52 protein-coding genes, 2 tRNA genes and 1 riboswitch (1 of these 55 cut by a window edge) are annotated in these 56,188 nt (G+C 72.1%); of the genes, 32 read left to right on the top strand and 22 right to left on the bottom strand.

The genetic code is table 11. From position 1 onward, the window contains the following. From ACFWIS_RS24100 to ACFWIS_RS24085, 4 genes are all read left to right on the top strand, one after another. Positions 1–162, top strand: the end of a protein-coding gene (locus tag ACFWIS_RS24100) for a UPF0182 family protein (RefSeq protein ID WP_380462712.1). Its footprint begins 2,835 nt before the window's first position; only the last 162 of its 2,997 coding nucleotides appear in the window; its start codon lies off the left edge, out of view; the stop codon is at positions 160–162. Between the two features lie 68 nt (positions 163–230). Further along, a tRNA-Met gene (locus ACFWIS_RS24095) sits at positions 231–304 on the top strand. A gap of 83 nt (positions 305–387) precedes the next feature. Beyond that, a tRNA-Met gene (locus ACFWIS_RS24090) sits at positions 388–461 on the top strand. A gap of 366 nt (positions 462–827) precedes the next feature. Beyond that, positions 828–2,801 carry a sel1 repeat family protein gene (locus ACFWIS_RS24085; RefSeq protein WP_380462714.1) on the top strand — a complete coding sequence of 658 codons (1,974 nt, stop codon included), beginning with the start codon at positions 828–830 and terminating at the stop codon, positions 2,799–2,801. 19 nt (positions 2,802–2,820) lie between these two features. Here ACFWIS_RS24085 and ACFWIS_RS24080 read toward each other — a convergent pair whose 3' ends face one another. Beyond that, positions 2,821–3,234, bottom strand: a complete 414-nt coding sequence (locus ACFWIS_RS24080) for a Fur family transcriptional regulator (RefSeq protein WP_380462716.1) — start codon at positions 3,232–3,234, stop codon at positions 2,821–2,823. Positions 3,235–3,339: 105 nt separating this feature from the next. Here ACFWIS_RS24080 and ACFWIS_RS24075 point away from each other — a divergent pair, with 105 nt between their 5' ends. Continuing rightward, positions 3,340–4,815 carry a catalase gene (locus ACFWIS_RS24075; protein WP_380462718.1) on the top strand — a complete coding sequence of 492 codons (1,476 nt, stop codon included), beginning with the start codon at positions 3,340–3,342 and terminating at the stop codon, positions 4,813–4,815. Between the two features lie 87 nt (positions 4,816–4,902). Here ACFWIS_RS24075 and hisN read toward each other — a convergent pair whose 3' ends face one another. The 5 genes from hisN to ACFWIS_RS24050 all read right to left on the bottom strand — a co-directional run bounded on the left by hisN (position 4,903) and on the right by ACFWIS_RS24050 (position 9,467). Next, a complete protein-coding gene (gene hisN / locus ACFWIS_RS24070; RefSeq protein ID WP_380459039.1) occupies positions 4,903–5,700 on the bottom strand; it encodes a histidinol-phosphatase in 798 nt (265 codons plus the stop codon). 74 nt (positions 5,701–5,774) lie between these two features. Then, on the bottom strand, positions 5,775–6,098 hold the full coding sequence (locus ACFWIS_RS24065) for a multidrug efflux SMR transporter (protein WP_188303055.1): 324 nt from the start codon (positions 6,096–6,098) through the stop codon (positions 5,775–5,777). Between the two features lie 119 nt (positions 6,099–6,217). Continuing rightward, the gene (gene rsgA, locus ACFWIS_RS24060) at positions 6,218–7,273 is read right to left on the bottom strand and encodes a ribosome small subunit-dependent GTPase A (RefSeq protein WP_380459042.1); all 1,056 of its coding nucleotides are present in this window, start codon (positions 7,271–7,273) and stop codon (positions 6,218–6,220) included. A 15-nt stretch (positions 7,274–7,288) separates the two neighbouring features. Then, positions 7,289–8,626 carry a 3-phosphoshikimate 1-carboxyvinyltransferase gene (gene aroA, locus ACFWIS_RS24055; RefSeq protein ID WP_380459045.1) on the bottom strand — a complete coding sequence of 446 codons (1,338 nt, stop codon included), beginning with the start codon at positions 8,624–8,626 and terminating at the stop codon, positions 7,289–7,291. Between the two features lie 118 nt (positions 8,627–8,744). After that, positions 8,745–9,467, bottom strand: coding sequence for a M50 family metallopeptidase (locus tag ACFWIS_RS24050; RefSeq protein WP_380459047.1), 723 nt, complete (start codon positions 9,465–9,467; stop codon positions 8,745–8,747). Positions 9,468–9,604: 137 nt separating this feature from the next. Between ACFWIS_RS24050 and ACFWIS_RS24045 the strand changes: the two genes are divergently transcribed. The 8 genes from ACFWIS_RS24045 to def all read left to right on the top strand — a co-directional run bounded on the left by ACFWIS_RS24045 (position 9,605) and on the right by def (position 17,680). Next, a complete protein-coding gene (locus tag ACFWIS_RS24045; RefSeq protein WP_380459050.1) occupies positions 9,605–10,357 on the top strand; it encodes an SOS response-associated peptidase in 753 nt (250 codons plus the stop codon). A 22-nt stretch (positions 10,358–10,379) separates the two neighbouring features. After that, complete coding sequence (locus ACFWIS_RS24040; RefSeq protein WP_380459052.1) at positions 10,380–11,021, top strand: alpha/beta family hydrolase; 642 nt, start codon at positions 10,380–10,382, stop codon at positions 11,019–11,021. Between the two features lie 327 nt (positions 11,022–11,348). Further along, positions 11,349–12,092, top strand: a complete 744-nt coding sequence (locus ACFWIS_RS24035; protein WP_380459155.1) for a sigma-70 family RNA polymerase sigma factor — start codon at positions 11,349–11,351, stop codon at positions 12,090–12,092. Then, positions 12,089–12,514 (top strand): mycothiol system anti-sigma-R factor, encoded by a 426-nt coding sequence (rsrA, locus tag ACFWIS_RS24030; RefSeq protein ID WP_380459054.1) that lies wholly within the window; start codon positions 12,089–12,091, stop codon positions 12,512–12,514. Before ACFWIS_RS24035 ends, rsrA begins: the two co-directional genes overlap by 4 nt. A 351-nt stretch (positions 12,515–12,865) precedes the next feature. Continuing rightward, positions 12,866–14,287 carry an HD-GYP domain-containing protein gene (locus ACFWIS_RS24025; RefSeq protein WP_380459057.1) on the top strand — a complete coding sequence of 474 codons (1,422 nt, stop codon included), beginning with the start codon at positions 12,866–12,868 and terminating at the stop codon, positions 14,285–14,287. After that, complete coding sequence (locus ACFWIS_RS24020; RefSeq protein WP_380459059.1) at positions 14,284–15,708, top strand: HD-GYP domain-containing protein; 1,425 nt, start codon at positions 14,284–14,286, stop codon at positions 15,706–15,708. The genes ACFWIS_RS24025 and ACFWIS_RS24020 overlap by 4 nt, the downstream gene beginning before the upstream one ends. Before the next feature lie 304 nt (positions 15,709–16,012). Continuing rightward, positions 16,013–16,999 carry a tetratricopeptide repeat protein gene (locus tag ACFWIS_RS24015; protein ID WP_380459061.1) on the top strand — a complete coding sequence of 329 codons (987 nt, stop codon included), beginning with the start codon at positions 16,013–16,015 and terminating at the stop codon, positions 16,997–16,999. Between the two features lie 27 nt (positions 17,000–17,026). Beyond that, entirely contained in the window at positions 17,027–17,680 is a 654-nt protein-coding gene (def, locus tag ACFWIS_RS24010; RefSeq protein WP_380459063.1) for a peptide deformylase, read from the top strand. A 106-nt stretch (positions 17,681–17,786) separates the two neighbouring features. Here the strand turns inward: def and ACFWIS_RS24005 are convergent, their stop codons facing one another. After that, complete coding sequence (locus tag ACFWIS_RS24005) at positions 17,787–18,047, bottom strand: hypothetical protein (protein ID WP_380459066.1); 261 nt, start codon at positions 18,045–18,047, stop codon at positions 17,787–17,789. Between the two features lie 61 nt (positions 18,048–18,108). After that, positions 18,109–18,723, bottom strand: a complete 615-nt coding sequence (locus tag ACFWIS_RS24000; protein ID WP_380459069.1) for a TetR family transcriptional regulator — start codon at positions 18,721–18,723, stop codon at positions 18,109–18,111. A gap of 84 nt (positions 18,724–18,807) precedes the next feature. Between ACFWIS_RS24000 and ACFWIS_RS23995 the strand changes: the two genes are divergently transcribed. Next, on the top strand, positions 18,808–19,764 hold the full coding sequence (locus ACFWIS_RS23995) for an oxidoreductase (RefSeq protein ID WP_380459071.1): 957 nt from the start codon (positions 18,808–18,810) through the stop codon (positions 19,762–19,764). 91 nt (positions 19,765–19,855) lie between these two features. Here ACFWIS_RS23995 and ACFWIS_RS23990 read toward each other — a convergent pair whose 3' ends face one another. Next, the gene (locus ACFWIS_RS23990) at positions 19,856–20,296 is read right to left on the bottom strand and encodes a MarR family winged helix-turn-helix transcriptional regulator (RefSeq protein WP_380459074.1); all 441 of its coding nucleotides are present in this window, start codon (positions 20,294–20,296) and stop codon (positions 19,856–19,858) included. A gap of 65 nt (positions 20,297–20,361) precedes the next feature. Between ACFWIS_RS23990 and ACFWIS_RS23985 the strand changes: the two genes are divergently transcribed. Continuing rightward, a complete protein-coding gene (locus tag ACFWIS_RS23985) occupies positions 20,362–21,282 on the top strand; it encodes an LLM class flavin-dependent oxidoreductase (RefSeq protein WP_380459077.1) in 921 nt (306 codons plus the stop codon). A gap of 101 nt (positions 21,283–21,383) precedes the next feature. Then, the gene (locus ACFWIS_RS23980) at positions 21,384–21,878 is read left to right on the top strand and encodes an SRPBCC family protein (protein WP_380459080.1); all 495 of its coding nucleotides are present in this window, start codon (positions 21,384–21,386) and stop codon (positions 21,876–21,878) included. Positions 21,879–21,901: 23 nt separating this feature from the next. On the opposite strand, the gene ACFWIS_RS23975 is transcribed toward ACFWIS_RS23980, so the two are convergent. Continuing rightward, positions 21,902–22,174 (bottom strand): hypothetical protein, encoded by a 273-nt coding sequence (locus tag ACFWIS_RS23975; protein WP_380459082.1) that lies wholly within the window; start codon positions 22,172–22,174, stop codon positions 21,902–21,904. Beyond that, on the bottom strand, positions 22,171–22,584 hold the full coding sequence (locus ACFWIS_RS23970) for an ATP-binding protein (protein ID WP_380459085.1): 414 nt from the start codon (positions 22,582–22,584) through the stop codon (positions 22,171–22,173). Before ACFWIS_RS23970 ends, ACFWIS_RS23975 begins: the two co-directional genes overlap by 4 nt. A gap of 226 nt (positions 22,585–22,810) precedes the next feature. Between ACFWIS_RS23970 and ACFWIS_RS23965 the strand changes: the two genes are divergently transcribed. Both ACFWIS_RS23965 and ACFWIS_RS23960 read left to right on the top strand, forming a co-directional pair. Then, entirely contained in the window at positions 22,811–23,680 is an 870-nt protein-coding gene (locus tag ACFWIS_RS23965) for a helix-turn-helix domain-containing protein (RefSeq protein ID WP_380459088.1), read from the top strand. Continuing rightward, entirely contained in the window at positions 23,673–23,891 is a 219-nt protein-coding gene (locus ACFWIS_RS23960) for a DUF397 domain-containing protein (protein WP_380459091.1), read from the top strand. Before ACFWIS_RS23965 ends, ACFWIS_RS23960 begins: the two co-directional genes overlap by 8 nt. Before the next feature lie 53 nt (positions 23,892–23,944). On the opposite strand, the gene ACFWIS_RS23955 is transcribed toward ACFWIS_RS23960, so the two are convergent. The 3 genes from ACFWIS_RS23955 to ACFWIS_RS23945 form a co-directional block, all read right to left on the bottom strand. Continuing rightward, positions 23,945–24,316 (bottom strand): hypothetical protein, encoded by a 372-nt coding sequence (locus tag ACFWIS_RS23955; RefSeq protein ID WP_380459094.1) that lies wholly within the window; start codon positions 24,314–24,316, stop codon positions 23,945–23,947. A gap of 191 nt (positions 24,317–24,507) precedes the next feature. After that, positions 24,508–25,524: a ribonucleotide-diphosphate reductase subunit beta gene (locus ACFWIS_RS23950; protein WP_380459097.1), complete on the bottom strand. Its 1,017-nt coding sequence runs from the start codon at positions 25,522–25,524 to the stop codon at positions 24,508–24,510. Continuing rightward, the gene (locus ACFWIS_RS23945) at positions 25,524–27,929 is read right to left on the bottom strand and encodes a ribonucleoside-diphosphate reductase subunit alpha (RefSeq protein ID WP_380459158.1); all 2,406 of its coding nucleotides are present in this window, start codon (positions 27,927–27,929) and stop codon (positions 25,524–25,526) included. Before ACFWIS_RS23945 ends, ACFWIS_RS23950 begins: the two co-directional genes overlap by 1 nt. Positions 27,930–28,120: 191 nt before the next feature. Then, positions 28,121–28,253, bottom strand: a riboswitch (cobalamin riboswitch). A gap of 343 nt (positions 28,254–28,596) precedes the next feature. Between ACFWIS_RS23945 and ACFWIS_RS23940 the strand changes: the two genes are divergently transcribed. The 5 genes from ACFWIS_RS23940 (at position 28,597) to ACFWIS_RS23920 (ending at position 34,944) form a co-directional block, all read left to right on the top strand. Further along, on the top strand, positions 28,597–29,631 hold the full coding sequence (locus ACFWIS_RS23940; RefSeq protein WP_380459099.1) for a hypothetical protein: 1,035 nt from the start codon (positions 28,597–28,599) through the stop codon (positions 29,629–29,631). Positions 29,632–29,766: 135 nt separating this feature from the next. Further along, positions 29,767–31,221, top strand: a complete 1,455-nt coding sequence (locus ACFWIS_RS23935; RefSeq protein ID WP_380459102.1) for a glycoside hydrolase family 26 protein — start codon at positions 29,767–29,769, stop codon at positions 31,219–31,221. A 133-nt stretch (positions 31,222–31,354) separates the two neighbouring features. Further along, a complete protein-coding gene (locus ACFWIS_RS23930) occupies positions 31,355–32,215 on the top strand; it encodes a hypothetical protein (RefSeq protein ID WP_380459104.1) in 861 nt (286 codons plus the stop codon). Positions 32,216–32,282: 67 nt separating this feature from the next. Then, positions 32,283–33,734, top strand: coding sequence for a glycosyltransferase family 2 protein (locus ACFWIS_RS23925; protein WP_380459106.1), 1,452 nt, complete (start codon positions 32,283–32,285; stop codon positions 33,732–33,734). Positions 33,735–33,750: 16 nt separating this feature from the next. Further along, complete coding sequence (locus tag ACFWIS_RS23920; RefSeq protein ID WP_380459109.1) at positions 33,751–34,944, top strand: glycoside hydrolase family 113; 1,194 nt, start codon at positions 33,751–33,753, stop codon at positions 34,942–34,944. Positions 34,945–35,006: 62 nt separating this feature from the next. Here ACFWIS_RS23920 and ACFWIS_RS23915 read toward each other — a convergent pair whose 3' ends face one another. Next, the gene (locus ACFWIS_RS23915; RefSeq protein WP_380459112.1) at positions 35,007–37,133 is read right to left on the bottom strand and encodes an acyltransferase family protein; all 2,127 of its coding nucleotides are present in this window, start codon (positions 37,131–37,133) and stop codon (positions 35,007–35,009) included. Between the two features lie 193 nt (positions 37,134–37,326). Continuing rightward, a complete protein-coding gene (locus ACFWIS_RS23910) occupies positions 37,327–37,821 on the bottom strand; it encodes a GNAT family N-acetyltransferase (RefSeq protein WP_380459114.1) in 495 nt (164 codons plus the stop codon). A 400-nt stretch (positions 37,822–38,221) separates the two neighbouring features. Here ACFWIS_RS23910 and ACFWIS_RS23905 point away from each other — a divergent pair, with 400 nt between their 5' ends. Next, a complete protein-coding gene (locus tag ACFWIS_RS23905) occupies positions 38,222–39,184 on the top strand; it encodes a helix-turn-helix domain-containing protein (RefSeq protein WP_380459117.1) in 963 nt (320 codons plus the stop codon). Between the two features lie 92 nt (positions 39,185–39,276). Here ACFWIS_RS23905 and ACFWIS_RS23900 read toward each other — a convergent pair whose 3' ends face one another. From ACFWIS_RS23900 to ACFWIS_RS23885, 4 genes are all read right to left on the bottom strand, one after another. Then, positions 39,277–40,113, bottom strand: coding sequence for a histidine phosphatase family protein (locus ACFWIS_RS23900; protein ID WP_380459120.1), 837 nt, complete (start codon positions 40,111–40,113; stop codon positions 39,277–39,279). A 200-nt stretch (positions 40,114–40,313) separates the two neighbouring features. After that, positions 40,314–41,924 (bottom strand): monocarboxylate uptake permease MctP, encoded by a 1,611-nt coding sequence (gene mctP / locus ACFWIS_RS23895; RefSeq protein ID WP_380459123.1) that lies wholly within the window; start codon positions 41,922–41,924, stop codon positions 40,314–40,316. Next, entirely contained in the window at positions 41,921–42,217 is a 297-nt protein-coding gene (locus ACFWIS_RS23890; protein WP_380459125.1) for a DUF3311 domain-containing protein, read from the bottom strand. Before ACFWIS_RS23890 ends, mctP begins: the two co-directional genes overlap by 4 nt. Positions 42,218–42,534: 317 nt before the next feature. Further along, complete coding sequence (locus ACFWIS_RS23885; protein ID WP_380459128.1) at positions 42,535–43,326, bottom strand: GntR family transcriptional regulator; 792 nt, start codon at positions 43,324–43,326, stop codon at positions 42,535–42,537. A 338-nt stretch (positions 43,327–43,664) separates the two neighbouring features. Here ACFWIS_RS23885 and ACFWIS_RS23880 point away from each other — a divergent pair, with 338 nt between their 5' ends. The 7 genes from ACFWIS_RS23880 to ACFWIS_RS23850 all read left to right on the top strand — a co-directional run bounded on the left by ACFWIS_RS23880 (position 43,665) and on the right by ACFWIS_RS23850 (position 53,433). Further along, positions 43,665–44,951 carry an extracellular solute-binding protein gene (locus ACFWIS_RS23880; RefSeq protein WP_380459131.1) on the top strand — a complete coding sequence of 429 codons (1,287 nt, stop codon included), beginning with the start codon at positions 43,665–43,667 and terminating at the stop codon, positions 44,949–44,951. Between the two features lie 90 nt (positions 44,952–45,041). Continuing rightward, positions 45,042–46,070 (top strand): carbohydrate ABC transporter permease, encoded by a 1,029-nt coding sequence (locus tag ACFWIS_RS23875; protein WP_380459133.1) that lies wholly within the window; start codon positions 45,042–45,044, stop codon positions 46,068–46,070. Beyond that, the gene (locus ACFWIS_RS23870; protein WP_380459136.1) at positions 46,067–46,894 is read left to right on the top strand and encodes a carbohydrate ABC transporter permease; all 828 of its coding nucleotides are present in this window, start codon (positions 46,067–46,069) and stop codon (positions 46,892–46,894) included. Before ACFWIS_RS23875 ends, ACFWIS_RS23870 begins: the two co-directional genes overlap by 4 nt. Positions 46,895–46,900: 6 nt before the next feature. Continuing rightward, positions 46,901–48,454, top strand: a complete 1,554-nt coding sequence (locus tag ACFWIS_RS23865; protein WP_380459139.1) for a glycoside hydrolase family 3 protein — start codon at positions 46,901–46,903, stop codon at positions 48,452–48,454. Positions 48,455–48,874: 420 nt separating this feature from the next. Continuing rightward, positions 48,875–50,188 (top strand): extracellular solute-binding protein, encoded by a 1,314-nt coding sequence (locus ACFWIS_RS23860; RefSeq protein WP_380459141.1) that lies wholly within the window; start codon positions 48,875–48,877, stop codon positions 50,186–50,188. Positions 50,189–50,414: 226 nt separating this feature from the next. Next, on the top strand, positions 50,415–51,473 hold the full coding sequence (locus ACFWIS_RS23855; protein WP_380459144.1) for an SIS domain-containing protein: 1,059 nt from the start codon (positions 50,415–50,417) through the stop codon (positions 51,471–51,473). 439 nt (positions 51,474–51,912) lie between these two features. Continuing rightward, positions 51,913–53,433 carry a sensor histidine kinase gene (locus ACFWIS_RS23850; RefSeq protein WP_380459147.1) on the top strand — a complete coding sequence of 507 codons (1,521 nt, stop codon included), beginning with the start codon at positions 51,913–51,915 and terminating at the stop codon, positions 53,431–53,433. A gap of 569 nt (positions 53,434–54,002) precedes the next feature. Here the strand turns inward: ACFWIS_RS23850 and ACFWIS_RS23845 are convergent. Both ACFWIS_RS23845 and ACFWIS_RS23840 read right to left on the bottom strand, forming a co-directional pair. Beyond that, positions 54,003–54,254 carry a WhiB family transcriptional regulator gene (locus ACFWIS_RS23845; RefSeq protein ID WP_014138019.1) on the bottom strand — a complete coding sequence of 84 codons (252 nt, stop codon included), beginning with the start codon at positions 54,252–54,254 and terminating at the stop codon, positions 54,003–54,005. Between the two features lie 369 nt (positions 54,255–54,623). Next, positions 54,624–55,595 carry a diacylglycerol/lipid kinase family protein gene (locus tag ACFWIS_RS23840; protein ID WP_380459149.1) on the bottom strand — a complete coding sequence of 324 codons (972 nt, stop codon included), beginning with the start codon at positions 55,593–55,595 and terminating at the stop codon, positions 54,624–54,626. Positions 55,596–55,645: 50 nt separating this feature from the next. Here ACFWIS_RS23840 and ACFWIS_RS23835 point away from each other — a divergent pair, with 50 nt between their 5' ends. Further along, positions 55,646–56,062 carry a hypothetical protein gene (locus ACFWIS_RS23835; protein ID WP_380459152.1) on the top strand — a complete coding sequence of 139 codons (417 nt, stop codon included), beginning with the start codon at positions 55,646–55,648 and terminating at the stop codon, positions 56,060–56,062. The last annotated feature ends 126 nt before the right edge of the window (positions 56,063–56,188 follow it).

The raw sequence follows: 56,188 nt of genomic DNA, 5'->3' as shown, positions 1-56,188 counted from the left end.
AGCCAGACCGCGTTCAAGAACGGCGACTGGGTGGCCTACGGCAACGCCCAGAAGGCGCTCGGGGACGCCCTGAAGGCGGCCGACGCGGCCCGCGGCGGCAGCCCGGCGCCGACCCCGACGGCGGCGCCGACCGGCACGGGGGCGGCCAGTCCGCACCCGTAGTCCCCGCTGAGCTGCGGTAACCGCTTTTGGTTCCACCCCGCGTCCGTGCTACGGTTCAACCACAACGACGCGGGGTGGAGCAGCTCGGTAGCTCGCTGGGCTCATAACCCAGAGGTCGCAGGTTCAAATCCTGTCCCCGCTACTCAGTGCCAGGGGCCCGGAGGATTCTTCCTCCGGGCCCCTGGCATGTGCGCCGTTGGAACCGTGCTATTGTTTGATCAACGACGCGGGGTGGAGCAGCTCGGTAGCTCGCTGGGCTCATAACCCAGAGGTCGCAGGTTCAAATCCTGTCCCCGCTACTCAGTGTCAGAGGCCCGGAGGATCATTCCTCCGGGCCTCTGTCGTTCCCGGATGTTTCCGTCCGGAAGCGGCGGGAACCGCTCCGGTACTATCGACCGTCGCCAACGGGGACGGCACCGGGGTTTGTGGGGTGGAAGTGTCGGGAAATCGACAAAGCGCCGAAGCAATTCCGTCGGCTTCGGGTCCGCCCCACCCGAATTCGGCCGGGGCAGGTGTACGCGGGTAGCGGGTGATGCGACGATGGGACACACGGGGGACGGTGCACGGCCGCTGATGGGCCGTCGGGTCCGGCGCCTCTCCTGGGAGTCCCCCCGGCCGTCGGCCGGGGCACGATGCCGCGACACTCTGGGGGAGCGGGAGTCGGCATGAGGCTGATCGGCAAGTCAGGCGCCAAGTCCGGTGCGGCCGTCGAGGCCGACACCGACGCCTGGGCGGAGAGCGCCGAGAGCCCCGACAACCGCCCCGGGGCCCTGCCCGCCCAGCGCACCAGCGGGCTGTCCGAGCGTCCCGCGGTCGGCGGCTCCGGGCCCGACAGCCTGGTCCACGTGTCCGCCCGTCAGTTCTCCGCCGCCGTCGGCCCGTACGGGGCGGGCGGCGACGAATCGTCCGCGGGCGCCGCACTGGACCCGGCCGGGCTGGACCCCACCAGCTTCGAGACCGCGCTGGCCGCCCGGGAGTCCGCCGCCCTGGAGGCCCGGCACCGGCAGGCCGCCGACGACGGCGACGCGGACGCCGCCGGCCGGCTCGGCACCCTGCTGCTGCGCCGCGGCGACCTGGAGGACGCCGAGCCCTACCTGCGCGCCGCCGCGGCCGCCGGGGTGCGGGCCGCCGCCAACAACCTGGGCGTGCTGCTGCACCAGCAGGGCCACCGCGCCGAGGCCGGCCAGTGGTGGCGCCAGGCGGCGGTGGCGGGCAGCGCCCCCGCCGCGCACGCGCTCGGGCTCCAGCTGCGCGACCAGGGCGAGGAGGAGGCCGCCGAGTACTGGCTGCACTTCGCCGCCGACCACGGCCACCCGCTCGGCGCCTACGCGCTCGGCGACCTGATGGAGCACCGGCGCGACGTACGGGCCGAGCGCTGGTTCAAGGTGTCCGCCGACGCCGGGCACCGGGAGGCCGCCTACCGGCTGGCCCGGATGCGCGAGGCCGCCGGGGACAAGGAGACCGCCGAGGCCTGGTACCGCACGGCCGCCGCCCGCAGCCACGCCCGCGCCGCGCTGCGCCTGGGCGTGCTGCTGGAGGAGCGCGCCGGCGACGACCGGTCGCTGCTGGAGGAGGCGGCCCGCTGGTACCGGCAGTCCGCGCAGAACGGGGAGCCGCGGGCCGCCTGCGCGCTGGGCTTCCTGCTGCGCGACTCCGGGGACGTCGTCGCCGCCGCCGAGTGGTGGCAGGAGGCCGCCGAGGCCGGCGACGGCAACGCCGCCAACGCGCTCGGCGCCCTGCACGCCGGCCGCGGCGAGGCCAAGGCGGCCGAGCACTGGTACCGCACCGCCCTCGACGCGGGCGACCAGAACGGCGCCTTCAACCTCGGCCTGCTCTGCGCCGGCACCGGTCGTGAGCAGCAGGCCGAGCAGTGGTACCGCCGGGCCGCGTACGCCGGGCACCGGGAGGCCTGCAACGCGCTGGCCGTGATGCTGCTCCAGCGCGGCGAGGAGTCCGGCGCCGAGCCGTGGTTCTCCAAGGCCGCCGAGGCCGGCAGCGTGGACGGCGCCTTCAACCTGGGCGTGCTGCACGCCGGGCGGGGCGAGGTGCGGCAGGCCCAGGAGTGGTACGCGCGGGCCGCCGCCGAGGGCCACGGCGAGGCGGCGCTGCAGCTGGCGGTCGCCCAGGAGCAGCGCGGCAACCTGTCCGGCGCTTTGGAGCGCTACCGGCAGGCGGCGGCCGGCGGCTCGGCGGAGGGCGCGTTCCGGCTGGCCTCGGTGCTGGACCGGCGCGGGGACGCGGATGCCGAGGCCGAGCACTGGTACGCGCTGGCGGCCGACGCCGGGCACCGCCGGGCGCAGGTGCGGATGGGCGTGCGGGCGGCCGAGCGCGGGGCGCTGGAGATCGCCGAGAGCTGGTACCGGCGGGCCGCCGAGGCGGGCAGCCGCAGCGCGGCGTTCAACCTGGGGCTGCTGCTGGCCCGGCAGGACAGCGAGGCGGAGGCGATGCTCTGGTACACCCGGGCCGCCGACGCCGGGCACGGGCGGGCGGCGCTGCGCCTGGCGCTGCTGGCGCTGCGCCGGGGCGAGCCGGTGCAGGCCGAGAACTGGTGCCGGCGGGCGATCGACTACGGGCCGGCCGAGGTCGCGGAGCGGGCCGGGCGGCTGCTGGGCGCGCTGCATGCGGAGCTGAGCGCGTAGCGGGCCGTCGGCCTCCGCCTCAGCGGCGGCAGTCGGGGCACAGGCCGCGGTAGGTGACCTCGGCGGTGGTGACGGCGAAGCCGAAGCGCTCGGCGGCGGGCAGTGCCGTGAGCGGGTCGCCCTGGGGGTGGACGTCGCGGATCGCGCCGCAGCCGGAGCAGACCAGGTGCTGGTGGGCGCGGTGGGCGTTGGGGTCGTAGCGCTTGGCGCGGCCGTCGGTGGCGACCTCCAGCACCTCGCCGAGGGTGACGAGTTCGCCGAGCGTGTTGTAGACGGTGGCGCGGCTGATCTCGGGCAGGCGGGCGGCGGCGCGGGCGTGCACTTCGTCCGCGGTGAGGTGGACGTGCTCGCCGTCGAGGACCTCGGCCACCACCCGGCGCTGCGAGGTCAGCCGCCAGCCGCGTCCGCGCAGTCTCTCCAGCAGGTCACTCATGGGACCAGAATAAGTCAGGCTCCGAGATTGGTGCCAGTGTTGACTTGGACGAAGTCCAAGTTAGGATCGTGTCATCACGACCGGATCCCTCGGAGGCGACCCGTTATGACCACGCAGGACGAGCTGCGCCCGACCCTCACCACGGAGGCGGGAGCCCCCGTCGCCGACAACCAGAACACCGCGACCGCTGGTGTCGGCGGCCCGGCCCTGATCCAGGACCAGCTGCTGTTCGAGAAGCTCGCGCACTTCAACCGCGAGCGGATCCCGGAGCGCGTGGTGCACGCCCGCGGCGCCGGCGCGTACGGCACCTTCACGGTGACCGCCGACGTGACGCCGTACACCCGGGCGGCCTTCCTGTCCGAGATCGGCAAGCAGACCGAGGTCTTCCTGCGGTTCTCCACCGTGGCCGGCAATCTCGGCGCGGCCGACGCGGTGCGCGACCCGCGCGGCTTCGCGCTGAAGTTCTACACCGAGGAGGGCAACTACGACCTCGTCGGCAACAACACCCCGGTGTTCTTCATCAAGGACGCCATCAAGTTCCCCGACTTCATCCACACCCAGAAGCGGGACCCGTACACCGGCTCGCAGGAGGCCGACAACGTCTGGGACTTCTGGGGCCTGTCGCCCGAGGCCACCCACCAGGTGACCTGGCTGTTCGGTGACCGCGGCATCCCGGCCAGCTACCGGCACCTGAACGGCTACGGCTCGCACACCTTCCAGTGGCAGAACGAGGCCGGCGAGCACTTCTGGGTCAAGTACCACTTCAAGACCGACCAGGGCATCCGCAACCTCACCCAGGCCGAGGCCAACAAGCTCGCCGGCGAGGACCCGGACAGCCACCAGCGGGACCTGCGCGAGTCGATCGAGCGCGGTGAGTTCCCCAGTTGGACGGTGCAGGTCCAGATCATGCCGGCGGCCGACGCGGCCGCGTACCGCTTCAACCCCTTCGACCTGACCAAGGTCTGGCCGCACGCCGACTACCCGCCGGTCGAGATCGGCCGACTGGAGCTCAACCGCAACCCCGACAACGTCTTCGCCGAGGTCGAGCAGTCGGTGTTCTCCCCGGCGCACTTCGTGCCCGGCATCGGGCCGTCCCCGGACAAGATGCTCCAGGGCCGCCTGTTCGCCTACGCGGACGCCCACCGCTACCGGGTCGGCATCAACGCCGACCACCTGCCGGTCAACCGCCCGCACGCCACCGAGGCCCGCACCAACGGCCGCGACGGCCACCTGTACGACGGCCGGCACGGGCGGCAGAAGAACTACGAGCCGAACAGCTTCGGCGGCCCGGTGCAGACCGGCCGTCCGCTGTGGGCGGCGACCGCGGTCGACGGCTCCACCGGCACCCACGCGGCGCCCTCGCACGCCGAGGACGACGACTTCGTGCAGGCGGGCGACCTCTACCGGCTGTTCTCCGAGGAGGAGAAGCAGCGGCTGATCGCGAATCTGGCGGGCTTCATCGCCAAGGTCTCGGCCGACCGGGAGGACATCGTGGAGCGGGCGATCGACAACTTCCGCAAGGCCGACGCCGACTACGGGCAGCGGCTGGAGGCGGCGGTCCGGGAGCTGCGCAAGCAGTAGCCGGACCGGAACGAGCGGCGGGCCCGGATGACCAGCTCCCACTGGTCATCCGGGCCCGCGCTGGTTACTCGCCCGCTCGCCTGCGGGTCAGACGGAGAGCCGTCGCAGGGTCTCGTCGTGCAGCAGGCCGTTGGTGGCCACCGCGTCGGCGCCGCCGGGGCCGGGGACGCCGTCCAGGCCGGTGAACAGGCCGCCGGCCTCCTCGACCACGATGCAGGGCGCGGCCATGTCCCACAGCGACAGCTCGGGCTCGGCGGCGATGTCCACGGCGCCCTCGGCGACCATCATGTAGGACCAGAAGTCGCCGTAGGCGCGGGTGCGCCAGCAGGCGCGGGTGAGGTCCAGGAACGGGTCCAGGCGGCCGCGGTCCTCCCAGCCGGTGAGGGAGGAGTACGAGAAGGAGGCGTCCTCCATCCGGGAGACGCCGGAGACGTGGATCCGGGAGGCCTTGGCCAGGCTGCGGCCGGCGTAGGCGCCCAGGCCCTTGGCGGCCCACCAGCGGCGCTGCAGCGCCGGGGCGGAGACGATGCCGACCACCGGGCGCTCGACGCCGTCCGGGCCGTCCTCCAGCAGGGCGATCAGGGTGGCCCAGACCGGGACGCCGCGGATGTAGTTCTTGGTGCCGTCGATCGGGTCGATCACCCAGCGGCGCGGGCCCGAGCCCTGGAGGCCGAACTCCTCGCCGAGGACGGCGTCGCGCGGGCGGGCGCGCTGGAGCACGCCGCGCACCAGTTCCTCGGCGGCCTTGTCGGCGTCGCTGACCGGGGTGAGGTCCGGCTTGGTCTCGATCTTCAGGTCGAGGGCGCGGAAGCGCTCCAGGGTGATCGAGTCGGCCGAGTCGGCGAGGACGTGGGCGAGTCGGAGATCGTCGTGGTAGTCGGCCATGCCGGAAACCCTAGCTCAGTGGGTCGGGCCGGTCCGGGTGTCTCGGTGGGTGGTCGGCGGGTCGGGCCGGGCGGTCAGTGGGCCGAGCCGCTGAGCTGGAGGCCGATCACCCCGGCGATCACCAGCGAGATGGAGACCAGCTTGAGCACCGAGGTGGTCTCGTCCAGGAAGGCCATGCCGTAGATGGCGGTGCCGGCCGCGCCGATGCCGGTCCACACCGCGTAGGCGGGGCCGACCGGCAGGCTCTTCAGCGAGAGGGTGAGCAGCCCGAAGCTGCTGAGGGCGAACACGCAGAAGCTGATGGTGGGCCAGAGCTTGGTGAAACCCTCGCTGAGCTTGAGGTTGATCGCGAAGCCGGTCTCCAGCAGGCCGGCCAGGATCACCAGGGCCCATGCCATCGGGTGCCCTCCCTGTCGATCGACGGACGGGCCGTGCCCGGCCCGACTTTCCTATGATCGCCAGGGCGGGCCGGTCCGACACCTCGAACGGGTCACGGACCCGAGGGACGGCAAAGCCGTCAGTCGCCCTCGCGGGCCTCCTTGCTGGCCAGCAGACGGCGCAGCGAGTAGAGCCGGGCGCCCTCGGCGTGGCCGTCGGCGACCCAGGCGTCCAGGGCGCAGTCCGGTTCGTCGTGGCTGCAGGCGCGCGGGCAGTCGACGGTGCCGGGCTCCAGGTCGGGGAAGGCGTGGATGACCCGGGACGGGTCGATGTGGGAGAGGCCGAAGGAGCGGAAGCCGGGCGTGTCGATCACCCAGCCCGGGTCGAGCGCCTTGCGGGATCCGGGCTTGGCGCCGGGCGGCGGGGGCAGCCGCAGGGCCAGGGCGGAGACGGTGGTGTGCCGGCCGCGGCCGGTGACCGCGTTGACGTGGCCGGTCTGCCGCTGGCGGTCCGGGACCAGGGCGTTGACCAGGGTGGTCTTGCCGACGCCGGAGTGGCCGATGAACACCGTGGAGAGCCCGCGCAGGTGCTCGCGGACGGCCTCGGCGCCGGTGGTCTCCAGCTCGTCCCGGCGGGTGACGACGTAGTCGATGCCCAGCGGGGCGTACGACTCCAGCAGCTCGTCGGCCGGGGTGAGGTCGGACTTGGTGAGCACCAGCAGGGGCTCCATGCCCGCGTCGTAGGCGGCGACCAGGCAGCGGTCGATCAGCCGGGGGCGGGGCTCCGGGTCGGCCAGCGCGGTGACGATGGCCAGTTGGTCGGCGTTGGCGACGACGATCCGCTCGTACGGGTCGTCGTCGTCCGCGGTGCGCCGGAGCACGGAGCCGCGCTCCTCGACCCGGACGATCCGGGCCAGGGTGTCGGCGTCCCCCGAGAGGTCGCCGACCAGGTTGACCACGTCGCCGACGACGACGCCCTTGCGGCCCAGTTCGCGGGCCTTCATGGCGACGACCTCGCGCTCCTGCTTGGTCCCCGGATCGACCAGGCAGGTGATCCGGCCGCGGTCGACGGTCAGCACCATCGCCTCGGCGGCGTCCTCGTGCTTGGGCCTGATCCGGGTCCGCGGCCGGGAGCCCCGGCGGGCGGGGCGGTTGCGGATGTCGTCCTCGTCGGCGTCCTTGCCGTAGCGGCGCATGATTCCAGTCTCCGCTCAGGCGTCCGTCGCCGCCGTGCCCTCGCCGAGCAGCTCCGCCCACATCCCGGGGAAGTCGGGCAGGGTCTTGGCGGTGGTGCCGACGTTCTCCACGTCGACGCCGGGCACGGCCAGGCCGAGCACCGCGGCGGCGGTGGCCAGGCGGTGGTCCTCGTAGGTGTGGAAGATGCCGCCGTGCAGCGGGCGCGGGCGGATCCGCAGGCCGTCCTCGGTCTCGCTGACGTCGCCGCCGAGGTCGTTGATCTCCTTGGCGAGGGCGGCCAGCCGGTCGGTCTCGTGCAGGCGCAGGTGGGCGATGCCGTACAGGTGGGACTCGGAGTCGGCGAGGGCGGCGACGGCGGCGATCACCGGGGTGAGCTCGCCGACGTCGTGCAGGTCGGCCTCGATGCCGTGGATCCGGCCGGTGCCGGTGAACTGCAGGCCCTCGTCGGTGAACTCGCAGGCGCCGCCCATCCGGGTGTAGAGGTCGCGCAGCTGGTCGCCGGGCTGGGTGGTGTGCTTGGGCCAGTCGCGGACGGTGACCCGGCCGCCGGTGACCAGGGCGGCGGCGAAGAACGGGGCGGCGTTGGAGAGGTCGGGCTCGACCACCAGGTCGCGGCCGAGCAGGGCGCCGGGGGTGACCCGCCAGACGTCCTTCTCGCCGCCGTCCTCGGGGGCGTCGACCTGGGCGCCGGCCAGGCGCAGCATCTCGACGGTCATCCGGATGTGCGGCAGCGACGGCACCGGGCCGCCGACGTGCCGGACCTCGACGCCGTGGTTGTAGCGGGCGCCGGAGAGCAGCAGGGCGGAGACGAACTGGGACGAGGAGGAGGCGTCCAGCTCGACCGGGCCGCCGTCGAGGCCGCCGGTGCCGTGGACGGTGAGCGGGAAGCTGCCGCGTCCGCCGTCCTCGATCCGGGCGCCGAGCGCGCGCAGGGCGTTGATCACGCCGTGCTGGGGGCGCTCGTGGCTGCGCGGGTCGCCGTCGAAGTGCACCGGGCCGTCGGCGAGGGCGGCGAGCGGGGGCAGGAAGCGCATGACCGTGCCTGCGTTGCCGACGTCCACGTTGGCGGGGCCGCGCAGCGCGGGGGCGGGGATGACCCGCCACGCCTCGCCGCCGCCGGTGCCGCCGGAGTCGTTGTTGACCTTCTCCTCGATGGTGACCCCGAGGGCGCGCAGGCCGTCGGCCATCAGCTGGGAGTCGCGGCTGCGCAGCGGGCGGCGCACCCAGCCCGGTCCGTCGGCGAGTGCCGCCAGCACCAGGGCCCGGTTGGTGACCGACTTGGAGCCGGGGATGGTGACGGTGGCGTCGACGGGGGCGGTGGCGACGGGGGCGGGCCACAGGGTCTCGGTCATGTGGGCCAGTCTAGGGGCCGTACCGGAACGGCCCGGGCGACGGCCGCATGGTGGGAAGCCAGGGCGGACACGGCGGACACGGCGGACACGGCGGGGACGCGGCAGCCGGCCGCGGACGCTACAGCGGCCGCAGCAGCCAGTTGGCGCCCAGGGCCAGGCAGGCGAGGGCGATCAGCAGGAACACGGTGACCCAGGCGAGGGCGGGGACGTGGGTGAGCCGGGCGAGCTGGTCGGCGTCGGAGTCGCGGGCCCAGCCGATCCGGCGCTGGTGCTGGAGCTCCAGGACCGGGCGCACCGCCCCGAACAGCAGGAACCAGCAGCCGAGGTAGGCGAAGCCGGCCTGGACCTGGCTGCTGCCGAACCAGGAGACCAGGAAGAAGGCGCCGCCGGCGACCAGCACGGTGAACAGCCCGAAGGCGTTGCGGATGCGGATCAGCAGGGCGAGCAGCAGGGCGATGGCCAGCCACAGCAGCAGGGTGATCCGGTCGGCGGCGAGCAGGGCGGCGCAGCCGAGGCCGAGCAGGGCGGGGGCGGTGTAGCCGGCGGCGGCCGTGAGGACCATGCCGGGGCCGGTGGGGCGGCCGTAGGAGAGGGTGAGGCCGGAGGTGTCGGAGTGCAGCCGGATGCCCGCGAGCTTGCGGCGGGTGACGAGCGCGGCGAGGCCGTGTCCGCCCTCGTGGGCGATGGTGACGGCGTTGCGGGCGACGTGCCAGAGCGGGCGGGCGAGGACGGTGAGCAGGGCGGCGCAGCCGGTCGCGAGGACCAGCCAGCCGGGCGGGGCGGCCTGGGCGCCGGTGACCCGGTCCCACAGTTCGCCGAGGTTCTGGTTGTTCGGGTTCATCGGCGCTCGTCGCCTCCGTTCGCTGCGTTGGGCCGTTCGGGGCAGCCTCCCATGCGGGGACGGCGGGACGGCAGCGGGCGGTTCTCCCGGTGGGATGAGGAAGTGGTGAGTGCGGGCGGCATGGCAAGCTGGCCCGCATGTGCGGTCGGTTCGCAGCCAGCAGCAAGCCCGAGGACCTCGTCGACCTGTTCGACGTGGAGTTCTGGGACCCGCAGGAGTCCCTGGATCCGAACTGGAACGTGGCGCCGACCACCAGCGCCTTCGTGGTGCTGGAGCGGCAGGCCAAGGGGGCGGCGCGGCCGGTGCGGCAGCTGCGGGCGCTGCGCTGGGGGCTGGTGCCGCAGTGGTCGAACTCCGCCGAGACGGCGGTGAAGATGATCAACGCGCGCTCGGACACGGTGCACGAGAAGCCCGCCTACCGGCAGGCCTTCGCCGCCCGCCGGTGCATCCTGCCGGTGGACGGCTACTACGAGTGGCAGACGGTGCCGGGCGAGCGGGGAAAGGCGCGCAAGAAGCCGTTCTTCGTCTCCCGGGCGGACGGCAGCCCGCTGGCGCTGGCGGGGCTGTACGAGTTCTGGCGCAACCGGGCGGTGCCGCCGGGGCATCCGGAGGCCTGGCTGGTGACCTTCACGATCGTCACGACGGACGCTGAGGAGCTGCTGGCGCCGATCCACGAGCGGATGCCGCTGTTCCTCGACCCGGGGGACTGGGGCGACTGGCTGGACCCGGGGCTGAGCGATCCGGAGGAGGCGCGCCGGCTGCTGATACCCCCGCCGCCGGGGGCGCTGCTGGCCACGCCGGTGTCGCCGGCGGTCGGCAGCATCCGCAACAACGGCCCGGAGCTCAAGGAGCCGTGGGCCGAGGTCGAGTACGAGACCACACTGTTCTGAACCGTCTTCGGGAGCCGCTGAGATGACCACCACCGAACTCGTCGCCACCGAGGCCGGGGACGCCCGGATCACCTACCACCGGGCCGCCGCGCCGAAGGCGGTGCTGGCGCTGGGGCACGGGACCAGCGGTGCGATCGACGGCCGGGACCTGGCGGCGCTGGCCGGGTGGCTGCCGGCTCGCGGGATCACCGTGGCGCTGGTCGAGCAGCCCTGGAAGGTGGCCGGGAAGAAGCTCGGCCCGTCGGCGGCGAAGACCCTGGACGCCGGCTGGCGGCCGGTCGCGGAGCACCTGGTGGGGCAGGGGCTGCCGCTGGTGGTGGGCGGGCGCAGCGCGGGGGCGCGGGTGGCCTGCCGGGCGGGGGCGGCGAGCGGGGCGGTGGGGGTGGTGGCGCTGGCGTTCCCGCTGCACCCGCCGGGCAGGCCGGAGAAGAGCCGGGCGGAGGAACTGCTGGGGTCGGGTCTGCCGACGCTGGTGGTGCAGGGCGCGGCGGACCCGTTCGGCGGGCCGGAGGAGTTCCCGGAGCTGCCGCCGGGGCACGAGCTGGTGGCGCTGCCGTACGGGAACCATGGTTTCGAGGTGCCCAAGCGGGCGTCGGTGGGGCAGGACGAGGTGCTGGAGCTGATCTGTTCGTCGGTGGGTGACTGGGTGCTGGGGCTGGTCTGAGCGGCCGGCCGGTGCCGGGTGGCCGGTACCGGGCGCGGGGCCGTGAGCAGGGAGTTTCCGCTCGATCACTCGTGCGAGTGAATGGGGCGTCGGGGCGGGAATGCGGGCGGGGCCGGTGTGGTTGTCGTCTCCGTCAGCAGGAGTCACCGGTGAGAGGCAGGGCAGATGGGTTCGATCGCGTGCCCCGAACGGCCTGAGGAGCGCGAGGCCGCCACGGCCTTCACCCCCTCCTGGCCGGAGTGGATCGACGCGGGCGAGAAGCCCGTCAGCCCGATATCCTCCATTTCTGGGCGGCCCGCAGTGGGCCGAGCCCGTCATGCCGAGGAGGTGGGTCCGGTCGTCGGGACCGAGCACGAGGCCGAGCCGGGCCGTGGCCCGGACGAGGCCCTGCCTGCGGGCGAGGCGCTCACCGGTGAGGAGCTGGCCGAGGCGATCGGTGAGGACACCTTCAGGGTGTCGGCGGAGGAGTCCGAGGGGGCCCGGCGGGAGCGCTTCGAGCGCGACGCCCTGGGCTACCTCGATCCGATGTACTCCGCGGCGCTGCGCATGACGCGCAACCCCGCGGACGCGGAGGACCTGCTCCAGGAGGCGTTCGCCAAGGCGTACGCGTCCTTCCACCAGTTCCGTGAGGGCACCAACCTCAAGGCCTGGCTGTACCGCATCCTCACCAACACGTTCATCAACTCGTACCGCAAGAAGCAGCGGGAGCCCCAGCGCACCGCGGCGGAGGAGATCGAGGACTGGCAGCTGGCCAGGGCCGAGTCGCACATGTCGACCGGTCTGCGCTCGGCTGAGACCCAGGCGCTCGACCACCTCCCCGACAGCGATGTGAAGGACGCGCTCCAGGCGATCCCGGAGGAATTCCGGATCGCCGTCTATCTCGCGGACGTAGAAGGCTTTGCGTACAAGGAGATCGCGGACATCATGGGTACTCCCATCGGTACGGTGATGTCCCGGCTGCACCGCGGCCGTCGTCAGCTGCGCGGCATGCTGGAGGACTACGCCCGTGAGCGCGGGCTCGTCCCGGCCGGCAGCGGGGCAGGGCAGGAAGCGAAGGGCTCGGGCTCATGAGCTGCGGCGATCCGCACGAAACCGAGTGTGGCGAGGTCCTCGACCACCTCTATGAATTCCTCGACAACGAGATGGCCGAGGGCGACTGCGCCAAGCTGCGCGTGCACTTCGAGGAGTGCTCGCCCTGCTTGAAGCAGTACGGACTGGAGCAGGCGATCAAGGCGCTGATCAAGCGTTCCTGCGGCTGCGACGACACCCCGACGGACCTGCGCAGCAAGGTGCTGGCCAGGATCGACTCGATCCGGGCCGGGCAGCGCTCGGGCGAGCAGGTGGTCGTCGCGGTGGAGGCGTCGGTCGAGGTGCACGCCGAGTCCGCCCGTCCGGCGCCCAGACTGGCCCAGACGCCGGCCCCGGAGCACGCGACCGATGAGCCGGGCGTGCGCCCCGGTGCGCCGGTCGAGGCCGGAGCCCCCGCGGAGTAGCCGCGGAGCGGTCCGTACCGTCCGCCGGCGAGGGCGGGCGAAACGGTTCGAGCAGGGAGTTCGACCAGGGAGTTCGACGGCCCCGGGAGCATGCGCTCCCGGGGCCGCTCCCGTTCTGCTCGCGTGCGCCGTCACTCGTACGGGTGAGTTGGCGGTGCGCCAACTGCGCCATTGCGCGATCATGCGTCCCCGCGCCCGGACGGCGGCCTATCCTCCTGACGGACGCTCACCGTCGGCCACCCCGGCGCGCTGAGGCAACACGGGGCCGGACGCGGGGAGGTCGAGATCGCTACCGACAGTGGAGGCGCGACCCTGCCGCAAGGGGCGGCACGCTACCTGGCGGCCGTCCCGGTGGCTGCCCTGTGCTGCCTGCTGCCACTGCTGCCCGAGGCCGTCACCCCCGGGGTGCCGCGCTGGCTCGGCCACCCGACGGACTGGCCCAAGGTCGGACTTCTCGGCTTCCTGCACGGCTGCTGGGAGTCGCTCGCCCAGGGCCTGCCGACCCCCTGCTCCCTCCTGCTGCGTCGGCTGCTGCGCCGCCCCGCGCCCACCGGACGGGCACCCTCCCGGCCCGGGGTGAACACCTTCTTCCCGGTGCTGTTCGCCGGGGTGCTGATGCTCCCGCCGGCCGCCGCCGCCCTGGTCGCCGCCCCGGCCGCGCTGCTCGGCGGCCCGACCGGCCCGGGCTGCCGCCGGCGCCAGCTGTTCAACGGCTCCCAGCTCGCCCTGTGCGCCTTCGCCTCCTCCGTCGCCTTCCACCTGCTGCGCGGCCCGCAGCTGCTGCTCGGCTCCCGCTTCCCGGCCGCGCTGCTGCCCGGCTTCGCCGCCGTCGCCGCGTTCAGCCTGGTCAACGGGCTGGTGGTGGGCGTCATGGTGGCGCTCAGCGAGGACCGCCCAGCGATCGAGGTGCTGCGCGGCGCCTGCTCGATGTGCGGGCTGCCGGTGCTGGTGCACGCGGCCGGCGGGCTGATGGTCGCGGTGCTCTGGCAGGGCCCGTACGGGGCGTTCGCCGCGCTGCTGGCCCTGCTGCCGCTGTCCATCTCGGCCTGGGTGTTCGCCCAGGGGCAGCGCGAGCAGGACGCCCACCAGGCCACCGTGCAGTCGCTGGTGCAGGCGGTGGAGATCAAGGACGCGTACACCCGCGGGCACAGCGAACGGGTCGGCCGGGCCTCGGTGCTGATCGCCGGTCAGCTCGGCATGCAGGCCGAGCGGCTGCGCACCCTGCGCTTCGCCGGGATCCTGCACGACGTCGGCAAGCTCGGCGTGGCCACCGAACTGCTGCGCAGAAACGGTCCCCTCAGCGAGGACGAGCGCCGGGCCGTGGAGATCCACCCGGTGTACGGGTACGAGCTGGTGCGCGGGATCGACTTCCTCGGCGAGGCCCACTCCGGGATCCTGCACCACCACGAGCGGATGGACGGACGCGGCTACCCCAGCGGACTGGCCGGCGCCCAGATCCCCGAGTTCGCCCGGATCATCTCCGTCGCCGACGCCTTCGACTCGATGACCTCCACCCGCTCCTACCGGCGCGGGCGCCCCGTCGCCGAGGCGGTCGCCGAACTGGAGCGCTGCTCCGGCAGCCAGTTCGACCCGGTGATGGTGCGGGCGCTGATCGACGCCCTGGCCGTGCACGGCTGGCAGCCGGTGGTGCATTCCGAGGACTGCGTACGGTCCGTGCCGGACATCCCGCTCGGGGTGCCCGAGCCGGTGCGGGCCGCGCCCGGCCGGGTGCCCGCCCAGGGCGGGACCACCCGCGCGGCCGGGCCGTCGTGACCGGCCCCGGGCCCGCGACCGCCGACCGGAGCACCCGCCGGGGCACCCGCGCCCTCGCGGCGCGCGGCCGCACCGCCCGTGCCGTGCACATGGCCGCCGCCGCGCTGCTGGTGCTCGCGCTCGGCGCGGTCGCGGTGCGCGGGGTCGCCGAGCCGAGGGTCGCGCTGGCGTTCGCCGGGCTGATCGCGCTCGGCGAATGCGTCCGGATCACCCTTCCGGGCGATCGCGAGCAGGCGCCCATCGGCGCGGCCGGCGCGCTGGCGTACGCCCTGCTCGGACCGCTGCGCGGAGTGCCGACCGCGCACGGCACGCTCCAGGTCGTCGCGGTGACCGGCGTCGGCCTGCTGCTGGGCTGGCTGCCGGGCCTCGCCCTGCCGCACGGGCCCGGGCGCCCGCACCGGCGCCCGCCCTGGGCCGACCCGGCCCGCCGCGACAGCGCCGCCCGCCGGCTGCTCGCGGTCGGCTTCGCCGCGGCCGTCTTCCAGCCGCTCTACAACGGCGGCCTGGTCGACCGCTTCTCGCCCGAGGGCCCGGCCTACGGGGCGTTCCTGACCACCGTCGCCGCGCTGGCCGCGCTCTGCGACGCCACCCTGGCGGCGCTGCTGCGCGCCTCGGGCGGACCCCCGAACCCCGGTCGTCCGCCCCGCGGGCGGGCGGCCGACGGCGGGGCCGGGGCCAACGGACCGCGCTTCCCGGCGGCGCTGGAGGACGAGCTGCGCTCGCTGTTCGGGATCGGCTCGGCGATCGTCGCCACCGGGATGCTGGTCAGCCTGGCGGCCGGCGAGGTCGGGCTGTGGGCGCTGCCGCTGTTCTGCACCCCGCTGCTGCTCGCCCAGATCTCCTTCCGGCGGGCCGCGGCGGTGCGGGCCACCACCGGGCAGACCATCGCCAGCCTGGCCCGGGCCACCGAGGTCGCGGGGTACACCCCGCACGGGCACGCGCGCCGGGTCGCGGACACGGCGTGCGCGCTCGGGCGCGAGCTGGGGCTGGGCACCCGCGAGCTCGCCCTGCTGGAGTACGCCGCGCTGATGCACGACGTCGGCCAGCTGTCCCTGGTCGAGCCGGTGCCGGACGGCGCCACCGCGCTGCTGCCCTGCGACGAGCAACAGCGCATCGCCCGCCTGGGCAGCGAGGTGATCAGCCGCACCGGGGTGCCCCGGCAGGTCGCCGAGCAGGTCGCCCGACTGGCCGACCCCTGCCCCGGGCCGGTGGCCGGCGACGGACCGGTGCCGCTCGCCGCCCGGATCATCCGGGTCGCCAACGCCCACGACGACCTGCTCACCGCCGCCCGCGGCCGGGGCCTCGGCGAGGCGGTGGGGCGACTGGAGGCCCTGGAGGTGCTGCGGCTGGGGCGCGGGCGGGTCTACGACGCCAGGGTGGTGGACGCGCTCGCCCGGGTCGGCGGGCAGGGGCGCGGCTGAGCGGCGACCGGGTCTGGGGGCAGGGGCGCGGCTGAGCGGCGGCCGGTTCGGGCCCGGAGCGCCGGGATCGGCCGGGCCGCGGTCGAGTCGGGTCGGTCAGGGGTTGAGGAGGCGCGCCGCGGCGGGCAGGCTGGGGAGGGGCGGTCCCCAACCTCGGCGGTGGGGAGCGCGGGCGGGGGCGAGCGTGGTTGGATGCGGTCGTAGCGTGGAACACCGACCCGGAACACCGGGACCCGGGCCCCGTCGAGGACGGAACGGGCCCGGCGGCAGGGGACTTGAGCGGACGACGACGGCAGGGACGAACGTGAGGATCTTCCACCGGGCACGGCACCGGCCGTCCGCCACCTGGCGGCAGACGACCGACCGGGCCTTCACGCTGATCGGCGACGGCCGCTACGAGGACGCCGGCGCCCTGCTGGTGATGGCCGCCGACCTGGAGCCGTGGCTGTCCGACTCCTGGTTCAACCTCGCCCTGCTGCACAAGTTCCGCCGCGACTGGGAACAGGCCCGCTCGGCCGGTCTGCGCGCCGTCGCCCTGCTGGACCGCGAGCACGGCGCCCCCGACTGGTGGAACCTCGGCATCACCGCCACCGCCCTGCAGGACTGGCCGCTGGCCCGCCGCGCCTGGCAGGCGTACGGGCTGAAGGTGCCCGGCGGCCCCGGCGGGGACGGCCCGGTCAGCCTGGACCTCGGCACCACCCCGGTGCGGCTGTCCCCGGACGGTGAGTCCGAGGTGGTGTGGGGCCGGCGGCTGGACCCGGCCCGGATCGAGGTGCTGTCCATCCCGCTGCCCTCCTCCGGCCGGCGCTGGGGCGAGGTGGTGCTGCACGACGGCGCCCCGCACGGCGAGCGGGTCACCGACGGCGTCGCCTACCCCGTCTTCGACGAGATCGAGCTGTGGGCGCCCTCCCCGGTGCCGACCTACGTGGTGCTGCTGCAGGCCGCCACCGCCGGCGACCGGGACGCGCTGGAGCGGCTGGTCGCCGAGGCCGGGTACGCGGCCGAGGACTGGACCTCCTCGGTGCGGCTGCTGTGTCGCGCCTGCTCGGAGAGCCGGATGGCCTCCGACGACGGCGTCGTCGCCCACCACGACCCCCACGACGACGGCGACGCCGCCCACCCCGGCCACCTCAGCCACCTCAGCCAGGGCGGGGCGGCCGGGATGTCCTGGCTGGTCGAGCGCGAGTGCGGGCTCGCCGCCCCGGCGCACCTGGTCCGCACCCTGCTGGACCGCTGGGTCGCGGCCGCCCCCGCAAGCCGGGCTTACCGGGATCTCGAAGAAGTGTGCTGAGTACCCTGGTGAGGTACGCGTAGACCTATGGAAGCGGAAGACATGGCGGAGCAGCACGACCACGAGCACGAGCACGACGTGGAGGGGGCGGCGTCCGAGGCCCCCGCGAAGGTGATCGGTGAGGAGCCCGACCTGACCAAGGGCACCGCGCGTCCGATCACCGTGGTCGGCAACCCCGTCCTGCACCGCGAGGTCAAGGACGTCACCGCGTTCGACGGTGAACTGTCCGCGCTGATCGACGACATGTTCCAGTCGATGTACGCCGCCGAGGGCGTCGGCCTGGCCGCCAACCAGATCGGCGTCGACCTCAAGGTCTTCGTCTACGACTGCCCGGACGACGAGGGCGTGCGCCACATCGGCCACGTGATCAACCCGAAGCTGGAGGAGTACCCGGCCGACCGGCGCCGGGAGCTCGACGACAGCAACGAGGGCTGCTTGTCCGTCCCCACCGCCTACGCCGAGCTTCCCCGCCCGGACTACGCGGCCGTGACCGGCGTCGACAAGGACGGCAACGCCATCCGCGTCGAGGGCACCGGCTTCTTCGCCCGCTGCCTCCAGCACGAGACCGACCACCTGTACGGGACCCTCTACATCGACAAGCTGTCGAAGCGGGACCGCAAGGACGCCCTGAAGCAGATGGCTGAGGGCACCCCGAAGTACGCGACGGTGCCGAACGCGTAGTCACGCCGCGCGTGTAGCGACACCGAACGTGTAGTCGCGTCGAACGTGTAGCACCGAACGCCGCCGCCCCGTACGGGAGTTCCGTACGGGGCGGCGGCGTGTCCGGTCAGGCCGGGACGAAGGGCCACTCCGGGCCGTACGTGAAGCGGGGGTTGGCGGGCAGCTTGACGTCCGCGAGCTGCCGGGCGACGCCCCCGGGGGAGCCCGTCATCCCGATCGCCCGACCGATGGCGGAGGCGTCACCCCGCCACGCCCTCTCCGGAGCGCGGAGCATGTCGCCGTCGTGCCGGTCGAACGTCCGCAGGAGTTCGCCGGTGGCCTGGTCGGGCTCGATGCCCGGGTGGTTCGCCCAGCCGCCCTCGGGCACTCGGCCGGGTGAACGCCGGGCGGGGCCGGGGGAGTTGCCCGCCGCTGCGGGGAGTCGCTCGCTACCGCGCGGGTGCGTCCAGGGCGGAGGAGATGGTGGCGAAGGCACGGTCGGTGAGGGCGGCCGGGTCGTCCGCGCCGTTGCCGTCGCTCCACTGCTGGAGCACGACGTCGAAGGCGGTCAGGGCCGTCCCGGCGGTGAGGCGGGGGTGGAGGCCGGCGGCCGGGTCCAGGCCGAGCCGGGTGGCGAGTTCGGCGGCCAGGTCCTCGCGCCACTGCGCCTGGCGCTCCAGGAAGCGGGCGCGCAGGGCGGGGGTGCCCAGGATCAGCCGCACCACCGGCAGGGTCCGGCCGGCGTCGTGGCCGGCGCAGGCGTCGACGGCGGCCCAGACGGTGTGCCGCAGCGCGGCGGAGGGGCGTTCGCCGGGCGGGCGTCCGGCCAGTTCGGCGCGCATGACGTCGCCCAGCTCCGCCAGGAACTGGACGACCACGTCCTCCTTGGAGGCGAAGTAGCGGAAGAACGTCCGCTTGGACATGCCGGCGGCGGCCGCGATCTCGTCGACGGTGACCGCGTCGAACCCCTGCTCGGCGAAGAGGCCCAGTGCGGTCCTGGTCAGTTCGTCGGCGACGAGCCGGCGCTTGCGCTCGGCCAGGCTCGGGGCGGGGAGGGGGTTCATGGGAGTGGATGTTACACGCGGGGGCTTCTTCGGCGCTCGATGCCGAGCTTGACACTTGGTGACACGGAGGGCAACGTGTGACGCATGGCGAAGCATCAGGCATGGAGTGCCGAACGGATTCCGGACCAGGCGGGGCGGGTGTTCGTCGTCACCGGGGCGAACAGCGGCCTCGGACTGGCGACCACCCGCGCCATCGCCCGTCGCGGCGGCCGGGTGGTTCTCGCCGTACGCGACGAGGAGAAGGGTCGGCGGGCGGTCGCGGAGATCACTGCCGGGCAGCCGCAGGCGCGACCGGAGGGGCGATCGGAGGGGCGTCTGGAGGTGCGCCGGCTCGACCTGGCCGACCTGGACTCCGTGCGCGCCTTCGCCGAGCGGCTGCGCGCGGACGGCGTCCGCCCGGACGTCCTGGTGAACAACGCCGGGGTGCTGGCGCCGCCCCGCACGCTCAGCCCGCAGGGGCACGAGCTCCAGTTCGCCGCCAACCACCTCGGCCACTTCGCGCTCACCGGGCTGCTGCTCGACCTGCTGGCGGCGGGGCCCGACTCCCGGGTGGTCACGGTGAGTTCGGCCAACCACCGGCAGGGGCGGATCTTCTTCGAGGACCTCACCGGCGAGCGTGCCTACTCCCCGATGGGCTACTACAACCAGTCGAAGCTCGCCAACGCCGTGTTCGGGTGGGAGCTGCACCGGCGGCTGGCCCTGGCCGGCAGCCCCGTCCGCAGCGTGCTCGCCCACCCCGGCTACGCGGCCACCAACATCCCGGCCCGCTCGGTCGGAGTGGTGAAACTGCTCTTCGGGCGCATCCTGCTCCCGCTCGCCCAGTCCTCGGAGCAGGGCGCGCTGCCCCAGCTGTTCGCGGCCACCGAACCGGGGGCGACGAGCGGGCAGTTCATCGGACCGGGCGGGATGGGGGAGCTGCGCGGGGCGCCGAAGGTGGTCCAACTGGCCCCGAGGGCCGTCGAGGTGGAAACCGGGCGACGGCTGTGGGAGCTGTCGGAGCGGCTGACGGATGTCCGGTTCGGCCTGCCGGCGGGTGTCTGAGTCCGGGGCCCGGCCCGGCCCGGTGAGCGTCGGGTGCCGGGTGCCGGGTGCCGGGTGCCGGGTGCCGGGCGACAGGGCTCGGTGTCGGGCGTCAGGGTTCGGTGACGAGCGTTCGAAGGGAGCGCAGTAGGGCCTCGGCCTCGGCGGCGGGCAGGGCGGACAGGAAGCGCTGTTCGGCCTCGATCCGGACGCGTTCCGCCCGGCGGAGCAAGTTCCGCCCTTCCGGGGTGAGTTGGACGATGTTCTTGCGGCGGTCCTCGGTGCTGCGGCGGCGCTCCGCGAGGGCCTTGGACTCCAGGCCGTCGACCAGGGTGACCATCGTGGTCCGGTCGACGCCCAGCCTGGCGGCCGCCTCCTGCTGGGAGAGCGGCACGTCGGGGGCGAGCACGGCGAGTACGGCCAGTTCGCGGCCGTCCAGGCCGAGGGGCGCCAGCGCCTGGGCGGACGCCTCCGCGTAGCGCAGGTGGGCGTGCTTGAGCAGGTAGCCGAGGCGGGTCGACAGGAGGTCGTCGGGGCTTGCGTCGCTGGTCATGGGGGTCAGGGTATCTCCGTGCGATTGATAGTCAGTGATGCTGATGATTTGCTAGGATGATGAATATGAGTCAACTCGCCTTACCCGCTGTCACCTTCGGCATCAAGACCACCCCCATGCGGGTCCCCTACGCGGACATCCTCCGCGTCTGGCGGGAGGCCGACGACCTGCCCGAGATCGCGGACGCCTGGCTGTGGGACCACCTGATGCCCGTCGCCGGTCCCAAGGGCGGCGAGGTGCTGGAGGGCTGGACCCTGCTCAGCGCCCTCGCCGCCCGCACCACCCGGCTCCGGCTCGGCCTGCTGGTCACCAGCAACCGCCTCCGGCACCCCGCGCTGCTCGGGAAGATGGCCACCACGGTCGACGTCATCTCCGGTGGGCGCCTCGTCATGGGCCTGGGCGTCGGCGGCACCCACCAGCCGGCCGGGGCCGGGGGGATCGCGGGGGACAACCCCGCCCTGGCGGAGTACGCCGGGTACGGATTCGACCTGGTGCCGCCCGGTGAGGGCATCGGCCGGCTCGCCGAGACCGTCGAAGTGCTGCGCGGCATGTGGACCGAGGACGTCTTCGACCACGACGGCCGGTACTACCGGCTGACCGGCAACCGGAACGAGCCCAAGCCCGTCCAGCGCCCCGGGCCGCCGATCCTCATCGGAGGCTGGGGGACGCGGCTGCTGCGGCTGGTCGCCGAACAGGCCGACATCTGGAACGTCCCGGGGCCGCCGCACAACGGCGTCGAGCGCGTCGTCGAGCGCAGTCGCGTCCTCGACGCCCACTGCGCGGCGATCGGCCGGGACCCGGCGGAGATCACCCGCTCCGTGCAGTACATCGTGTCGTACGACGACCCGGCGGGGGATCGCGCCGTCATCGCCGAGCTGATCGCGGCGGGCTTCACGCACATCGTGCTCAGCCTGCGCGGGCCGTACCCGGCGGGGGCGGCGCGGTGGCTGGTGGAGGAGATCATCCGGCCGCTGCGGCAGGGGTGAGGGCGCGCCCTCCGTGTCACGTTTCCCGACGTTCCCCGGTCCACCTGTCGGGCGCGGTCGCCGACGGCCGCGCCACGGCCGGCCGAGAGAGGGGAACGACCATGGAGACCCTGACCGTTCGACGCGTCATCGCCGCACCGATCGAGGACGTGTTCGACTGGTGCGCCACCACCACCAACTACACCCGCTCCCCGCTCATCCTCCGGGCCCGACTGGCCCGGCCGGGCGCCGGTGCGCCGTACGGCGTGGGGGCGGTGCGGGTGCACACCTGGGCGATCGGCCGGTTCCGCGAGCGGGTCACCGTGTACAACCCGCCGTACGACTTCGACTACACGGTCGAGCGCAGCTTGCCGCCGTCCCGGCACGAACTCGGGCGGATGACCTTCACCGAGGTCGCCGGGGGGACGGAGGTCGCGTGGACGACCACCTTCCAGGTCCGCCTGCCCTTCGGCGCAGCCCTCACCCGGCTCCTGGCGAAGCCCCTCATCGCGCACACCTTCAGCCGGATCCTCGCCGCCGCCGACGCCGAGCTCGGTGCGGGGCGGTGGGCCGGGGCGGGGGACGCCGGCCGACGCGGTCGTCCCCGCCCGGCGTGAACGCCTGGCGGGGGCAGGGGAGTTCAGGCGCGGTGGGTGGTGATGGTGATCGGGTGGGCGGTCCAGTCGGCCATGTCGCCGATGTAGAGGGTGACGGACCAGCGGCCGCCGCGGGAGAGGCACTCCGCGACGCCGTTGCCGCCGCCCGGGCCGATGCAGAGGCGGATGAAGTCCCGGTGGGCGGCGCGGATCGGGCGCCGGCGAACGTGGTCCCAGAGGACCGGCAGCGCGTGGTCGAGGCTGGGGAAGACGGTCGGCAGCAGGATGCCGCTGATCCCGGCCCGGACGGCGCTCACGCGGCGACCGCCTCGGCGGAGGCGGTGATGTGGCACCAGACGAACTTGCCGATCCCGCCCCTGCGCGGGCAGCAGCCCCAGCTCTGCGCCAACTGCTGGACGAGGAGCAGGCCTCGGCCGGTCTCGGAGGTGAGGGAGGTGGGGTGGGGCGCGGGCTTCTCGCTGTCGGCGTCGTGCACCTCGATGCGGAGGGCGGTGGGGGAGGGCAGCTGGAGACGAACGAAGATCAGGCGTCCGCGCGGGGTGCGGGCGTGCCGGACGGCGTTGGTGACCAGCTCGGAGAGGAGCAACTCGCCGGTGGGGAGGAGGGGTTCGGCGGAGGGGTGGGGGAGGAGGAACTCGCGGAGCTCCTGGCGGGCGTTGCGGGGGGACTTGGGGTGTCGGGGGAGCCAGCAGGTCTGTTCACGCATGGCGGGGTCACCTCTGGAGTGTGCAGGTGAAAGCGGCTGAAGAAGGCATGGGGATGCCCGGTGAAAGCCCGCCATGATCACGATGTGTCGACTAGCGGACTACGTTGAGTAGCATGCGCCCCATGTCTTCTGGAGTGCAAGTCTCGACTTTGGAATCGATCAAAGATTGTTGTCCCGTGCGGAGGGCGGCAGACTGGCAGCGCACATACGGCTGGGAGGTCAACGCGTGCCGGTGAACAGGAATCCGACGGTTCGACAGCGACGGCTCGCTCGAACCCTCAAGGAGTTGCGGGTTGCTGCGCGGATGACGATGGCTCAGTCGGCCAGGCAGCTGGATTGTGCCGAGAGCAAGATCAGCCGGATCGAGGCTGCACAGTCCGGTATCAGGCTCGTGGATCTCCGGCTGCTGCTCGACCTCTATGAGGTGACGGACGGGGCGGTGCGTAGTCGGTTGGAGGAGCTGTCGCGGGAGGGGCGTCTGCGCGGCTGGTGGGACAGATATTCGGACGCGCTGTCGCCGCTCTATGCCGACTACATCTCGTTGGAGGCTGATGCCTCGGACGCCTACAGCGTGGAAACCTTCCTGGTTCCGGGCCTCTTGCAGACAGAGGACTACACCCGGGCTGTTGTCCGGGCGCAGATAGAGGATGCCAGCGTCGAGCAGGTCGAGCAGCTGACGAAGGTCCGGCTGGAGCGGCGATCGGTCTTGACGCGCGAATCACCTCTTCGGCTATGGGTCGTGCTGTCGGAGTCCGTGCTGAAGCACCGGATTGGTGGGCGGGAGGTGATGCGAGAGCAACTGGACTACCTGGTCGCCATGGCGGGCCGCCCCAACATCAACATCCAGGTCCTGCCGGAGGAATCGGATGTTCATGCGGCGCTGTTCGGCCCACTCGTCATTCTGAGCTTCCCGGAGAGCACGGAGACGGATGTCGTCTATGTGGACAGTCTCCTCAGCACGCTCTACATCGAAGAGCCGGGCGAGGTCTTCAAGTACTCCAACCTGTTCCGGCGGGCCCTGGCCGAGTCGCTGCCGCGCAAGGAGTCGATTGCGTTCATCGAACGCATTGCGAAAGGAAAGCACAGCGATGAGTAGCGTCCCTCAGGGTGCGGCTGTTGGCCTCATCTGGAGAAAGTCATCGTTCTCGGGTGCGCAGAGCAACTGCGTGGAGATAGCCATAGGCGTCGTGGGAGTCGTACCGGTTCGGGACTCCAAGGACCCGGACGGGCCGACGCTGCTCTTCCCGGCTGAGGCTTGGGCTTCCTTCCTCTCCGGGGTCAAGTCCGGGGAGTTTTCGGCCGACTGACATAACAGTGGTGCCCCGCACGGGCTGTGGCCGTGCGGGGCACCACTGTTCGCTCAGCTGAAGTTGTCGACCCAGAAGAAGACGGTCCGCAGGACGGCGCCCGGGGCGCCGGCGCCGAAGCCGACCACCATGGCCTGTCCGACGGCCACGTCCGTCGGGTCGATGCCGTGGGACCAGGTGACCCTGGCGTCCAGGCCCGGGATGGACTTTCCCGGGGCGTACGACCGGTACGTGCCGTGGGCGTGGGCGATGAGCTGCCCGTTGCGTCGCAGCTCCGCCCGGCGCAGGCTGGTCGCCTTCAGCTCGTAGGTGCGATCGCCCAGAACTGCCGTACGGGTGCGGGACTTCCGGGTGGTCGGGACGCTCTGGCCGTTGATGTTCATGGCGCCGTAGTCGCGGTCGGGCACCACCGTGACGGTGGGCATTCCTGCCCCGGACACTCGCGCTACGACGGACGGCCAGCGGTCATGACTGATCTGTATCGGTCCGAACGGGCCGTCGATCACACGCTGTTGGAGCTTGGGCATGCCTGGGCTACTCCCCCTGAGTACCGGGTAGCACACAGCGGAGCCGCCACGAGGGAGGCTCCGCTGTGTGCTGCTGAAACGACGCTGCTTTAGAAGTCGTCGTCGAAGGAGACCGAGCCCTCGACCGCGACCTGGTACGCCGACACCCGGCGCTCGAAGAAGTTGGTCAGCTCCTGGACGTTCTGGAGCTCCATGAAGCCGAACGGGTTGGTCGACCCGTAGCGGATCGGCATCCCGAGGCGGGCCAGGCGCTGGTCCGCCACGGCCTCCAGGTACTGGCGCATGGAATCGGTGTTCATCCCGGTGAGACCGTCGCCGCAGAGGTCCTGGGCGAACTGGAGCTCGGCCGCGACGGCCTCCTCCAGCATCTCCGTCACCTGCTTGGCCATCTCGTCGTCGAAGAGGTCGGGCTCCTCCTCGCGGACGGTGTCCACGACCGACATGGCGAAGTCCATGTGCATGGACTCGTCGCGGAACACCCAGTTGGTGCCGGTCGCCAGGCCGTGCAGCAGGCCCCGGCTCCGGAACCAGTACACGTAGGCGAACGCGCCGTAGAAGAACAGGCCCTCGACGCACGCCGCGAAGCAGATCAGGTTGAGCAGGAACGCCCGCCGATCCTCCTTCGTCTGCAGCGAGTCGATGTGGTCGACCGCGTTCATGTACTTGAAGCAGAACTGGGCCTTCTGGTGGATGGAGGGGATGTTCTCCACCGCGGCGAAGGCCGCGTTGCGGTCCTCCGGGTCCGGAAGGTAGGTGTCCAGCAGCGTCAGGTAGAACTGGACGTGCACGGCCTCCTCGAACAGCTGACGGCTCAGGTACAGCCGCGCCTCCGGGGAGTTGATGTGCTTGTAGAGGCTCAGCACCACGTTGTTCGCGACGATCGAGTCACCGGTCGCGAAGAACGCCACGAGCCGGCCGATCAGGTGGCGCTCGCCCTCGCTCAGCTTCGCCAGGTCGGCGACGTCCGAGTGCAGGTCCACCTCCTCGACGGTCCAGGTGTTCTTGATCGCGTCGCGGTACCGGTCGTAGAACGACGGGTAGCGCATCGGGCGCAGGGTCAGCTCGAAGCCGGGGTCGAGCAGCATCTTGCGGTCGTCGGCGGTCATTACTGGCAGGCCTCGCAGGACTCGGGGTTCTCCAGGGAGCAGGCCAGCGCGGCCTCTTCCTCGGGGGTGAGCGTGGGGGTGTTGACCGGCACCGGCGCGGCGGCACGGGCGGTGCCGGAGGCGGCCTGGGCGATCCGGGTCGCGGGGCGCGAGCGCAGGTAGTAGGTGGTCTTGAGACCGACCTTCCACGCGTAGGCGTACATCGAGCTGAGCTTGCCGATGGTCGGCGCCGCCATGAACAGGTTCAGCGACTGGCTCTGGTCCAGGTACGGCATGCGGGCCGCGGCCAGGTCGATCAGGGCGCGCTGCGGCAGCTCCCACGCGGTGCGGTACAGCGAGCGGACCTCCTCCGGCAGCCAACCCAGCTCCTGCACCGAGCCGTTGGCGTCGCGCAGGGCGTCGCGGGTCTGCTGGTCCCAGACGCCGAGTTCCTTGAGCTCGCGCACCAGGTACGGGTTGACCTGGAGGAACTCGCCGGACAGCGTCTCGCGCTTGAACAGGTTGGACACCTGCGGCTCGATGCACTCGTACACGCCGGCGATGGACGCGATGGTCGCGGTCGGTGCGATCGCGAGCAGCAGCGAGTTGCGCAGCCCGGTCTCGGCGATGCGGGCGCGCAGCGCCGTCCAGCGGTCGGTCCACTGCGGGGCGGCCGTCGGGAAGTGGTCGATGTGCAGCTCGCCGCGGGCGGCGCGGGTCTCGCCGTACGCCTCGTGGCGGCCCAGCTGCTCGGCCAGGTCGGCGGAGCGCTCGTACGCGGTGAGCATGATGCGCTCGGCGATGAGGGTGGACAGGCGGGCGGCCTCGGCGGAGTCGAAGTCGATCCGCAGCTTGAAGAAGACGTCCTGCAGGCCCATCACGCCGAGGCCGACCGGCCGCCAGCGGGAGTTGGAGGTGCCGGCCTCGGTGGTCGGGTAGAAGTTGATGTCCACCACGCGGTCGAGGAACGTCACGGCGGTGCGGACGGTGGCGTCGAGGCGCTCCCAGTCCATGGCGTTGACCAGGTCGTCGGCGGAGGCGCCGACGGCCACGTGGGCACCGAGGTTGACCGACCCGAGGTTGCAGACGGCGGTCTCGGAGTCGTCCGTGACCTCCAGGATCTCGGTGCACAGGTTGGAGGAGTGCACCGTGCGGCCCGGCAGGGCGGTCTGGTTGGCGGCGCGGTTGGAGGCGTCCTTGAAGGTCATCCAGCCGTTGCCGGTCTGCGCCAGGGTGCGCATCATGCGGGCGTACAGGGTCTGCGCCGGGATGGTGCGGACGGCCTTGCCGGCCAGCTCGGCCTTGCGGTACGCCTCGTCGAACTCGGCGCCCCACAGGTCGACCAGCTCGGGGACGTCGGCCGGGGAGAACAGCGACCAGTCCTGGTTGGCGTTCACGCGGCGCATGAACTCGTCCGGGATCCAGTGCGCCAGGTTCAGGTTGTGGGTGCGGCGCGCCTCCTCGCCGGTGTTGTCGCGGAGCTCCAGGAACTCCTCGATGTCGGCGTGCCAGGTCTCCAGGTAGACGCAGGCCGCGCCCTTGCGGCGGCCGCCCTGGTTGACGGCGGCGACCGAGGAGTCGAGGGTGCGCAGGAACGGCACGATGCCGTTGGACTTGCCGTTGGTGCCGCGGATCAGGCTGCCGCGCGAGCGGATGCGCGAGTACGACAGGCCGATGCCGCCGGCGTGCTTGGAGAGGCGGGCGATCTGCGCGTAGCGGTTGTAGATCGAGTCCAGGTTGTCCAGCGGCGAGTCCAGCAGGTAGCAGCTGGACATCTGCGGGTGCCGGGTGCCGGAGTTGAAGAGCGTCGGCGAGGAGGTCAGGTACTCCAGGCGGCTCATCAGGCCGTACAGCTCGGCGACCTCGCGCACGGACTGCTCGGAGTCGCCGACCGCCAGGCCGCAGGCGACGCGGAGCAGGAAGTGCTGGGGGGTCTCGATCACCTTGCGGGTGATCGGGTGGCGCAGCAGGTAGCGGGACTGCACGGTGCGCAGGCCGAAGTACTCGAAGCGGTCGTCGCCCGCGGTGTCGATCAGCGCGTCGAGGGTGTCGGCGTGCTTGGCGACGAAGGCGGCGGTGGTGTCGCCGATCAGGCCCTCGGCGTGGCCGACGGTGATCGAGGCGGAGAAGGAGACCGAGCCCTGGCCGTTCGCCTCGTCGACGATCTCCAGGGCGAGCAGACGGGCCGCCAGCTTCGAGTACTGGGGGTCCTCGGCGATCATCGACGCGGCGGCGTCCACGGCCAGCCCGCGCAGCTCGGCGAAGTCCGAGCCGGCGTGGCGGCCGCGCAGCGCGGCGGCGGCGACATGGCCGGGGTCGACCTCGGGGAGGTCGGCGCTGCGGTCGGTGAGCAGCCGCAGCAGCGCGCCGCCGGGGTCGGAGACCGTCGGGTCGACAAAGGCGGTACCGGTGCCCTGGGTGGGCAGGGTGACTGAGGCAGCGGTGGTCAAGGCGCTCTCTCCTGGCGGCGATCGGCGGCGTGATCGGGGTCACCCGGGCCGATGTGGGCAGGGGAGCACGGCGCGAACGCAAAAAAGCGTCGCGCGAGGTGTCTCCCCGGCCCGCCCGCGAGGCCCGGAGGGGTCGTTCTGGTGCCGGCGCGGCCTCTGCGGGAGGGCCGTGGCGCACACTGTTCGGCAGGTACTCGGACTCGCGGTACGGCTGCTGGAGCCGCCCGCACACCGCTGCGGGGCAGTCCCGGAATCGCACCGGGTTCCCCTGCATCGACAGCAGAAGCGAGCATACATGTAGTGGTGTCTCCTCGATGCGACACCACATGTAGTGCGGCGTGGCGTGTTGGTGCGATGACCGGCGGTGCCTGGGCGGGCGACGGTTCGTGGCCGTCCGAGGCCCGGAGGCGCGCCGCGGGCACGGCGTGACGGTCCGTCCGGAGCCCCCGGCCGGAGCTCCGGATGGCCCCGCCCGACGCGCCCCGCGTCCTGGTTTCGATACGGAACGGTCACCGGGCCTAGGGGCCGTCATGGGGATGCCCTACGATCTGGGCGCATGAGCGACGGAACTGGCGTACCTGGGCACGGGCCGCAGGGGACGCCTCCCGCCGGGCCGGGGGGCGTACAGAATCAGCAGCCGGTGGTGCCGGGTCCGGTACCGCCGCCGAGCGGCGGCTTCGGCCCGCCGCCGGCTTCCTACGGGCAGGTGGCGCCGCCCGCGCAGCCGTTCTCCCAGCCCGTCCCGCCGGTGCCCCAGCCGGTCCAGCCGCCGGCTCCGCAGCCGCAGTGGCAGCAGCAGCCGCCCCAGCAGCCGGGTCCGCCCCAGCCGGGTCCGCAGCAGGTCCCGCCCCAGCCGGTCCCGCCGCAGCGCGTCGAGCCGGACTGGGAGGCGTTGGCCAACCGCAACGAGGCCGACGGCAAGCGCAAGCGCCGGGTGAAGGTCATCGGCATCGTGGCCGCCGTCGTCCTGGTGGGCGGCGCGGTCGCGGGCGGCGTGCTGCTGCTCGGCAAGAAGGACGACCCGAAGAAGGCCGCCGGCGGTGCGGTCGCCACCGCCTCGAACAAGCCGACCCCCGGCTCGCCGAGCGCGTCCCAGGGCGGTCAGCCGGACGACCCGTCGAAGCCGATCTGGGAGGTCGCCACCGACCCGGCGCCGCAGGACGCGGGGGCGCTGTTCTCCGCGCTGCAGGTGACGATCAACGGCGCGACCTGGAACCGGACCGTGGTCTCGCTGGACCAGCCCTGCTGGGACGGCAACTCCACCACCGGCGGGCTCGGCAAGGTCCTCGGCGACCAGGGCTGCCAGAAGGTGCTCCGGGCGACGTACGTCTCCGGCGACAGCGCGGTGACCGTCGGCGTCGCGGTCTTCGACCACAAGATCCAGGCCGAGACCGCGATGAAGAACTTCACCGGGCAGCTCAAGGGCCTGCCCGCCCCGGGCGCGCCGGCGTTCTGCGCCAACCCCGGCTGCACCGGCGCGCACGGCAGCCTGGGCCGGTACGCCTACTTCACCGTCGAGGGCACGGCCAAGGGCGGCAACACCCCCGACGCCACCGCGACCGCGGCGTCCTCCGGGTTCGCCGAGCACGTGAAGGGTCAGCTGCTCCAGCGGGCCAAGTCGGCGGGCTCCGCCACGCCCGGTTCGCAGGGCACCCCGGGGGCCGCCCCGACCGGCTGATCCGTCGTGACACCCGGCACCGGCGGCCGTTCGCCGGGGCCGGGGGAGTGTGGCAGGCTCTCGTCGGAGTGAGTCGTACGCGTGTTCCGGTTGCGTCCGTGGGGGTCGGTGCCGGCGAGAACCGGAGGAGCGGTCGTGGCCCTGCCCAGAGCCCTGCGCGGCAAGTCGGCCGTCCTGGCCGCGGCCGGCATCGTGGTCGCGGCGGGCAGCCTCGTCCTGCTGGACCGCGACGGCCGGGCCGACATCGCACCGCCCGTGCGGGTGCCGGTGTCGGTCGGCGCCCCCGGCCGGACCCTGCCCCCGGACGTGGGCCGGGACCTGCTGGCCCGGGATCCGCAGGCCTCACCGAACGCCCGCGCCGTCCAGCAGTTCCTGGCGGACCTGGAGGCCCAGGCCCGCACCGGGCACAGCGGCGGCACGGTGATCGGCCAGCACGTCGAGGCGCACAACGAGCGCGACAACCCGGGGTACGGCGATTACCGGGGCACCAAGCAGGTCGGCTACTACTACAAGAAGGCCGCCGACCTCACCGGCCGGCTGCCCGGCTTCATGGAGACCGACCTCGGCCCCGGCTACGGCCAGAACGCCTGGGGCGTCGGCAACCCGCGCTCCTACTCGGCCGGCCGCTGGCCCACCTGCCGGGCCGGCTGGCAGTACACCGACGACGCCGTCGACCTGATGGCCGCCGTCTGGTCCGGCCACCCGCGCGCGGACGACGGCTCCTACGACAGCGCCGGCGTCCAGCAGAACTGCGACGGCAGCACCACCGAACTGCCCGACAACGGCGGCGCCCCGGCCGGGATCGTCGGCATGTCCTTCCACGAGCCCTACCCCGGATCCGACCTCAAGTCCTTCGACCGGGTGCTCTGTTCGAACTCCCCGGCGGCCACCGACCCGGGCTGGTTCGGCCGGGTCGTGGACGCCGCGGGCGACACCCGCGAGTACCGCGCGCTGATCACCGACCTGTCCTACCTGGCCGACCACCTGGAGTACCTGGCCGCCCACGACGTGCCGGTGCTGCTGCGTCCGTACCACGAGATGAACGTCAAGGACTGCGCCAGCCGGTTCTGGTGGGCGGGCCAGAAGCCGGCCGACTACCAGGCGCTGTGGCGGATCACCTACAAGTACCTGGTGGAGACCCGCGGCCTGCACAACCTGCTGTTCGTCTGGACGCCGGTGTCCTGGGACGGTGCCCCGGGCGTGGACCCGTGGGACTACTACCCGGGCGGCCAGTACGTCGACGTGGTCGGGGTGGACGACTACAGCGGCAGCCCGGCGCACCCGATCGGCACCGGCGAGGTGTGGACCAAGCGCTACTACGACGGGCTCGCCGCCTACGACAAGCCGCGGATGCTCGCCGAGTCCTTCGCCGTGCCCGTCAACTCCCGCCAGCCGGACACCCTGCGGCGCACCCCCTGGACGATCTGGACCGTCTGGGGGCAGGCGCTCACCGCCGACAACCTGGCCCCGGACCAGCCCGGCAACTCCAGCGCGGACGTCAACGCCACCTACCACAGCCCCCTGGCGATCACCGGGGGCTCCGGCCGCTCCGGCGGGAGCATCGACTGGAGCGGGCTGCACGTCCGCTGAGCCGTCGGGATCCGCCGTCGGGATCCGTTGAACGGGTTGAATTCCGGCTCCGTTGTGCCGTGTGGCATCCTGTGGCGGCGAAACCGAGGGCGGGGCGAACGGTCGGGAGAAGGCCGAAGGGGCGGGGTGCGGGATGACTCAGGCGCGTCCGATGCGTGGGGCCGGTGGCCTGGCGGTCGGCTGGGGCGTGGTGCTGCTCGGTTGGGCGGCCTACAACTGCTTCGGGCAGGTCGGCTTCGCGACCTACCTCAAGGGCATCTTCTACTACGGCGGGACCTCGGTGGACGCCGAGACCGGAAGCCTCAACTACGGCCTGCTGTACCTGCTCTCCGGCCTCCTGCTGCTGCGCGGGCGCAACTGGGCGCTCGGCGTCGCGGCGGGCGTGGCCCTGGTCGAGGGCTACAACCGGGTGCGCAGCCTGACCGGTGCGCTGCTGGACAAGCCGCAGCGGGAGTGGTTCACCGGGACGACCGAGGGCTGGCTGAAGCTCGCGACCTTCGCACTCGGCGTGGTCGTCACCGCGACGCTGATCGCGCTGCTCGCCCGCTCCTCGTGGCGGGACCGGCCGGAGGCCGCCCCGGCCGGGGCACCCTGGCCGGTCGGGCAGACCGCCCCGACCGCCCCGCAGCCCGCGCCGTACGGCTTGCCGCAGCCCGGGTGGCACCAGCAGCCGCCGGCCCAGCCGGCGTGGCACCAGCAGCCGGCCGCACCTCAGCAGCCGCAGCCGCAGCCGCAGCCCCAGCCCGCCGCGTGGCCGCCGGCCCAGCCCCAGCAGGTGCCGCCGCCGAGTGGGTACGCCCAGCAGCCGCAGCCGCAGCCGCAGCCGCAGCCGCAGCCCCAGGCGGCGCCGGCGTACCAGCCGACGGTGGTCCAGCAGCAGTGGCCCGCGCCCGCGCCCGCGCCCGGCCAGCCGGCCACGGGCCCGGTGGCCCCCGGCCCGGTCGTGCCGCCGCCCGCCGACGCCCCGCCGGTGAACCGCCCGCCGCAGGCCTGACCGCCCACCACCCACCCGCGCCCCGTCCGGGGGCCGGACCGAGACCAGACGAGGAACGAGTTCCGCCATGACAGCGACAGCCCCCGCGCGGACGGTGCTCACCACCTCCCGCGAGGCCGCCCGGCTCGCCGAGCGACAGATGTCGTGGAAGCCCCGGGTGCTGCCGTTCTACATCGCCTTCGCGATCATCTTCACGTTCTCGATCTGGGCGTACGTGCCCAACCCGACCCCGCTCGGCTGGGCGATCACCATCCTGTGGGGCATGCCGGTGTTCGGCGTGCTGATCGGCTTCCAGGGGGTGCTGATGGTCCGCCGAAGGCTGCGGCAGGTGGGCCGGATGACCCCGCCGGCGCCGGCCGAGGACGACTTCCTGATCGTGCTGGTGCCGACCATCGGCCGGCACGACACCTATCCGGCGCTGGAGCGCTCGGTGCTCTCGTACGTCGAGCACCTGCCGCCGTACTTCCCCTGGATGCGGGTGGACATCCTCACCGAGGAGGGCTGCGCCGCCGCCGAGAAGATCGACGACCTGGCCGACCGCCACCCGCTGATCCGGGTGGTGACCGTGCCGAAGGCGTACGAGACGCCCAACGGCACCAAGTTCAAGGCCCGCGCCAACCACTACTCGCACGAGCTGCGGATCGAGGAGGGCGAGGCGCAGGACGACGTCTGGGTGCTGCACATGGACGACGACACCGGCGTCGGGCCGGACACCGCCGCCGCCGTCGCCCAGTTCGTCAACCGGCAGCGCCGGGCCGGGGACGACGCCAAGCACATGGCGCAGGGCATCCTGACGTACCCGCGGGAGAACGCCGTCTCCACCTTCACCTGGCTCGCCGACGCGATCCGCCCGGCCGACGACATCGCCCGCTTCCGCGCGATGACCGGCACCGGCACCCCGATCGCCGGCGTCCACGGCGAGTTGCTGATCGTGCGCTCTTCGGTGGAGGCCACCATCGGCTGGGACTTCGGGCCGAAGACCATCGTCGAGGACGCCCAGATGGCGCTGAACTTCTGCCAGCGCTACCCGGGCCGCAGCGACTGGTTCAACGGGCGCTGCTACGGCGCCTCCCCGGCCGGCGTCCAGGACTTCCTCAAGCAGCGCGAGCGCTGGGCCTGGGGCCTGGTCGCGCTCTGCTTCAACAAGACCATCCCGCTGCGGTACCGGCTGTTCATCGGGATGGGCATGGTCAGCTGGGTGCTCGGCCCGCTGCAGCACGTCGGCCTGGTGCTGCTGGTCGCCTGGTTCACCGGCACCTGGAACACCTCACCGGTCACCCAGTCCGTGGTGCTGCTGTGGGCGATCAACTTCGCCTACGTGATCTGGACCTACTGGGAGGGGCTGCGGCTGAACGTGGTCGCCTCCGCCAACCACCGGCGCAAGTGGTGGGAGCCGATCGTCGTGGTGGCCTGCATCCCGGTGTTCTCCTTCCTGGAGGGCTGGGGCGGGCTGCGCGGGCTGATCAAGTTCCTCAAGCGCGAGGAGAACAAGTTCGTCGTCATCGCCAAGCCGGCCTGATCGGAAGTCACGACCCTTGAAGCGCCCCGCCATCTTCATCCTGCCGACCATCGTCGTCGCCATAACCGTGGCCGTCCCCGTGGTGTGGGGCGACCACCCGATCCGGTTCGACCACCAGCGCCCCACCACCGTCCACCTCGCCGCCCCCACCGAGCAGGGCCGGGTCTGGGGCTTCGGCAAGGACGCGCCGCCGGTCGCGGACACCGGCCCCAAGGTGGCCCGCCCGTGGACCAAGGGGAGCCCCGAGTGGGGCGTGCAGGTGTACTGGCTGGACGACCCGGCGGACCCGGACAACTTCGTCCAGGGCAAGGTCGACCGCATCGTCAAGTACGTGGTCGGCCTGAACGCCAACTCCCTGTCGGTGACCTTCCCGTACTACACCACCGGAACCAAGTCGAACGCCGTCGCCGCCCGGCCGACCTCGCCCACCCCGGAGCGGCTCGCCATGCTGCTGGACGCCGCGCACCGGGCCGGTCTGCGCACCACCGTGCGTCCGATCATGGACGAGGAGGTGTTCGACTACCTCAACACCCTCAAGTGGCGCGGCAACATCGCCCCGACCGACCGGGACGCCTGGTTCGCCAGCTACGCCGCCTTCCTGGAGCCGTACCTGAAGGCCGCCCAGGAGCACAACGCGGCCGAGTTCACCATCGGTACGGAGTTCAACTCGCTGGAGGGCGACGCGCACTGGCCGGGGCTGATCGAGCAGGCGCGGAAGACCTTCCACGGCGAGCTGGCGTACGACGCGAACTTCGACAACTGGTCCCAGGCGCCGATCGCGGTGCCGGCCGACGTCACGGGTGTGGACGCCTACCCGCCGGCCAAGAACGCCGACGACGACGCCCCGATCGCCGAGCTGGAGGCCAGCTGGAACGCGTGGCTCGACAAGCGCGGCAAGGGCGCGCAGCCGGCCACCAAGCTCACCGAGGTGGGCATTCCGGCGCAGAAGGGCGCGTACAAGACACCAGGTGAGTACTACAAGAAGACCGAGGTGAACGAGGCCGTCCAGGCCGCCTGGTTCACCGCGGTCTGCCAGGTGGCCCAGCAGCGCAAGCTGAGCGGGGTGTACTTCTGGTCGCTGTACTTCGGTATCGACCCGACCCTGCCGATCACCCCGGACACCCCGCGGATGGACTACGCGGGGCGCGCGGGCTCGGAGAAGGCGATCCGCGACTGCTTCTCGCAGACCTACGAAGTCCCGCCCGCGTAGGGCCGGTTCGGCGGAGCCTGCCGGGCGCACGGCGCACGGCGCCGGACCGCCCCCAGGGCCGGTTACTGCCGGGCCGGCGGTTCGCCGGCGGTCGCCCTGGTGGTCGGGGTGCGGGACGGCTTGCCGGTGGTCGGCCGGGTGGTGGGCTTGCCGGTGGTCGGCGTCGGCGTGGGGGAGGCCGTGGGGGTCGGCGTGGGCGTCGGGGTCGGCGTGGGGGTCGCCGTCGGCGCCGGGGCGGCCGGGATGTCCGGCTGCACCCCGGCCAGCGCGTCCGCGATCTGCTTCTCCAGCCACGGCGTCACGAAGCGCATGCCGGCCGGCGTGAGGTGCACCCCGTCGTTGGCGGGGGTGATCCAGTGGCCGTCCTTGTCCTTCCACGCGCAGGTGTCGTACGGGCAGTAGAAGGTGTCCAGGTCGACCAGCCGGACGGTGCCGCCGGCGGACTTCACGTAGTCGGAGATCTGCTGGTCGTAGCAGGTGCCCCAGGCCTTGCTGATGGCGCCGTTCTCGACCCGCTCGTTCATCAGCAGCACCTGGGCCCCGGGTGCCCGCCGGTGGATCTGCTCCATGGCCTGGGCGAGCTGGGTCCGGTACCGGTTGCGGTAGTCGTCGTCGCAGGGGTTGAGCCAGGTGCCGTCCAGGTGCTGCTCGGCGGCGTCCCAGCCGAGGTGGACCACGACGGCCTGCGGGGCGGCGGAGGTGAGCTGCCGGTCCCACACGGCGGCCCGGTCCCGGCAGTCCGGCTCGGTGTCGAACTCCACCTGGGAGGTGGTGCGCACCTTGTCCGGGTCGAACACCCCGCAGCCGCTGATGCCGCCGTCGACCACCCGGTAGCGGTCGCCGTGCCGGTAGAGGCCGGTGGCGAGGTCCTGGGCGAAGGAGTCCCCGAGGACCAGGACCATCGGCTTGCCGCTCGGTCCGGACCGCATGTCGTGGGTGACCCAGGCGGGCAGGTACCAGGCCCCGGCGGTGGCCACCGCGGTGGTGACGGCGAGCAGCGGGACGGCCGGGAAGGCCCGCCAGCGCAGCACCCGCAGCTTCTCGGTGCCGGTGTGCAGCAGCCAGGCCAGCCCCCAGGAGAGCGGTCCGCCGATCAGCAGCAGCTTCTGCGGCGAGATGTCGTCCACGTAGTGCTGGAGCAGCCAGTACACCGGCAGGTGGAGCAGGTAGAGGCTGTACGAGATGGTGCCGGTGAGCCGCAGCGGGGGCAGCGACAGCAGCCACACCAGGGGGCCGCGGTCGTGGCAGAGCGAGGCGGTCAGTACGGCGGCGAGCGCCGCGACGACGGCCAGTCCGCCCTGGTAGAGCCAGGGTTCGTGGTAAGAGCCGACGGACAGGCTGGCCCAGACCAGGCCGCCGAGGGCCGCGGTGCCGACCAGCGTGGGCAGGGCGGCGCCGCCGCCCCGGGCGGCACGGGAGCCGCCGGCGGTGGCGCGGACCTTGCGGCGCAGCCACAGGTAGACCCCGAAGGCGGCGGTGGCGCCGGCCGCGAAGCCGACGGCACGGCTCTCGGTGCCGAGGTAGAGGCGGTCGCTGTTGTCGCCGTTCCACATCAGCGGGGCGACCGCCGCGGCGGCCGCGAACAGCACGGCGGTGGCGATGCCGGTCGCGCGCAGCGAGCGGCGGCACAGGCCGAAGAGCACGAGCAGCAGCACCGGCCAGAGCGCGTAGAACTGCTCGGTGATGCTGAGCGACCACATGGCGGCCAGCGGGTCGATCGAGGCGAAGTGCTGCCAGTAGGCGTCGCCGCGGGACAGCTGGGCCCAGTTGGCGACCTGGGCGAGCGCGGCGAGCGCCTGCGGGCGCAGGTCCTTGACGTCGCGCAGCGGGCTGAGCAGGGCGGACAGCCCGACGACCAGGGTGATGGTGGCGAGCAGTCCGGGCAGCAGCCGCTTGGCCCGGCGGCGGTAGAAGACGCCGAGCCGGATGCCGTCGGTGCGGTCCAGCTCGCGGATCAGCACCAGGCTGACCAGGAAGCCGGAGAGCACGAAGAAGACGTCCACGCCGAACAGGCCGTTCTGGAACCAGTCGGTGTGGTAGAGCAGCACGGAGGCGATGGCGAGGCCGCGCAGTCCGTCGACCGCTTTGAAGCGGACCGAGGGCGGCAGGGGACCGCGCGGCTCGGGGACCGGCGCGGGGATCGCGTAGCGGCTGGTGGCCGGGGGCTCGATGCCCCGTGCTTCGCGCATGTCCTGGAGCGTGGGGCCGCTTCCGGGCGCGCCGAGGCTGGGCCCGTCGTCCATGTGGTGCGTCCCCCCGGGTCGATCGACTGTCGCGACGTGTCAAAGACATGTCTTGATCTGTGGTTTATATCAAAAGACGCCTGCTGATCGTCTGCCGGTCACCGGGGAGGGGGATGACCGGCGAGCTGCCGCCGGGGTGTCAGAAGGCCATGGTGTAGACCATCAGGTCCATCCCCGGGTAGGGCGCCCAGTCGCGTTCGGGGGTGCGGCGGAAACCGACCCGTTCGTAGACGCGGTGGGCGGCGGTCATCTCGGGGCGGGTGGAGAACGCCATGCCGGCCAGGCCGAGTTCGCGGGTGCGGGCGACGGAGGCGCGGACCAGGGCCTCGCCGACGCCTCGGCCGCGGGAGGCGGCGGCGGTGGCGAGCATCCGGATCTCGCCCTCCCGCGGGGTCGCGATGTCGGCCCACTCGGTGCCGCCGACGGCGAAGGTCACGCAGCCGAGGACCTGTTCGCCGGCCGGGTCGACGGCGACCAGGAGTTCGGCCTCCCGGGAGCGGCGCTCGGCGTCGCGGAGCAGCTCGACGTAGCCGCTCGTGGGCCGGGTGTAGCCGTCGCCGACGAAGGCGTCGACGGTGATCCGGCCGGCGGCTTCGAGGTCGCGGGGGAGGGCGTGGCGGATGAGGTAGTCCATCGGGTCAGTGTGCCGGAGCCGTGCGGGGTGGTGATCTCGGGGGTGGAGCGGACCGGGAGGGTGGCCGGGTCGGCGGAGGGGCGCAGCGAGGCGGCCGGCAGGGTGCCGTACAGCCGGTCGGCGCGGTGCGGGTCGGCGGGGTAGCCGCCGGCGCGGTGGTGGTTGTCGCGGCCGGCGGCGGGGCCGTGGGAGAGCTCGCGGCCGATGAGGGCGCCGAGCAGGCCGAAGCCGCCGACGGTGCCGGCCAGGGCGAGTGCGCTTGCGAGGGTGCCGGGTTCCATGGCCACCACTGTGGCCGGGGGGTGCCGGTGCCCACGAGTGGCAGGAACGCCGCGTTGCCTCGAAATCCTGCCAGCCGGGCCCTTCCCGGCACCCGGCCCGCCGGGGCATCCTGTTCGGCATGCTGAAGAACGTGGTCGCGGTGGTGCTGGAGGAGGTCCATCCGTTCGAGCTGGGGGTGGCCTGCGAGGTCTTCGGCCTGGACCGCACCGCCGACGGGCTGCCCGGGTACGACTTCGCGCTGGCCGGCGCCCACCCCGGGCCGCACGCGACCCACTCCGGCTTCTCGGTGGACGTCCCGTACGGCCCGGAGCGCCTCGCCGGGGCGGACCTCGTGGTGGTCACCGCCTCCGGGATCCGCGCGCGGTACCCGGAGCCGCTGCTGGCGGCGCTGCGCGAGGTGGTGGCGGACGGCGGCCGGGTGCTGTCCATCTGCAGCGGAGCCTTCGTGCTGGGCGCGGCCGGGCTGCTGGACGGCCGCCGGTCCACCACCCACTGGCGGCACAGCGACGAGCTGGCCGGGCGCTTCCCGGGGACGGTGGTGGAGCCGGACGTGCTGTACGTGGACGACGACCCGGTGATCACCTCGGCCGGCACCGCGGCCGGCATCGACGCCTGCCTGCACCTGGTGCGCAAGCTCCAAGGAGCCGAGGTGGCCCGGGGGATCGCCCGCCGGATGGTGGTGGCGCCGCACCGGGAGGGCGGGCAGGCGCAGTTCGTGAACCGTCCGCTGCCGGAGGGCGGCGGGGACTCGCTGGCCCCGCTGCTGGACTGGATGCGCCACCACCCGGACCAGGAGGCGACCGTCGAGCAACTGGCCGCCCGGGCCCACATGTCGCCGCGCACCTTCGCCCGGCGCTTCCAGCAGGAGACCGGCACCACCCCGCACCGCTGGCTGGTGGGGCAGCGGGTGCTGCTGGCCCAGCGGCTGCTGGAGTCCACCACCGAGTCGGTGGACGCGATCGCCGCCCGCTGCGGCTTCGGCAACGCGGCGGCGCTGAGGCACCACTTCGGCCGCCGGCTGGGCACCACGCCGCTGGCCTACCGGCGCTGCTTCGCCGACCCGGCTGTCGCCACCGCCTGACCGCTTGACCGCCTGACCGCATGACCGCTTGACTGGACGGCCGCCTGACCGGACGGCGGGCGGCCCGGCAGGATCGGCCGGACACGTCCTGGCTAGGCCCCCTCGACGCCCAGGTGCCCGACCCCGTTCCACCCGTCCGGCCGCAGCCGCCCGTCCTTGGCCCGCCACAGGCTGGTGGAACAGTTGTGCACCGGCCCGAGCGCGGTGAGCTGCTGTTCGTCGAGCCGGTCCAGCGCGTAGCGCAGCATCAGCACCGTGCAGTCGTGGGCGACCAGCAGGACGGGCCGTCCGGCGTCCTCCTCGCAGACGTCCCGCAGCAGGCTGCGCACCCGCAGGGCGACGTCGGCCCAGGACTCGCCGCCGGGCGGGCGGTAGTACAGCTCGCCCATCTTGCGCCGCCGGGCCGCCTCCTCCGGGTGCTTGGCCTCGATGGCGGCCTTGGGGAGCATCTCCAGGACGCCGAGTTCGCGGTCGCGCAGCCGTTCGTCGTACCGGACGGCGAGGGTGACGGGCACGGCGCCGAGCCCGGCGGCCTGGGCGAGCGCGATCCGGGCGGTCTCGGCGGTGCGCACGTACGGCGAGCACCAGACGCTGCGCGGGCGGTCGGCGGCGGGCAGGGCGGCCCACCAGCGGCCGAGCGCCTGGGCCTGCTGCCGGCCGCGCAGCGACAGCGGGATGTCGGCGTCGCGGCAGCTGATCGGGACGCTGAGCGCGCCGGCGGCCTCGGCCAGCTGGAACTCGACGTTGGCGGTGGACTCGCCGTGCCGGGTGGCGATCAGCACGGACGGCAGCCGGGTGGCCGACGCCGGGCGGTGGGCGGGGACGTGGTGGTGCACGCCCTGGCCGGACTGGTGCACGCCCTGGACGGGCTGGTGCGGGCTCTGGGTGGACTGGTGCTGGCCGTTGAGGGTGGTGCCGAGTTCTGCCATGGCCGCGAGCTCCCCGTGGGTCGATCAAGTTCGAGTCGATCAGGTTCGGGTCGATCAGGTTCGGGTCGATCGGGTTCCGGCCGGATGCCGGTCCGGTCTGGTGGTGCCCGGCGTGCACGCCTGTTCATACATATGATCGCGCCGCCTCCTCCAGTGTTCACGGAGAAGGCGGCGCGATCACAGGGCGCGCACAGTGCCAATCAGTGCGCCGCTACGGGCTCCGGCGCGTTCTTCAGCTCGTCGTCGCCGGCCTCGGCGCTGTAGTCGGAGGGCTTGGTCTCGTCCGGGAGGTCGGGGGCCTTGACCGCCCGCAGCACCAGGGTGAGCACCACCGCGACGATCAGGTTGAGCGCGAAGGCGGTCAGGCCGATGTAGCCGATCTCGCCGATGCCGGGGATCTCGGCCGCGTTGCCGCCGAAGTGCTTGGTGGCCGGGCTGGCCAGCCCGTAGGCCTTCCAGGTGCCGTAGACCATGCCGGCCGCCCAGCCGGCGAACAGCGCCCAGTGGTGGAACCAGCGGGTGAACAGGCCGCCGACGATCGCCACGAAGGTCTGCAGGATCCACAGGCCGCCCAGCAGCTGGAGGTTGATCGCGGCCTGCTTGTCCATGCCGAGCACGAAGACCAGCGCGCCGACCTTCACCAGCAGCGAGACCAGCTTGGCGATCCGGGTCTCGTCGGCGGGGGTGGCGGCGGGCTTGAGCCACTCCTTGTAGACGTTGCGGGTGAACAGGTTGGCCGCCGCGATGGACATGATGGCGGCCGGCACCAGGGCGCCGATCCCGATCGCCGCGAAGGCCACGCCGGTGAACCAGTCCGGGAACATGTTCGCGAACAGCTGCGGCACGGACAGCTGGGAGTTGTAGCCCTTGACGCCGCTGCCCACGCCCGCCGCGATCGCCATGAAGCCGAGCAGTGCCAGCAGGCCGAGCATCAGCGAGTAGGCGGGCATGATCGCCATGTTGCGGCGCACGGTGTTGCGGGACTTGGAGGCCAGCACGCCGGTCACCGAGTGGGGGTACATGAACAGCGCCATCGCCGAGCCGAGGCCGAGCGTGGCGTACGTCCACTGCTTGTTGTCCGGGAGGGTCAGTCCGCCGGCCTTGGCCTGCTTGAAGTGCTGGGCGGCCGCGTCGAAGATGTGCCCGTAGCCGCCCAGCCGGATCGGGATGTAGATCACCGCGACGATGATCACGATGTAGACCAGGGCGTCCTTGACGAAGGCGATCAGCGCCGGGGCGCGCAGGCCGGAGGAGTAGGTGTAGGCGGCCAGCACGCCGAAGGCGAGGAACAGCGGCAGGTCCTTGACGAACCAGTTGGCGTTCTCCCCGCCGCCCACGCCGAGCACGTCCAGCACCGCCTGGATGCCGACCAGTTGGAGGGCGATGTACGGCATGGTGGCCAGGATCCCGGTCAGTGCGATGACCAGGGACAGCGGCCGGGAGCCGTACCGGCCGCGGACGAAGTCGGCCGGGGTCACGTAGCCGTGCACCCGGGAGACCGACCAGAGCCGGGGCAGGAACAGGAAGACCAGCGGGTAGGCGATGATCGTGTACGGCACCGCGAAGAAGCCCGCCGCGCCGGTCGCGTAGACCGCCGCCGGGACGGCCACGAAGGTGTAAGCGGTGTAGAGGTCGCCACCGAGCAGGAACCAGGTCACCCAGGTCCCGAAGTTGCGCCCGCCCAGGCCCCACTCGTCCAGGTGGGCCGCGTCGTCCGCGCGGCGCCAGCGGGAGGCGAGGAAGCCCATCACGGTGACGAGCAGGAAGAACAGTACGAAGACCGCGAGGGCCGGCACGTTGACGTCCTTCATCGCGCACCGCCCGTCCGGGCCGCCTTGCGGGCCTTCTCGTCCCGGTTGATCAGCAGGTAGGCGGCGACCGTGAAGACGGCCGACACCGGCACCCAGAGCAGCTGGTACCAGTAGAAGAAGGGCATCCCGGACGCCGCCGGGCCGGTCTTGTCGTACGAGGAGACCCAGAGCATCGCGACGATCGGCACGAGCAGGGCGAGCCCGGCCAGCACCCGCTCGGGGGTCACGGCCGGGACGGGACTCCCGGCCGGCTCGGGCATGGCGGCTTCGCTGGGGGCTTGATCAGACGACATCGTGGGCTCCGCTCCGGAGGGTTCCCCGTCGGCGCCGCAGCTCCGGGGGCACCGCGTGCCCCCGTGAGCCCGCCGAGCAGCACCAGCGGTGATCGGCAGTCAGTACGGCTGCGCAATCTAGGGCATCGCGTGATCCATGTCACCGGGATTGACGCAACTTCCCGCCATCCGGACACGAAGGGCCGCGTGTGGCGGTGCGGGTGCGGGTGCGGGTGCGAGTGCGGGGAGGCGGGAACGCGAACGGGCACCGGCGCGCGGGGCGTGCGCGCCGGTGCCCGTGGTGAGCGGGGGCGCCCGGTGGTTCCGGGCGCTTCCGGTCACTCCGGACGCTTCAGCCGGGTGATGAACTTGTAGCGGTCGCCGCGGTAGATGGAGCGCACCCACTCGACCGGGTCGCCGTCCGCGTCGAAGGAGTGCCGGGAGAGCTGGAGCATCGGCAGGCCGAGGTCGGAGCCGAGCAGCCCGGCCTCGCGCGGGTTGGCGAGGGTGGTCTCGATGGTCTCCTCGGCCTCGGCCACGGTGACCCCGTAGACCTCGCGCAGCGCCGCGTACAGCGAGTTGTGCTTGGCGAGGTTGCGCCGCAGCGCGGGGAAGCGCTTGGCGGAGAGGTGGGCGACCTCGATGGCCATCGGGTCGCCGTTGGCCAGCCGCAGCCGTTCGATCCGCAGCACCCGGCCGCCGGGCTTGATGTCCAGCAGCGGGGCGAGCCGGTCGTCGGCGGTGATGTAGCCGATCTCGATCAGCCGGGAGGTGGGCTCCAGGCCCTGGGCGCGCATGTCCTCCGTGTAGGAGGTGAGTTGCAGGGCCTGGGCGACCTTGGGCTTGGCCACGAAGGTGCCCTTGCCCTGGATGCGCTCCAGCCGGCCCTCGACGACCAGTTCCTGCAGGGCCTGGCGGACGGTGGTGCGCGAGGTGTCGAACTGGGCGGCCAGCGCGCGCTCGGGCGGGACCGGGGTGCCCGCGGGCTGGGTCTCGGTGAGCTGGAGGAGGTGGCGCTTGAGGCCGTAGTACTTGGGGACGCGCGCGGTCGGGTCGGTGCCGGCCTGCGTCGGGAGGTTCTTCACCTCGGGGTCGTCGGCCTGGGCGGTGGATCCCCCGTCGCTGCTCATCGGACCTGTTCTCCCGCTTCTCGCGGGGCCTTCTACCGCCCCGCCACATCGTTAACGGACCACATCGTTGCATGTATGGCTACGGAACGAATACCTCATCACGCGATGAACGATGTGCGGTGTCGGCTTGATAACGGGTGGTCGAGATCGGTCGGACAGCCGTTGACAGTCCCATTGGTCTAGGCCAAGCTCCAGGCATCTGGTCTACACCACTAGGCCGGTAACGATGAATCCCCCCACCCGCTCGAAGGGGTCCGCGGCACCTTTTCCTCCCGCTTTGCGCGGGTCTGCCGCTGCCGCCCGACGGGGGTAACCCAGGCATCCCTCAGGAGGATGGCGTGAAGCGTCAGCTCATCGCGGCGGTCGGCGTCGCAGCAATGGTCGTCGGTCTCGCGGCTTGTGGCTCGGACGGCAAGAAGAGCGACGGCGGCTCGTCGTCGTCCTCCAACGCGGCCGACAAGTACAAGGGCAAGACGCTCAAGGTCTGGACGATGACCGGCTCGGCCCCCAAGGGCTGGACCGACGCGGTCAAGACCGAGTTCGAGACCACCTACCCGGGCTCCAAGGTCGACTTCCAGACCCAGGAGTGGACCGACATCGGCCCGAAGGTCACCGCCGCGCTGTCCGAGGGCTCGGTCGACGTCCTGGAGATCGGCAACACCCAGACCGCCGGCTACGCCTCCACCGGCGGCCTGCTGGACATCACCAAGGACAAGTCCGCGCTGGGCGGCGACGGTTGGGCCGCCAACCAGAACGAGGCCGCGATCCTGGACGGCAAGCAGTACGCCGCCCCGTGGTGGGTCTCCAACCGCGTGGTCGCCTACAACAAGGACCTCTGGAAGGCCGCCGGCCTGACCGACACGCCGAAGACCCTGGACGAGTTCTACGGCGACCTGGACAAGCTGAAGGCCACCCAGGGCGTCACCGACCCGATCTACCTGCCGGGCCAGGAGTGGTACACCTACTTCGGTCTGCTCACCGGTGAGGGTGGCAAGATCGCCAAGAAGGACGGCGACAAGTGGGTCGGCGGCCTGGAGTCCCCCGAGGCGAAGGCCGCGTTCCAGACCTACCAGAAGCTGCAGAGCTACTCGGCCACCGGTCCGAAGGACAAGGACGAGGCCACCCCGCAGCAGAAGGACGTCTTCGCCAAGGGCAACGTCGGCACCATGATCGCCCTCGGCTGGGAGCTCCCGGACGAGAAGGACCTGTCGAAGGACAAGATCGGCTTCTTCCCGATCCCGGGCAAGACCGCCGACAAGCCCTCCGGCGTGTTCCTCGGCGGCTCGAACCTCGCGATCGCCGCGCAGAGCAAGAACACCGACATGGCGAAGGACTTCCTGAAGATCGCCCTCAACGACAAGAACGAGGGCCTGGTCGCCGCGGCCGGCAACATCCCGAACAAGGCCGCGCTGAACAGCCAGCTCACCGGTGACTTCGCGAAGGCCGCCCAGACGGCCGCCGCGGTCGGCGGGATCACCCCGAACACCCCGAACTGGGCCAGTGTCGAGAACAAGCCGAACCCGATCAAGGACTTCCTGACCGCGGCCCTGCAGGGCGGCGACTACGCGGCCACCGCGAAGAAGTACGACGACGAGATCGCCAAGCGGCTCAACGAGAAGAACTAAGGGATTGAGCGGCGTCGCTCACCGGCCCCCGGCGGGGGGTCGGTGGGCGGCGCCTGTCCGTCGTGGCCGGGTTGTGAGGAAGTGAGAACGATGGCTGTGCATTCGGAGCGGGTGCAGACACAGTCCCCGGAGTCAGGGAAGGCTGTTGTGGCCGAGATTGACACCAGTGCCACCGGCGGCGGGGCCGAGGGCGCCGCGCCGAAGCGCACCAGATCCGCGGGCGGCCCCGGCCTGGGTGCCCGCCTCGCCCCGTACCTGCTGCTGCTGCCGGCCATCGTGGCGACCATCGTCCTGCTGGGCTGGCCGCTGCTGAAGACCGTCCTGCTGTCGTTCCAGAACCTCAACCGGCGCCAGCTGGTGATGCACCTGACCGAGTGGACGGGGTTCGACAACTACAAGGAGCAGCTGTCCGACCCGGAGTTCTGGTCGGTCACCGGTCGCACCGTCGCCTTCACCCTGATCAACGTGGTGCTGATCATGGTCGGCGGCACCCTGATCGGCCTGCTGCTCAACAACCTCGGCAAGAAGATGCGCCTGGCGCTGTCGATCGCGCTGCTGATGGCCTGGGCGATGCCCGTCGTCGCCGCGACCACCGTCTACACCTGGCTGTTCGACGAGCAGTGGGGCGTCGTCAACTGGTTCCTGGACAAGCTGGGTTGGCACTCGATGGCCGACTACAACTGGATGAGCGACGAGTACTCCACCTTCTTCGTCGTCATCCTGCTGATCGTCTGGATGTCGATCCCGTTCGTGGCGTTCAACATGTACGCCGGCCTGACCACCATCCCCAAGGAGCTCTACGAGGCCGCCCGGATGGACGGCGCCGGCTCCTCGAAGATCTTCAGCTCGGTGATCTTCCCCAACCTGAAGCCGTTCTTCCTGGCCACGACCTTCCTCGAGGTCATCTGGGTGTTCAAGTCCTTCACCCAGGTCTACGCGATCAACGGCGGCGGCCCCGAGAAGCTGACCCGCACCCTGCCCGTGCACGCCTTCCTGGAGGGCTCGGGCAGCCAGCACTACGGCGTCGGCGCCGCGATCGCGGTGCTCACCATCCTGATGCTGGGCGTGCTGATGGCGTACTACTTTCGCATCATGATCAAGCAGGAGGACGAGCTGTGAGGCGCTCTCTCTTCGGACGTACCTGGCCGAACGTGATCGCGGTCGTCCTCATCGTCTTCTTCATCTTCCCCGTCTACTGGATGATCGCGACCGCGTTCAAGCAGGACCGCGACATCATCAGCAAGACGCCGGTCTTCGTTCCCTTCGACGCGACGTTCGACCACTTCACCACCGCGGTGAACGCCCCGGACTTCTGGACGTACGTCACCAACAGCGTCACCGTCACCGTCGGCGCGGTGCTGATCTCGCTGGTGATCGCGACCCTGGCGGCCTTCGCCATCGCCCGGATGAAGTTCCGCGGCCGCAAGGCCTTCGTGCTGGTCATCATGCTGGCGCAGATGGCCCCCTGGGAGGTCATGACCATCGCGGTCTACATGATCTCGCGCGACAACGACATGCTGAACAGCCTGCTGCCGCTGACGTTCTTCTACATGATGATGGTCCTGCCCTTCACCATCTGGACGCTGCGCGGCTTCATCGCCGCGGTGCCGAAGGAGCTGGAGGAGTCGGCCATGGTGGACGGCTGCACCCGCACCCAGGCCTTCGTGAAGGTGATCTTCCCACTGCTGGCGCCCGGCCTGATGTCGACCTCGCTGTTCGGCTTCATCACGGCCTGGAACGAGTTCCCGCTCGTCCTGATCGTCAACAAGGAGGAGGGCAAGACCCTCCCGCTGTGGCTGTCCTCCTTCAAGACGGCCTTCGGCAACGACTGGGGCGCGACCATGGCGGCCTCCACGATGTTCGCCGTCCCCGTGCTGATCCTTTTCGTCTTCCTGCAGCGCAAGGCGGTCGGCGGTCTGACCGACGGCGCCGTGAAGGGCTGAGCCACCGTGAGCATCCTCGTTCCCACCGTCCCGGACAGCGACCAGCTCCACCGGGACGCCCTGACCGTCCTGCAGCCCGGCTTCGTCGGCACCGAGCCGCCCGCCTGGCTGCGCCGCCACCTGGCCGCCGGCCTAGGCTCGGTCGCGCTGTTCGACCGCAACGTGGTCGACCTCGACCAGCTCTCCGCCCTCACCGGCTCGCTGCGCGCGGAGAACCCGGACCTCCTGATCGCGATCGACGAGGAGAGCGGCGACGTCACCCGGCTGGAGGCCGGCTCCGGCTCCTCCTGGCCGGGCAACCTCGCCCTCGGTGCGATCGACGACCCGGCGCTGACCCGGGACGTCGCCCGCGAGCTGGGCCGGGCGCTGGCCGCGGCCGGCGTCAACTACAACTGGGCGCCCACCGCGGACGTCAACTCCAACCCGCGCAACCCGGTCATCGGCGTGCGCTCCTTCGGCGCCGACCCGGAGCTGTGCGCCCGGCACACCGCCGCCTGGGTGGAGGGCCTGCAGTCGGCCGGCGTGGCCGCCTGCTCCAAGCACTTCCCCGGCCACGGCGACACCGCGGTGGACTCGCACCACGGCATGCCGGTCATCGACGTCGACCTGGACGTGCTGCGCGCCCGCGACCTGGTGCCGTTCCAGGCCGCGATCGCGGCCGGCACCAAGGCCGTGATGACCGCCCACATCATGGTCCCGGCGCTGGACCCGAAGCTGCCGGCCACCCTGAGCCCCACCGTGCTGCGCGACCTGCTGCGGGCCGCCCCGGCCGACGGTGGTCTCGGCTACCAGGGGCTGATCGTCAGCGACGCGATCGAGATGGGCGCCATCGCCGACACCTTCGGCATGGGCGAGGGCACCGTGCTGGCGCTGGCGGCCGGCGCGGACGCGATCTGCGTCGGCGGCGGGCTGGCCGACGAGGAGACGGTGCTGATGCTGCGCGACGCCATCGTGGCAGGCGTGCGCTCCGGCCGGCTCACCGAGGAGCGGCTGGCGGACGCCGCCGACCGGGTGCGGGCGCTGGGCAGTTGGGGCCGGATCGCGGCCCAGGGCGAGCAGGCCGAGCCGGACCTCGCGGTGGGCCTGCGGGCCGCGCGCCGGGCGCTGAAGGTGGTCCGGGCGCCGGGCCGCGAGGTGCTGCCGGTGAGCGAGCGCCCGTACGTGGCCTCGTTCTCGGACGAGCCGAACATCGCGGTCGGCGACGTGACCCCGTGGGGCGTGGCCGGCATGCTGGCCGACCGCTTCCCGGGCACCCGCACCCGTGAGGTGTCGGCCGCCGAGGCCGCGCCGGAGCTGCTGGACGCCCTGGTCGCCGAGCTGGTGGCGGGCGCCGAGGGCCGCCGGCTGGTGCTGGTGGTCCGGGATGCCCACCGGCACGCCTGGATGGCCGCCGCACTGGCCCGTCTGGTGGCGGCCCGACCGGACGCCGCGGTGGTGGAGATGGGGCTGCCCCAGTCCGAGCCGGTCGGCGCGCTGTACGTCGCCACCCACGGCGCCGCCCGGGTCTGCGGGCTGGCGGCGGTGGAGGTGCTCACCGGGCAGCCGGGAGCGGTCAGCTGAGAGCGGAGAGACGCCACCGGCCGGTCCGGGAGGCGTCGGCCGACGGGCCCGTCATGCGCATGTCGCATGGCGGGCCCGTTCCGTTTCCCGGGTGTCGGCCCGGCCTTCCGCCGGATGACCGTGCTCCCTCAAGGGGGCCTTAAATCCACCTTAAGTCCCACTTAGGGTGATGGCCCGGCGACTGATCGCCACGCGGTACAACGGCTCTGCAACGGCCTTGGCAACATGGCCTGTTGGCCGTTGACACCACAGTTGGTCTAGGCCAGAGTCCATGCATCCGGTTCGAAATTGAACCTCACCGGATGTGGTATCGCGCCCCCTTCGAAGCTCTTCGCCGCCCCCGCCCGGACTCTCCCGCCGCGGGCGCCAATCACGCTGTCGGCGGGCACCACCGTTCTTGGACAACCCTCGGAGGATGGCGTGAAGAAGCGTCAGCTCGTTTCGGCGCTCGGAATCACCGCACTGGCGGTCGGACTGACGGCCTGTTCCTCGTCCGGCTCACCCTCGGGTGACGGCAAGAACGCCTCCTCGGACCCGAAGGGCGCCGGCGGCACCGTCACCGTCTGGCTGATGGACGACGCCCAGAAGAACTGGCCGGACCTCGTTCAGCGGGTCAACGACGAGTTCGCGGCGAAGTACCCGAACGTCAGCCTCAAGCTGGTGTACCAGGGTTGGGCCGACAAGGTCGGCAAGCTCGACAAGGCCCTCGCCGACGGCAGCGCCCCCGACGTGGTCGAGCTCGGCAACACCGAGACCATGAAGTACGTGCTCTCCGGCGCGCTCGCCCCGGTGGACCGCACCACCTTCGACAACTCCGACAGCTGGGTCAAGGCACTCGCCAACACCTGTACGTACCAGGACAAGCTGTGGTGCGTGCCGTACTACGCCGGCGCCCGGGTCGCCGTCTACAACTCCGCCTCCTTCCAACAGGCCACCGGCAGCGCGGAGTTCCCCAGGACCGAGACCGAACTGCTGACCGCGCTGGACAAGATCGCCGACAAGAACAAGTCGGACAGGACCTTCTCGCCGCTCTACCTGCCCGGCCCGTACTGGTACGCCGCGATGAGCTACGTGGCCGCGTACGGCGGCAGCATCGCCAAGTTCGACAGCTCCGGCAACTGGCACGGCACCCTGCACGACGCCAAGTCCCAGCAGGGCATCAGCCACTTCGCCGACCTGGTCCGCAAGTACAACAAGGGCGACCTGACGCAGAACGAGCAGAACCAGTTCGAGTCGATGGCGCGCGGGCACGCCGCGTCCTTCTACGGCAACGGCTACGAGGCCGCCAGCGTCACCGCGCCGGTCACCGGCGACCCGACCCTCAAGGACGCCGTCAAGGTCGCCACCATGCCCGGCCCGGACGGCAAGCCGCTGCCCACCTTCATCGGCGGTTCCGACCTCGCCGTCACCGCCAAGTCCCAGCAGGTCGCGCCGGCCACCGACTGGATCCGGATGTTCACCAGCACCAAGTCCGAACAGGCGCTGGCCGACAAGGACATCCTGCCGAACAACCTCACCCAGCTGAACCCGCTGAAGAACAAGCCCACCACCGCCGCCGCGGCCAACGCCGTCCCGGACGCCTGGTTCACCCCGCTGGCCCCCGGCTGGGGCGCGGTGGAGAAGCAGAAGATCATTCCCGACATGCTGACCGCGATCCTCAAGGGCAAGTCCGTGGACCAGGCCACCAAGGACGCCGACGCCGCGATCGACCAGCTGATCAACAACCCGTCCTGACGCCCGGTCCGCCCCGCCGCACCGCCTCCGTCGCACCCCCGTCACACCGCTTCCGCCCGTCTCCGGGCGGGGCGGGCCGGGAGCCGGCCGGGGGTGCCGCGCCAGGGGCGCGCTCGTAGGATTGCGCAGCAGGAACCGCAGCGAGTGTGCGGACTCGCCGCCGTAGAGGTCCCCGCCGGGCAACCCGCCCGGGCGGGGTCGACCCATCTCATCGGAGGCAACCCAGATGTCCGACCCGCAGACTGTTTCCGTCCCCGGCCGGATCATGGCGGCGGAGATGGCCGAGCAGCCGGCCGTCCTCCGGCGCATCCTCGACGAGGGGGCGCCGAAGATCCGCGAGATCGCGGCCGGGATCGCCGCCCGCAGCCCGCGCTTCGTCCTGCTGACCGCACGCGGCACGTCCGACAACGCGGCGCTCTACGCCAAGTACCTGATCGAGATCCTGCTCGGCAAGCCGGCCGGCCTGACCTCGATGTCCACCACCACCGCCTACGGCGCCAAGCCTGACCTCACCGACGTCCTGGTGATCACGGTCAGCCAGTCCGGCGGCTCGCCGGACCTGGTCGCCTCCACCAAGGCCGCCCGCGAGGCCGGGGCGATCACCCTCGCCGTCACCAACAACCCCGACTCCCCGCTCGCCGAGGTCTCCGAGTTCCACATCGACGTGCTGGCCGGCCCGGAGAAGGCGCTGCCGGCCACCAAGACCTACACCGCCGAGCTGCTCGCCCTCTACCTGCTGGTCGAGGGCCTGCGCGGCGGGGACGGCTCGGCCGCCAAGGAGCTGCCGGCCCTGGCCGCCGGGGTGCTGTCCCGCCAGGCCGAGGTGAGGGCGCTGGCCGAGCGCTACCGCTTCGCCCAGCGGCTGGTCATCACCTCGCGCGGCTACGGCTACCCGACCGCCCGCGAGGCGGCGCTCAAGCTGATGGAGACCACGTACATCCCGGCCACCCCGTTCTCCGGTGCCGACCTGCTGCACGGCCCGCTGGCCATGGTGGACAACGTCTCGCCGGTGATCGCGATCGTCCCGGAGGGCAAGGGCGGTGAGGCCCTCCAGCCGGTGCTGGACCGGCTGCGCGGCCGCGGCGCCGACCTCGTGGTGATCGGCCAGCAGGCCCAGGTGGACGCCGCCTCAGCGGGCTTCGCGCTGCCCGCCGGGGTGCCCGAGGAGGTCCAGCCGATCCTGGAGATCCTGCCGCTGCAGCAGCTGGCCTACGAGGTCACCATCGCCCGCGGCCAGGACCCGGACGCCCCACGCGCCCTCGCCAAGGTCACCGAGACGCGCTGATGACCCGCCCGCTCGGCGGGAACGGGTCCGGTCCCCTGTCCACAGGCTGTGGACAGGGGGCCGGACCGCTGAGCGGCGGAACGTGGCTTCGGGGGAGGGGAGGGCCGGAAGGGGCACGGCCCGGAAAGCACTACGGGCCACGGCGCCGACACGGGACCCTCAACCCATGCGGCACCGCAGCCCGGAGCTGTCGTCGGTCGCCGGTGTCGATCGAGAACTGTGCGGGGTCCTCGTTCGGCGGCGTCCGACCGAGGAGAAGCCGCGCGCGGTCAGGGCAGTTGCGCGGGGGCCTCTCCTTGGTGCCCTTCCATTGTGGACTAGACCAATCTGGGTTGTCCAGGCCGCCCGGCAGATTGGTCTAAACAACTCCGGACGGTCATCCATCGCCACCACACGGTCCGCCGAGCCGGCCGCCGACCGGCGGCGCTACCCTCGCCATGTGCCCTCGTTGAACGAACTCGTCCGCCGCCACACCACCCTGACCGGGGCCGACGTGGAATGGCTCCACATGCTGGTCTCGGAGTGGCAGCTGCTCTCCGACCTCTCCTTCGCCGACCTGGTGCTGTGGATCCCCACCTGGGACGGCATCCGCTACGTCTCGGTGGCCCAGATGCGGCCCAACACCGGGCCCACCTCCTACCAGGACGACATGGTCGGCCACCTCGTCCCGCGCGGGCGCCGCCCGCTGCTGGACGCAGCCTTCGACGAGGGGCGGATCGTGCGCGAGGGCGACCCGGAGTGGCGCGAGGAGGTCCCGGTCCGGGTCGAGTCGATCCCGGTCCGGCGCGAGGGCAAGGTGCTCGGGGTGATCGCCCGCAACACCAACCTGCTGACCGTGCGCACCCCCAGCCGGCTGGAGCTCACCTACCTGCAGAGCGCGTCCGACCTGGCCCAGATGATCGCGGCCGGCAGCTTCCCGTACCCCGGCGTCGAGCAGGCCGACATGGACGCCGCGCCCCGGGTCGGCGACGGCCTGATCCGGCTGGACGCGGACGGCATCGTCACCTACGCCAGCCCCAACGCGCTCTCCGCCTACCACCGGCTCGGCCTCACCACCGACCTGGTCGGCAGCCACCTGGGCCGGGCCACCGCCGAGCTCGTCCCGCCCTCCCGCGCGGCCGTGCACGAGGCGCTGGTGAAGCTGGCCAGCGGCTGGGCGCCGCGCCAGACCGAGGTCGAGGTCCAGGGGGGAGTGGTGACCCTGCGGGCGATCCCGCTCAAGCCCAAGGGCACGCTGACCGGTTCGCTGGTGCTCTGCCGGGACGTCACCGAGCTGCGCCGCCGCGACCGCGAACTGATGACCAAGGACGCCACCATCCGGGAGATCCACCACCGGGTGAAGAACAACCTGCAGACCGTCGCGGCCCTGCTGCGACTGCAGTCCCGCCGGATGGAGTCCGAGTCCGGCCGGGCCGCGCTGGACGAGGCGGTGCGCCGGGTCGGCTCGATCGCGATCGTGCACGAGACGCTCTCCCAGGCGTTGGACGAGCAGGTGGCCTTCGACGAGATCGCCGACCGGGTGCTGGCGATGGTGATGGAGCTGTCCCAGGACGGCCGGGTGGCGACCCGCCGCAGCGGCAGCTTCGGCATCCTCTCCGCCGAGGTGGCCACCCCGCTGTCGATGGTGCTGACCGAGCTGCTGCAGAACGCCCTGGAACACGCCTTCGGCCCGACGGCCTCCGGGAACCTGGAGGTGAGCGCGCTGCGCGGCCGGGCGCCGGCGACCGGCAAGGGCTGGTCGGACAGCTGGAACGGCGGTGCCCGGCCGGAGGAGTACCTGCTGATCACCGTGCAGGACGACGGCCGGGGCATGCCGGAGGGCTTCGACCCGAAGACGGCCGGCAACCTCGGGCTGCAGATCGTCCGGACGCTGGCCACCGGCGAGTTGGGTGGGACCTTCGACATGGTGGCCGGTCCGAACGGCGGTACCAAGGTGATCCTGGAGATCCCGGTCCGCTGAGTTCTTGGCGCACTGGGTTGCGTGACAGGGGCGTGCGTCTGGCGGAAGCGCCGGGTGGACGCCCCGTGCGCCGGGGTGCGGAAACGTCGGCGCGCGGAAGGCCGGCGCGCGGAACGTCGGCGGGCGGAAGGCCGGCGCGCGGAACGTCGGCGGCGGAAGGCCGGCGTGCGGAACGTCCCGGGGAGCGGAACGTCGGGGTGCACGTCGGCGCGCGGAACGTCCGGGCGCGGAAACAGAAACGAGGCCCTGTCGACCGGGGGGGGTGGGTCGACAGGGCCTCTCAACCCGTTCCGGCCGTCGGGGGGAGTCGGCCGGAACGGGGGCTCTGGGTGGTGCGACACCTCGCATGTGCGTTGCACACGGTGAGCGCCATAGCTCCACAGTATTGCTCTAAGTGAACAGTATCAAGTGGCTGGACGGTCCGGTGTCGCGGGACCTCGCTGAGCAAGGCCCTTGGTGCGGAAGGCTTCACCAGGAGGTGCAGGGAAGCCTTTGATCATGTGTTGATCGGTTGTGGAGCGGTCCTGCGGTTACTGCTGGTACTACGGCGTGTGACCGGATGCTGCTGATCAGGCGGTGCGGGCGCGGTTGCGGGCGGCACGGCGCTTCATCGCGCGACGCTCGTCCTCGCTCATGCCGCCCCAGACGCCGGCGTCCTGGCCGGTTTCGAGAGCCCACTGGAGGCACTGCTCCATCACCGGACAGCGGCGGCACACGGCCTTGGCTTCCTCGATCTGCAGCAGAGCAGGACCGGTGTTCCCGATCGGGAAGAACAGCTCGGGGTCCTCTTCGCGGCAGACAGCGCGGTGGCGCCAGTCCATGGTCGTCCAACTCCTCCTGCCGCGGGGGGTGGCCCGATCGGCATAATCGAATGGCTTGTGAATGTGAACGCTTTCACGAATCCCACAACAACAAAAGAGACCAAAGGCCTACCGGGCCCGGGTGGTCTGTGCTGGGGGGGATTCGGCGATTCGAGGGACACCCCGCGGTCGGTGCTCCTGCGGTTCCGGAGTCGCCGTCGCTGCGATGTGTCCCGATCGCCATGTAGAGGTTCGCAAACCTCGGGCTCGGATACAACCCCCTTCGGGGAGGAATTTTTGATTCTTCGGTGTCGCCTAGCTCACAGCCAGTACTTCTATGGAGTGAAGGGGGCTTGTGCGTTCGAGAAGAAGGGCGAAGCCCACTTCCGGTCACACAATCACACGCAGTGCCCGCCGAACGCCTGTGAAACTGACGCGACTCCGGTCTCCAAGATGGTCCCCGTCCACCTGGAACGGGGCGGGTTCCTGGGAAACCAAGGTGAAGTGTCTGACGTCGTGATAGGAGACGACGTGCTTCCCGGACGGCCCGGACGGCGGGGCGCCGTCGCTCGAAGGCGCGTACGACCGCAGGATCTGACGGATCGTTCGAGCGGTACCGAACGCCGTCATACGGGTGATCCCGAAGACGTCCAGATCCGTGTCGAAGGAGGCGAGCGGTGAGGGGTAGACCGGACGGTTGCCGAGGAACGTCCACGGCGAGGTGTTGCTGACTATCGTCAACGCCAGGCCCGGAACGGCCTCGTGGCCCGGAATCTCCAGGGCCACCGGGCCCGATCGGCGTTGCTCACGCTGGGTGAGGTAGTGCCGGACGGCCTGCCCGACGTACAGGGCGTGGGTGGACCTGCGCCCGGCCCGTCGCTGCTCCTCGACCCGGCCGACCACCCCGGCGTCGAAGCCGAGGCCGGCGGTGAAGGTGAACCAGCGGTCCGGCAGCCCGTCGGTCATCGCCTTGCCCAGTCCGATCGGCCGCTCGCGCCCCTGCTCCAGCGCGTTCAGCAGGGCGCCGGTGGCCTCCACCGGGTCGTTCGGCAGGCCCAGCGCGCGGGCGAAGACATTGGTCGAACCGCCCGGCACCACGGCCAGTCGCGGGACCTTCTCGCCCGGGCCCTGTGTCAGCAGCCCGTTCACCACCTCGTTGACGGTGCCGTCCCCGCCGAGCGCCACCACCAGGTCGACCGTGCCGTCCTGCGCCGCGTCCCGGGCCAGGTCGCGCGCGTGGCCCCGGTACTGCGTCTCGGCGACGTCCAGCTTGAGGTCACTGCGCAGGGCGTGGATCAGTACGTCCCTGGTCCGGCCACTGGTGGTGGTGGCCTTGTGGTTCACGACCAGGAGAGCGCGCATGGGGAAAGCCTACGGGGCGGTACGGACCGACCGGCGGCTACCCTGCTGGAGTGACCGCAGAAACCTCCGCCCCCGCACCCGCCCGCCCGGTCCCGCTCACCCTGGGCGCCGCCATCACCGCTCTGGAGGGCGCCGCGCTGGCCGTCGTCGGCGTCTCGGACATGGTGTCCGCGCTGTCCGGCCAGGCCAAGCAGCTGGCCCTGAACGAGTTCGGCGGCCTGGTCATCGTGCTGCTCGGGGTGCTGCCGATACTGGCCGCCCGCGCGCTGCTCAAGGAGCGCCGCTGGGGCCGCAGCCCGGCCGTGCTGACCAACTCGATCTGCCTGCCGGTCGCTTACTACATGGTCCAGAGCGGCGGCGCGATGGTCGCCGTCGGCGTGCTGGTCGGCCTGCTCGGCCTGGTGGGCATCGGCTCGCTGCTGAACCCGAGGACGACGGCGGCCCTGTACGCCCCGCAGGAGGGCTGAGCGCCCCGCAGAACCGCCCCGAACGAGACGGACGGCCGCCGCACCGCCGTGCGGCGGCGGGCGGCCGTGGCGCTGCAGCTACTCCTGCCCGAGGAGCATCTACCGTAGCGGGGCCAGGGTGCGGGC

Origin of the sequence: Kitasatospora sp. NPDC127060, from assembly GCF_042724935.1 — a bacterium.
In the GTDB taxonomy this organism is placed as follows: domain Bacteria; phylum Actinomycetota; class Actinomycetes; order Streptomycetales; family Streptomycetaceae; genus Kitasatospora.
Note: the sequence above shows the minus strand (reverse complement) of the source record. Positions and strands in the feature narration are given on the sequence as shown.

Coding starts and splice junctions, on each gene's coding strand:
- ACFWIS_RS23985 (WP_380459077.1), top strand. CDS start 20,362: ATGAGTCAACTCGCCTTACCCGCTGTCACCTTCGGCATCAAGACCACC.
- rsrA (WP_380459054.1), top strand. CDS start 12,089: ATGAGCTGCGGCGATCCGCACGAAACCGAGTGTGGCGAGGTCCTCGAC.
- ACFWIS_RS23990 (WP_380459074.1), bottom strand. CDS start 20,296: ATGACCAGCGACGCAAGCCCCGACGACCTCCTGTCGACCCGCCTCGGC.
- ACFWIS_RS23900 (WP_380459120.1), bottom strand. CDS start 40,113: ATGGCAGAACTCGGCACCACCCTCAACGGCCAGCACCAGTCCACCCAG.
- ACFWIS_RS24085 (WP_380462714.1), top strand. CDS start 828: ATGAGGCTGATCGGCAAGTCAGGCGCCAAGTCCGGTGCGGCCGTCGAG.
- ACFWIS_RS23910 (WP_380459114.1), bottom strand. CDS start 37,821: ATGGACTACCTCATCCGCCACGCCCTCCCCCGCGACCTCGAAGCCGCC.
- ACFWIS_RS24075 (WP_380462718.1), top strand. CDS start 3,340: ATGACCACGCAGGACGAGCTGCGCCCGACCCTCACCACGGAGGCGGGA.
- ACFWIS_RS24065 (WP_188303055.1), bottom strand. CDS start 6,098: ATGGCATGGGCCCTGGTGATCCTGGCCGGCCTGCTGGAGACCGGCTTC.
- rsgA (WP_380459042.1), bottom strand. CDS start 7,273: ATGCGCCGCTACGGCAAGGACGCCGACGAGGACGACATCCGCAACCGC.
- ACFWIS_RS23995 (WP_380459071.1), top strand. CDS start 18,808: ATGGCGAAGCATCAGGCATGGAGTGCCGAACGGATTCCGGACCAGGCG.
- ACFWIS_RS23960 (WP_380459091.1), top strand. CDS start 23,673: ATGAGTAGCGTCCCTCAGGGTGCGGCTGTTGGCCTCATCTGGAGAAAG.
- ACFWIS_RS23845 (WP_014138019.1), bottom strand. CDS start 54,254: ATGGACTGGCGCCACCGCGCTGTCTGCCGCGAAGAGGACCCCGAGCTG.
- ACFWIS_RS23955 (WP_380459094.1), bottom strand. CDS start 24,316: ATGCCCACCGTCACGGTGGTGCCCGACCGCGACTACGGCGCCATGAAC.
- hisN (WP_380459039.1), bottom strand. CDS start 5,700: ATGGCCGACTACCACGACGATCTCCGACTCGCCCACGTCCTCGCCGAC.
- ACFWIS_RS23840 (WP_380459149.1), bottom strand. CDS start 55,595: ATGCGCGCTCTCCTGGTCGTGAACCACAAGGCCACCACCACCAGTGGC.
- ACFWIS_RS23855 (WP_380459144.1), top strand. CDS start 50,415: ATGTCCGACCCGCAGACTGTTTCCGTCCCCGGCCGGATCATGGCGGCG.
- ACFWIS_RS23970 (WP_380459085.1), bottom strand. CDS start 22,584: ATGCGTGAACAGACCTGCTGGCTCCCCCGACACCCCAAGTCCCCCCGC.
- ACFWIS_RS23885 (WP_380459128.1), bottom strand. CDS start 43,326: ATGAGCAGCGACGGGGGATCCACCGCCCAGGCCGACGACCCCGAGGTG.
- ACFWIS_RS24000 (WP_380459069.1), bottom strand. CDS start 18,723: ATGAACCCCCTCCCCGCCCCGAGCCTGGCCGAGCGCAAGCGCCGGCTC.
- ACFWIS_RS23890 (WP_380459125.1), bottom strand. CDS start 42,217: ATGTCGTCTGATCAAGCCCCCAGCGAAGCCGCCATGCCCGAGCCGGCC.
- aroA (WP_380459045.1), bottom strand. CDS start 8,626: ATGACCGAGACCCTGTGGCCCGCCCCCGTCGCCACCGCCCCCGTCGAC.
- ACFWIS_RS23950 (WP_380459097.1), bottom strand. CDS start 25,524: ATGACCGCCGACGACCGCAAGATGCTGCTCGACCCCGGCTTCGAGCTG.
- ACFWIS_RS24050 (WP_380459047.1), bottom strand. CDS start 9,467: ATGAACCCGAACAACCAGAACCTCGGCGAACTGTGGGACCGGGTCACC.
- def (WP_380459063.1), top strand. CDS start 17,027: ATGGAAGCGGAAGACATGGCGGAGCAGCACGACCACGAGCACGAGCAC.
- ACFWIS_RS24080 (WP_380462716.1), bottom strand. CDS start 3,234: ATGAGTGACCTGCTGGAGAGACTGCGCGGACGCGGCTGGCGGCTGACC.
- ACFWIS_RS23925 (WP_380459106.1), top strand. CDS start 32,283: ATGACAGCGACAGCCCCCGCGCGGACGGTGCTCACCACCTCCCGCGAG.
- mctP (WP_380459123.1), bottom strand. CDS start 41,924: ATGAAGGACGTCAACGTGCCGGCCCTCGCGGTCTTCGTACTGTTCTTC.
- ACFWIS_RS23875 (WP_380459133.1), top strand. CDS start 45,042: ATGGCTGTGCATTCGGAGCGGGTGCAGACACAGTCCCCGGAGTCAGGG.
- ACFWIS_RS23905 (WP_380459117.1), top strand. CDS start 38,222: ATGCTGAAGAACGTGGTCGCGGTGGTGCTGGAGGAGGTCCATCCGTTC.
- ACFWIS_RS23930 (WP_380459104.1), top strand. CDS start 31,355: ATGACTCAGGCGCGTCCGATGCGTGGGGCCGGTGGCCTGGCGGTCGGC.
- ACFWIS_RS23980 (WP_380459080.1), top strand. CDS start 21,384: ATGGAGACCCTGACCGTTCGACGCGTCATCGCCGCACCGATCGAGGAC.
- ACFWIS_RS23915 (WP_380459112.1), bottom strand. CDS start 37,133: ATGCGCGAAGCACGGGGCATCGAGCCCCCGGCCACCAGCCGCTACGCG.
- ACFWIS_RS24045 (WP_380459050.1), top strand. CDS start 9,605: ATGTGCGGTCGGTTCGCAGCCAGCAGCAAGCCCGAGGACCTCGTCGAC.
- ACFWIS_RS24040 (WP_380459052.1), top strand. CDS start 10,380: ATGACCACCACCGAACTCGTCGCCACCGAGGCCGGGGACGCCCGGATC.